At 31.5% G+C, this 41,647-nt stretch carries 34 protein-coding genes and 1 pseudogene; all 35 read right to left on the bottom strand.

The features are described from left to right. Positions 1-19: 19 nt before the first annotated feature. On the bottom strand, positions 20-508 hold the full coding sequence (locus HNR32_RS09830; protein ID WP_196611193.1) for a transposase: 489 nt from the start codon (positions 506-508) through the stop codon (positions 20-22). 83 nt (positions 509-591) lie between these two features. Next, the gene (locus HNR32_RS09825) at positions 592-1,413 is read right to left on the bottom strand and encodes a sulfotransferase domain-containing protein (RefSeq protein ID WP_183862162.1); all 822 of its coding nucleotides are present in this window, start codon (positions 1,411-1,413) and stop codon (positions 592-594) included. Between the two features lie 3 nt (positions 1,414-1,416). After that, positions 1,417-2,535: an FkbM family methyltransferase gene (locus HNR32_RS09820; RefSeq protein WP_183862159.1), complete on the bottom strand. Its 1,119-nt coding sequence runs from the start codon at positions 2,533-2,535 to the stop codon at positions 1,417-1,419. 11 nt (positions 2,536-2,546) lie between these two features. Then, the gene (locus HNR32_RS09815) at positions 2,547-3,257 is read right to left on the bottom strand and encodes a WbqC family protein (protein ID WP_183862157.1); all 711 of its coding nucleotides are present in this window, start codon (positions 3,255-3,257) and stop codon (positions 2,547-2,549) included. Positions 3,258-3,277: 20 nt separating this feature from the next. After that, positions 3,278-4,702 carry a chromate transporter gene (locus HNR32_RS09810; RefSeq protein WP_183862155.1) on the bottom strand — a complete coding sequence of 475 codons (1,425 nt, stop codon included), beginning with the start codon at positions 4,700-4,702 and terminating at the stop codon, positions 3,278-3,280. A gap of 28 nt (positions 4,703-4,730) precedes the next feature. Then, the gene (cysC, locus tag HNR32_RS09805) at positions 4,731-6,581 is read right to left on the bottom strand and encodes an adenylyl-sulfate kinase (RefSeq protein ID WP_183862154.1); all 1,851 of its coding nucleotides are present in this window, start codon (positions 6,579-6,581) and stop codon (positions 4,731-4,733) included. Beyond that, complete coding sequence (gene cysD, locus HNR32_RS09800) at positions 6,581-7,480, bottom strand: sulfate adenylyltransferase subunit CysD (protein WP_183862151.1); 900 nt, start codon at positions 7,478-7,480, stop codon at positions 6,581-6,583. Before cysD ends, cysC begins: the two co-directional genes overlap by 1 nt. 29 nt (positions 7,481-7,509) lie before the next feature. Continuing rightward, the gene (locus tag HNR32_RS09795) at positions 7,510-8,619 is read right to left on the bottom strand and encodes a DegT/DnrJ/EryC1/StrS family aminotransferase (RefSeq protein WP_183862149.1); all 1,110 of its coding nucleotides are present in this window, start codon (positions 8,617-8,619) and stop codon (positions 7,510-7,512) included. Then, positions 8,619-10,922, bottom strand: coding sequence for a glycosyltransferase (locus HNR32_RS14385; protein ID WP_183862147.1), 2,304 nt, complete (start codon positions 10,920-10,922; stop codon positions 8,619-8,621). Before HNR32_RS14385 ends, HNR32_RS09795 begins: the two co-directional genes overlap by 1 nt. A 62-nt stretch (positions 10,923-10,984) precedes the next feature. Then, positions 10,985-13,066 (bottom strand): glycosyltransferase, encoded by a 2,082-nt coding sequence (locus tag HNR32_RS09785; RefSeq protein ID WP_183862145.1) that lies wholly within the window; start codon positions 13,064-13,066, stop codon positions 10,985-10,987. Between the two features lie 63 nt (positions 13,067-13,129). Beyond that, positions 13,130-14,119: a tetratricopeptide repeat protein gene (locus HNR32_RS09780; protein WP_183862143.1), complete on the bottom strand. Its 990-nt coding sequence runs from the start codon at positions 14,117-14,119 to the stop codon at positions 13,130-13,132. A 112-nt stretch (positions 14,120-14,231) separates the two neighbouring features. Next, the gene (locus tag HNR32_RS09775; protein WP_183862141.1) at positions 14,232-17,342 is read right to left on the bottom strand and encodes an O-linked N-acetylglucosamine transferase, SPINDLY family protein; all 3,111 of its coding nucleotides are present in this window, start codon (positions 17,340-17,342) and stop codon (positions 14,232-14,234) included. Then, a complete protein-coding gene (locus HNR32_RS09770) occupies positions 17,332-18,843 on the bottom strand; it encodes a tetratricopeptide repeat-containing glycosyltransferase (protein WP_183862139.1) in 1,512 nt (503 codons plus the stop codon). Before HNR32_RS09770 ends, HNR32_RS09775 begins: the two co-directional genes overlap by 11 nt. 2 nt (positions 18,844-18,845) lie before the next feature. Next, positions 18,846-21,170 (bottom strand): glycosyltransferase family 2 protein, encoded by a 2,325-nt coding sequence (locus tag HNR32_RS09765; protein ID WP_183862137.1) that lies wholly within the window; start codon positions 21,168-21,170, stop codon positions 18,846-18,848. Further along, on the bottom strand, positions 21,164-23,971 hold the full coding sequence (locus HNR32_RS09760) for a glycosyltransferase family 2 protein (protein WP_183862135.1): 2,808 nt from the start codon (positions 23,969-23,971) through the stop codon (positions 21,164-21,166). Before HNR32_RS09760 ends, HNR32_RS09765 begins: the two co-directional genes overlap by 7 nt. A gap of 135 nt (positions 23,972-24,106) precedes the next feature. After that, a complete protein-coding gene (locus HNR32_RS09755; RefSeq protein ID WP_183862133.1) occupies positions 24,107-25,450 on the bottom strand; it encodes a flagellin N-terminal helical domain-containing protein in 1,344 nt (447 codons plus the stop codon). A 163-nt stretch (positions 25,451-25,613) separates the two neighbouring features. After that, a complete protein-coding gene (locus HNR32_RS09750) occupies positions 25,614-25,952 on the bottom strand; it encodes a hypothetical protein (RefSeq protein WP_183862130.1) in 339 nt (112 codons plus the stop codon). 72 nt (positions 25,953-26,024) lie between these two features. Beyond that, the gene (fliS, locus tag HNR32_RS09745; protein ID WP_183862128.1) at positions 26,025-26,417 is read right to left on the bottom strand and encodes a flagellar export chaperone FliS; all 393 of its coding nucleotides are present in this window, start codon (positions 26,415-26,417) and stop codon (positions 26,025-26,027) included. Positions 26,418-26,474: 57 nt separating this feature from the next. Then, positions 26,475-28,295: a flagellar filament capping protein FliD gene (gene fliD / locus HNR32_RS09740; RefSeq protein WP_183862126.1), complete on the bottom strand. Its 1,821-nt coding sequence runs from the start codon at positions 28,293-28,295 to the stop codon at positions 26,475-26,477. A gap of 18 nt (positions 28,296-28,313) precedes the next feature. Continuing rightward, complete coding sequence (locus HNR32_RS09735; RefSeq protein ID WP_183862124.1) at positions 28,314-28,736, bottom strand: flagellar protein FlaG; 423 nt, start codon at positions 28,734-28,736, stop codon at positions 28,314-28,316. A gap of 160 nt (positions 28,737-28,896) precedes the next feature. Beyond that, the gene (csrA, locus tag HNR32_RS09730) at positions 28,897-29,121 is read right to left on the bottom strand and encodes a carbon storage regulator CsrA (protein WP_183862123.1); all 225 of its coding nucleotides are present in this window, start codon (positions 29,119-29,121) and stop codon (positions 28,897-28,899) included. Next, a complete protein-coding gene (gene fliW, locus HNR32_RS09725) occupies positions 29,121-29,567 on the bottom strand; it encodes a flagellar assembly protein FliW (protein WP_183862121.1) in 447 nt (148 codons plus the stop codon). The genes csrA and fliW (HNR32_RS09725) overlap by 1 nt, the downstream gene beginning before the upstream one ends. Positions 29,568-29,771: 204 nt before the next feature. Next, a complete protein-coding gene (gene fliW, locus HNR32_RS09720) occupies positions 29,772-30,206 on the bottom strand; it encodes a flagellar assembly protein FliW (RefSeq protein ID WP_183862119.1) in 435 nt (144 codons plus the stop codon). Between the two features lie 222 nt (positions 30,207-30,428). After that, positions 30,429-30,986: a DUF6470 family protein gene (locus HNR32_RS09715; RefSeq protein WP_183862117.1), complete on the bottom strand. Its 558-nt coding sequence runs from the start codon at positions 30,984-30,986 to the stop codon at positions 30,429-30,431. Positions 30,987-31,080: 94 nt separating this feature from the next. Continuing rightward, the gene (locus HNR32_RS09710; RefSeq protein WP_183862115.1) at positions 31,081-32,541 is read right to left on the bottom strand and encodes a flagellin; all 1,461 of its coding nucleotides are present in this window, start codon (positions 32,539-32,541) and stop codon (positions 31,081-31,083) included. 6 nt (positions 32,542-32,547) lie between these two features. After that, positions 32,548-34,272, bottom strand: coding sequence for a flagellar hook-associated protein FlgK (gene flgK, locus HNR32_RS09705; RefSeq protein ID WP_183862113.1), 1,725 nt, complete (start codon positions 34,270-34,272; stop codon positions 32,548-32,550). Positions 34,273-34,286: 14 nt separating this feature from the next. Beyond that, positions 34,287-34,733 carry a flagellar protein FlgN gene (locus HNR32_RS09700; RefSeq protein ID WP_183862111.1) on the bottom strand — a complete coding sequence of 149 codons (447 nt, stop codon included), beginning with the start codon at positions 34,731-34,733 and terminating at the stop codon, positions 34,287-34,289. Between the two features lie 9 nt (positions 34,734-34,742). Then, positions 34,743-35,228 carry a flagellar protein FlgN gene (locus HNR32_RS09695; protein ID WP_183862109.1) on the bottom strand — a complete coding sequence of 162 codons (486 nt, stop codon included), beginning with the start codon at positions 35,226-35,228 and terminating at the stop codon, positions 34,743-34,745. A gap of 19 nt (positions 35,229-35,247) precedes the next feature. Next, complete coding sequence (locus HNR32_RS09690; protein ID WP_183862107.1) at positions 35,248-35,538, bottom strand: flagellar biosynthesis anti-sigma factor FlgM; 291 nt, start codon at positions 35,536-35,538, stop codon at positions 35,248-35,250. 155 nt (positions 35,539-35,693) lie between these two features. Continuing rightward, the gene (locus HNR32_RS09685) at positions 35,694-36,107 is read right to left on the bottom strand and encodes a flagellar protein (RefSeq protein ID WP_183862105.1); all 414 of its coding nucleotides are present in this window, start codon (positions 36,105-36,107) and stop codon (positions 35,694-35,696) included. A gap of 25 nt (positions 36,108-36,132) precedes the next feature. Beyond that, a complete protein-coding gene (locus HNR32_RS09680) occupies positions 36,133-36,549 on the bottom strand; it encodes a flagellar protein (protein ID WP_183862103.1) in 417 nt (138 codons plus the stop codon). Between the two features lie 74 nt (positions 36,550-36,623). Further along, complete coding sequence (locus HNR32_RS09675; RefSeq protein WP_183862101.1) at positions 36,624-37,277, bottom strand: ComF family protein; 654 nt, start codon at positions 37,275-37,277, stop codon at positions 36,624-36,626. Positions 37,278-37,294: 17 nt separating this feature from the next. Next, the gene (gene recD2, locus HNR32_RS09670) at positions 37,295-39,454 is read right to left on the bottom strand and encodes an SF1B family DNA helicase RecD2 (RefSeq protein ID WP_183862099.1); all 2,160 of its coding nucleotides are present in this window, start codon (positions 39,452-39,454) and stop codon (positions 37,295-37,297) included. Between the two features lie 46 nt (positions 39,455-39,500). Next, positions 39,501-40,703 (bottom strand): annotated as a pseudogene (locus HNR32_RS14380) (ABC transporter ATP-binding protein); the annotation flags it as partial. A gap of 119 nt (positions 40,704-40,822) precedes the next feature. After that, on the bottom strand, positions 40,823-41,647 hold an 825-nt coding region (locus tag HNR32_RS09660), incomplete at its 5' end, for an RNA-guided endonuclease TnpB family protein (RefSeq protein WP_183862095.1).

Genomic DNA, 41,647 nt, shown 5'->3' with positions numbered 1-41,647 from the left:
GGTGCCAAATTTTAAGCCGTTATGCGGCAAAACATGGGAGCAGGTTTTGGCAAATGTCTTGGGCAAGGCAAGGACAAAAACGGCGAGCAACAACACCCTTGTAATAAATGCTAGTACGATTTACTTTAAGTAATTCAGCGCCCTTTTGAGCTGGAAGTTCTTTAGTCGTCAAAAGGTTTCGGACTAAATTTACTTTCGTAGTCAGATTCAAGGAGTTCTGTAGATTTTTTTTCAACCAGTCTACCTGCATGGTGAGCTGACCAACCTTTTTAGCATATGCTTCTTTCTCTTTGCGTTCCTTGTCAAGCTTTTCTCTGATATTCTCCTCACGGGAATCATCGAAGACAACAGAGGCTTTATCGAGAAATTCCTTTTTCCAATTTCGCAAAAGATTTGGCTGTATGCTATTTTCGGTAGCTATCGAGTTGAGATTTTTCTCGCTCTTGAGCAGTTCAAGAACAAGATCCGATTTTAATTTTGCTGTAAAATTTCTTCTTTTTCGAGACATAAATGAACCTTCTTTCGAGTGTTACCTACAGTATATCAGGTTCATTATAAACGTGTTCAAAAATGTCTTAATTTACGAGACCATTATACTATTTTATTTAACTGCTGATACTCAAAAAATTTTTCTAAGTCTTTTTCTATTTTCAATTTTATATCTGCTGGTAAATAAATTCGTCTCTTTCTTATTTCACCTTTTTTTCTATAAACACCATAAGGATCATCTACTGATTTTGACTGAGATAGTCTTAAAAATTCTTCCGTTTGCCCTGTATATGGAAATTCTAAAAAAGAAAACATATTTTTTGTTACATCTTCAGCCTGTTTTTCTAATTTTTCGTAATTTATAATTTTTACCTTATTGGGATATAACTGTTTCATTTTACTAAAAAGCATTATACTTTCTTTCCATTTATAATACCCATAATAATTTTCTGGTAAAAACTCATTTTTACTTTGCGCAAACTCCCATTCATCTTGAATATTCCATTGTGCATTATATTCCAAAGGTGCATTAATCCATGATTCCAGCGTATCATACGGATTACGTACAATAAATATCATTTTTATATTATCAATTAATTTCAAGATAATAGGTATTGTATACAAATATCTAGCTTCTTTATATACTAAAACATCAGGTTTTTCATTTTTATTTTCAAAACGTGGGTATGTTCCTTTTTCCCTTTTGTCTTTTTGATCTAAAAAATCATCTTTTTTATTATATAATTCATGAAAAAATTTATTAATATCAGACTCTTTCGATTCAGGTTTTATGTAATTTTTAAAAGCATAGGAAAATAATGGTTGAAATTTATATATAACCTTTGGACAGCTGTCCAATATTTCTCCCACCCATGAAGTTCCAGAACGTGGTACACCATATAATGCTACAATTTTTTTATACATAAATCAATTTACCTTTTCTTCTTTTTTTACAGCATATAAAACTAATCTTGCCGGCATTGCACTATTATACCTTAAATATACTTTATAATTTGGTTGTATTTCTTTTATTTTTAATGGTATTTTTAATAGACTCCATTCATCAAATCCAACTACAATTGCCAATTTAGGTGTTTGAGTTTTTAGTATTTCGGCTGCCCCTTCAATTGTTTCTAATACGCCTGATAAAAAATTAATCTTTATCAAAGTTACCTTTTTACTCTTACAAATATTATCTAACATTTTGACAACAATTACCTGCTTAGATTCTTTTTTTACGATAGAAGATCCTGAAGTTTCATCTATATTAAAGTATAATTTTTTATTTTTATTCCATGTTCCAATATTTAAAGTATCTATGTTTTTTATCTTTTCTTTTGATATATATTTTTCTAATTCTTTATAATTATTTTTCTCTGGCTCTAATGCTAAAATATATTCATATTTATTGTTAACAGCATTTAGAAACATTTTTATAGTGTCTCCATTATAAGCCCCAATATCTATAAAACTCTCACACTCTGATAATTTAAATACATCATTATTAAAATATGTTTTTTCACTAATATCACAATCAAGAATATATTTAAAATCGTCATTTATTCGAGCATTAAAATATGCACACATGTTTTCTTTTGATTTTTTATCATCGAATAGCTCAAAATTTTTTTGAAACTCATCTTTGTGCTTTATAATAAAATCATATGGTATTATTTTTTCCTGATCATAACATATACTTGTTATTGCATAAACTTTTTCTATATTCTTTTCTTGTATAATTTCTTTTTCTTTATCATAATGTGAGTGCCCTATAATCACACTATAGTATTCATTTTTTTCTCGCAATTTTCTCCTCGATAAAACAGGAATATTATCGAAAATTTCATTTTCTTCAACTGAAAAATCTACTACACATGCTGTTAAATTTATTTTATTTTTTCTTAAATATTTTAGAACAACTTTTGCTAAATCTCCACACCCCCAAAGAATTAGTTTATTTTTATCCATTTTTATTTGTTCGATTATAGAATTTTTTTTGTGATAATTGTCTACAATATTTATTAAAAAATCTTGCTCATTAAACATTATATACTCCCTTAAATAAAAGAATAACTATCCAACATTTTATTTATTTCTTCTACTGAATTAAACATCATAACATCTAAAATTGATAATGCATGTTCAAAAACAGCATTGCCCTGATTGTAATTTGTAAGATTTATTTTAGGAAATTTTATTTCTATTCCTGCATCCTTATATTTTTTTTCATCAAAAAATTCTTTTCCTCCCGGCGCATTCCAGTAAGCTTCAATGTTACCCAAGGCTTTACATATATTTAAAGCCCATTCATCTGCTTTTACAGGCGTTTCAATATTCAAGTCCATTTTTGAAAAAACATTTATTGGTGTATCTATTTTTAAATAATCACAAACAGCTTTATCCATTGCAATATTCAATTGACTAATCGTTGTGAATTCTTCATCAAAAACATACTCTAATAAATTTTTAACCTTATAATAATAATTTGCCTTTTTCTTGTAATGTATGATTTGATTTAAAATACGATCTTTCCAATTATTATCATTATTAATAATAATATCTTTTATTAGCGTTTCCCTATTATGTTTTTTTATAGGCACTTTTATATATTGCCATCCATCATTTGGTTTTAATATTCGATTACGATCAATCCATCCATGATAAATATATTGTACTTCATCTAAATAAATATAGTAATCAACCTGCTTTAAAAGACTATAATAACCTAAATACGGTAAAAAATATGGCTGCATAATAGCCACTTTCATATAGATTCCCACCTTATATATTATTTCATATTAAAAATAAAACTAGAGACTAGTATTAAAAAAACAACACTAATAAAACGATTTATATTAATCTTATAAAGAAAAAAAATTCCACCTAGATATATCACTGCGATAATTCCCCATATTTCCAAAGATGTGAAGTAGCTCTGCTGCCCTATCTTAATATTATGAATTATTAAAGAAACTGCTACCATAAGCAGCATTCCAGCAATAATTGGCTGTATCCATCGTCTCATAACCTGAAGAAACGGTAAGGCCTCCAGCCTTTCATACAATACTAATATAAAATAAAAAACACTGCATGAACCAATTACACCAGTAATAAGTCCAATAACAGAAAAAGTTATCTCCGCTAAATACGTGCCAATAAAAGTATGCCCTATATAATATCCTATTCCTGTAAGTGTTTTACATAAAATTGATCCCGGCAATACATTTATAATAGGTATAATCTGCCCATAAAAAATATCTCCTGGTAGAAAACCAGCCTGCACAAACATGGCATCTGCTACTGCTAAATAGGCATCACCTCCGCCAAAGGACATCAACGAGGATAAAATACCATGAAATACAAACTCTATTCCGGCAAATGATATATAGCTGGCAGCGATAATACTTAATACTAATATTATCAAAAAAAACGTACACTCTCCCTGCCATAGTTTTGTTGGAAGTTTTCGCTTTATAATATTGGCTGTTATGCTGTGCATAAATCCCCATATACCTAAAAATACCATGATTGATTCAACCATATATTTTATATAAACATTTTGTATAAGTCCTATTTTACTAATACATAATAAATATAAGCTACACACACTAATAATTATAATCCAATTTTTTTTGTTAAATACTCCTTGTGTAAATGCTGCTATAAAAAATGCCATGGCAAAAATATTTAGTGTTGATATATTAAATGTTGGTGTATAATTGATACCTAAGAGTATTGACAAGTTTTTTTCACTTGTAAAAAAGAAAACCAACAACATAATAAATATTTGTTTGAGAAATCGTTTTGATGTTATCGCCTGTCTTATAATCCGCCACACATACTCTGTTAGTATAATTATTATAAATATATTTACACCAAATGACATAAATGATATTTGCTGTAGTATTGATTTATCTGCAAAAGATATTAGTAATAAAAACAGATAGGTAAATATAGCGCCAGGAAAAGCCATCGCTATTGCTGATAAAATCATGCCCCTGATTCCGGCAACTTTCCAACCAATCCCACCAGCTAATTCCACTGGCAATGCGCCCGGCGTAATACTGGCCACCACAATATATTTATTATACTCATTACTGGTAATAAGTTTTTTTTCTTTTACAACTTCTTTTTCAATAACTGGTATTAAGGCGCTGCCTCCGCCAAAGCCAATTATCCCTATTCTAAACATTAGTAACAGAAGTTCTTTCATAAGTTCAAATCCTTTGCCTACTGTATAATTACACTTTTAGCACACCAGTTTGTTTCAGTTTTTCAATGATTGCTGCAATAATTTCTTCTATTTTATGTTCAACAGTATTCACTTTTATATCTGCGTTTAATGGTTTTTCATATGGACTTGTTATCCCGGTAAAGTTAGGAATTTCGCCATTTCTGGCTTTTTTATAAAGTCCTTTTACATCACGTTTTTCGCATTCTTCGAGTGGTGTATCAACAAATATTTCTATAAATGATTCCTGTCCTATAATATTACGGGCATTTTCTCTGTCTTCGCGATAAGGGGAAATAAATGATGTTAGTACAATTAATCCGGCATCATTCATTAATTTGCCTGTTTCAGCTATTCGCCTGATATTTTCTACTCTGTCTTCATGGGTAAATCCAAGGTTTTTATTTAATCCCAAACGAATATTATCTCCATCAAGCAGCATGGTATGTCTGCCCATCGCTACAAGTTGTTTCTCCAAGGCATTAGCCAATGTGGATTTCCCTGATCCTGAAAGACCAGTAAACCAAATGGTAACAGGTTTTTGTCCTAGTTGTTTTGCCCTGATATCTCTGTTTATATCCAGTTTTTGCCAACTTAAATTAGTGCCTCGTCTTAATGTATTTGTTATTGTCCCACAAGCTGATGTCATATTTGTTATACGGTCAATTAGAATAAATGCCCCCAGCTCTTTATTTTCTAAAAATGATGTAATTCCAATTTTAGAAGCAAGTATAATTTCGCAAACTACAAATTCATTTTTGTAAATATGCTCTGCACTTACATGTTTACCTGTATTAATATCAATTTTGTATTTTAAGCGCATAATTGTTGCCGGCACTAAATTAGTACCTATTTTAAGAAAGTAATTCCGCCCCGTTATAAGTTCCTGATCATCCATCCATAGTAAGGTTCCCACAAAGGCATTACTAACTTCAATATTAAAGTTATTTGCTAATACACAGCCTCTGGATATATCTATTTCCTGATCAAGCTGAATTGTTGCTGCCTGCCCTGCCTGAACCTGTTCTACTTTTTTATCTGTTAAAAATAACGATGATATTTTTGCTGTTTCTCGGCTGGGATAAACAGTAATTTCATCACCTGTACATATATTCCCAACTTCTATCTGTCCCTGAAATCCTCTAAATGTATGGTCAGGACGTACTACTCTTTGTACAGGCATAAGAAATCCTTGGTTTTCTCTTGCCTGATTTATTTCTATATTTTCCAGATAATCTAATAGAGGACTGCCTGTATACCATTTCATATTCTCCGCTAATGTGTTTATATTATCCCCTTTAGTAGCCGAAACAGGAATAATATACTGCGATAAAAATTCAAATTCAGCTGTCAATTTTCTTATATCCAATTTTATATCTGCAAAAGTACTTTTATTATATGATACTAAATCCATTTTATTAATAACAAAAACAACATGTTTTATTCCCATAAAAGCACAAATTCTTGTATGGCGTTTTGTCTGCGGAAGTACACCTTTTGTCACATCTATCAGAATAATTGCCAAATCAGCAAATGATGCCCCTACTGCCATATTACGCGTATATTCTTCATGCCCCGGTGTATCAGCAACAATAAAGCTGCGTTTTTCTGTTGTGAAATAACGATAAGCTACATCTATTGTTATTCCCTGTTCTCGTTCTGCCATTAGACCATCAAGCAGTAAGGAATAATCTATTTCACCGTTATTACTGCCAATTCTGCTGTCTAATTCCAATGCTCTTTTTTGGTCTGCAAATAATAATTTGGCATCATACAGCATATGACCAATTAAAGTAGATTTTCCGTCATCAACACTGCCGCATGTAATAAATTTTAATAAACTATTACTTCTATTTGTCATTAAAAGTATCCCTCTCTTTTACGACGTTCCATACTTCCTGCTGCTTCATGATCTATTACTCTGCTGGTTCGTTCCGAAGATACAGCGCCTAAAGTTTCATCTACTATAGCATCGAGTGTATCGGCATCAGATTCTACGCCCCCAGTCAATGGATAGCAGCCTAATGTTCTAAATCGAACTTTTTTCATTTGGACTTTTTCTCCCGGCAAGAAACGCATACGCTCATCATCGACCATAATAATATTATCATCTCTTATAACAACAGGCCGTTCTTTAGCAAAATATAATGATACAATTTCTATATTTTCTCTTTGTATGTATTGCCAAATGTCTTTTTCTGTCCAATTAGAAAGAGGAAATACCCGCATACTTTCGCCCTTATTAATTTTAGTATTATATAATTTCCACATTTCCGGTCTTTGATTTTTGGGATCCCAGCTTTGTGATTCATTACGGAATGAAAAAATACGCTCTTTCGCCCGAGATTTTTCTTCATCACGCCGACCACCACCGAAAGCCGCCGTAAATTTATATTTGTTTAAAGCTTCTTTTAAAGCCTGCGTTTTCATGATATCTGTATAAGCAGCTCCATGGTCAAAAGGATTTATTCCTTTTTTTACACCATCTTCATTTGTATAAACTAATAAATTAAGACCTAATTTTTGCATAGTTGTATCACGAAATTTTATCATTTCCTTAAATTTCCATGTTGTATCTATATGTAAAAAAGGAAATGGTGGTTTTTCTGGATAAAACGCCTTTAATGCCAGATGAAGCATTACAGAACTGTCCTTTCCTATGGAATACAGCATCACAGGATTTTCACATTCTGCTGCTACTTCTCGCATTATATAAATTGCTTCTGCTTCTAATTTATCTAAATGCGATAATTGTTTCATAAAAAAGTCTCCCTAAATAAATATTATTTTTAATTTTGCTCTATTATTTCACAAATATTTAAAACTATATCTTCAGATAAATCACCATAAATTGGTAATGTTAATATTCTATCGCTTACATATCTAGCTACAGGTAATAACACATTCTTATATTGTTCTAAAAAACACTGACTATCACATGTTAATGGATAAAAATATTTTCTGGCAAATATATTATATTGTTTGAGCTGTTCAAATAAATTATTTCTTGTCTTACCATATTTAGTCTCATCAACTAATATCGGGAAATAGGCATAATTATGCCCTTCAAACTTAATATCAATCACTTTTATTCCGGAAATTTTCTTTAATTTATCTACATAAATATCTGTTATTTTTTTACGTTTTTCTATTTCTTTATCTACATAATTTAAGTTAACTAATCCCATTGCTGCCTGAAATTCATTCATTTTGGCATTTTCACCTACTGCTTCAACTGTTTCCTGCCCTGTAATTCCAAAATTTTTATATAGCTCAAATTCTCGTTTATATATATCATTTTTATATAATAGAGCACCGCCTTCAATTGTATTGAAAACTTTGGTGGCATGAAATGACATCATTGATACATCACCAAAATTGCCAATAGGAACTCCATTTACATTAACGCCAAAAGCATGAGCTGCATCATATATAACTTTTAAATTATATTTATCAGCTATTTTTGCTATTTGATCTACATTACATGGATATCCATATACATGTACTGCAATGATTGCTGATGTTTTAGGTGTAATCAGTTTTTCTATTTGCTCTTCATCAATTGTATAATCCGACATTTTTATATCACAAAAAACAGGTTTTAAATTATTTGTGACAATTGCATGCGTAGTCGAAACAAATGTATATGGTGTCGTTATAACTTCACCTTTAAGTTTTAATGCTTTTATTGCCACATCTAACGCTGAATGTCCATTTACAAATAATGTAACATTTTTTACACCTAAATAATTTGTTAATGCTTTTTCTAGATTTTTATGCAATTCTCCGTTATTTGTTAACCAATGTTTTTCCCAAATTGTATGTAGGTATTTTTCATATTCTTCTATTGGTGGCAAAAACGCTCTTGTAACATATGTAGGTTGCTTTAATTTTTCCATTATTTGCCTTTCCCTACTATATAAATAGTTGATGTATCAGATAGATCATTTTCTTGCATTACTTTTCTACCAAAATCTTTCTTTGTATACTCCTGTACTTCCAATCCTGCCATCTTCAATCTTTCCATATAGCCCTGTTTTGAATACCTTCTTATATGATCCTCTTGCCCAAATCTTCGCCAACGTTCTCCAACATCTGTACAGTCTGGATCCTCTTCAATATGTTTTTGGTTTAAATTTATCGGTGCTACCAAAATACCTTTTCCATCTTTTTTCAGTATTCGTTTAAATTCTCTCATAGCCTTTAAATCATCACTCACATGTTCCAATACATGCGAACAAATAAAGAAATCAATACTTTCATCCTCTATCTGATACATATTCATAATATCTAATTTATAATCAACATCATCTCTTAAAAAATCTCCTGTTCGATATTCTGCCAATGGATAATTTTTTAATATAAATTTCTGTAAAGATCTTACTGGTGCTATGTCTAATATTCTAATTTTTTTATTTGATGGAATTTCTCTTATCATCCAAGCCGCATATGCGCGTTCCCTATCAGTAGCACCGCATTTCGGACAAGTATATGCATATTTATTCAGCATTTCTGGTCTCACTTTGGCCGTTACATTATATTTCTTATATTGTTCTAAATAATAATCAGGTAGTGGCAAATATTCTTCTACCCTTTGTCCACAACATGCACATTTTTTTTGTTCTTCATTATTAATATCTATGCTAAAATCTAAAATATATCCATTAAAAAAAGCATTCCCTATGCTTTGTAATATATTCTCCAACATTTCCCTTTCAGTTCTATACTCATTTATATTTTCTAAAATTTTCAATCCATTAATGACAAACATCGTGCCGGTAAATAATGTTGTTCGAATATCTTTTTCTTCCAACAAAAATATTCTATTATTTATTGCATACTGAGCTTGTATTAACCAACATATTATGCAATATATTTGTACCATTGGCTGGAATTGTCTCTGCCCTGCATGACAACGAAAATAACTTAGTGCCTCTGGAATATATATCATATCACCTTTACTAAGTAAATTAAGCCACGTTGGAAAATCAGGCACATTATATTTTCCCGCATCTTTTTCCCATCCCAAATTATTATTTTTTAAAAATTTCTTTTTTATTAACACAGTTGTTGGTTCTCCAATGATATTATCAAAATTACATAAAATCATCCTGCCTACACTTATCCCATTATATCTTTTTAGAACATTACTCAATTGCTTAGTAGTTTCGATATCTCTAATCTCATTTCCATCTTTATCTATTCGTTTACGATATGATGTTACTAAACTTATCCCATTATTATTTAAATAATATCCCATCATTATTTCTATTTTTTTAGGGTGAAAAACATCATCATCCATAAGCCAATTCACATATTCGGCTTTAGGATTATTATATTTTCTCGCACAGTTCCAGTTATCTATTGCAGCATAATTCTTATGATGAATATATTTTATTCTCTTATCCCTAGCTAAATATTCATTCATTAAATCTTCTGTTAAATTATTTGTACTGTTATCAGTAATAAAAATATCTAAATTCTTATATGTTTGATTTATTACACTATCAAGTGCAATTTTAAAGTATTTAGGCCTATTGTATGTAGGGATTATTACAGTTACAAGTGGAAATATATCTTTTGAATATTCATCTAAAAATTCTTTCCTACTTTTTTCTTCAATATTAGTTTTTATTTCATCAGTCTGAATCCAACAATTATTTTGTTGTGGTATAACTATTTTATATCCGCTACGTTTATACTCTATGCATTGCGCAATATCCCAAAATCCATTTCCCTTAAATAGATCTTCTCTCCATAAAATATTACCACGTGTAACCATTAATACTCCACTTACAGCGATTACTTCTTTATATTTTTCAAGAAATTCATCATATATTTTTTCATTTTCATTTATTTTAACTTTTCCACTTTTTTCTAAAAAACCACCTGTTAATGAAATCGCTGTTGTCCCAATACATCCCATAATCCCAATCTTAGAATCATTATCGAAAATTCCAACTACTTTACTAATTAAATTTTTCTCTAATATTTTTATATTTTCATCCACATAAATTCTATAATCAGCATCCTTAGAAACATTTATTCCTTCATTATATATTGATGCAATAGATCCCTCCCCTGTTAATGTAACAACATTAACAAAAACATTATCAGGAATATTTAAAAACGATAAAGAAATAATTAATTTTTTATACTTTATATCATTTTTCTTATAAATAATAAAAGAAATTTTTTTCACTTAATATCCACCCTTTATGTAAATTAATTACATGCTATATTTTTTACTAACTATTTTTATCGTTATAATTCATATTCTTTTACTAATATCTCCCGATCAATATCGTATCCATTCATCGGATTTATACCACATTCATGAATATTCCATGGTTCCATTATATTAGGTACTATTACAGTATATCCTTTTTTTGCGAATTCCATTGATTGCGACGTATCATAAAAGTGCCATCCCTTAAATAAATCTTCACGCCAATAAATATCATATTGTGTTATCATAAGATTCCCATCAATAGCTTGTACTTCCTCATATTCTCCAGTCATTTGCTGTTCTTCAAACCGATCTTCAAATAATACTCCTCCAGGGTTATGAATTAAACATCCATAACGTTCCTTTGCTTCCCACCAAACACCATTGTCAGGTATTTTTTTTGCACCAACAACACCTATCAATCCAATCTTTGATGATTTGTTAAACAACCGCAATATATCATATATAAAGTTTTTATTTATAATTCGCACATCCTGATGCAAGTAAACTTTATATTTAGCATCACTTTTAAGCATTCCTTTATTATATCCTTGCGCCATAGATGAAGCATTTAGTACTGGCGTTATCTCAACATTATAATCTGACGGTATTTTTAAATTTCGAATGCATTTTACGCAAAGTTCATATTCCTTTATATTATTAACACATGTAATAAACTCTATTTTTTTATTATTTAACTTTCTCTTACCCACATTTGATAAATTTTTCTTTTTTAAATGCATAATATATTTATATGCTTTTAATTCCCATTCAGATTTTCCTGATACTAACTGACTTTTTAATATATTTTCTACTAAATTATTATTAATATTTTTATCCATAGATTCTTTCACTGGTGCTACACAAAAAGATATTTGCAAATTACTTTTTTTAACTATTGTACGTAACATATTTAAATTAAAAACCCGTATATTATTTTCAGCAAATGCTCCTTCCCAAAGATTATCCTCATAATCAAGTTTTCCTGATAAAATTTTTTCTATATTACTATAATGCATAAAGTTATAACAACTTAATACTATTAGTCCATCATCTTTTATATACCTTGCTAATTTTTTTAATAACTTTATTGGATTTTTTATACGTGGTAATACATTTTGCAAAATAATATAATCAAAAAACTTTTCATTATATGGTAATTCCATTGTTTCAATATCTCCACAAGTTATAGGAAATATTTTTCTTGCTATGTCAACTGAATTTTTATTTATATCAATCCCATATACATTAGTTGTTGGACTAACTCTTTTAACTTCCGCTAACCATGCTCCACATGAACATTCCACTTCTAATAATCTTGTCTGTGGGTTGATATTTAAATTGTCCAATATGTCATCATCTCGACTAGAATATACTGCATTAATTTTCCATTTTTCAACAAACCTCTTATGATTATCTAATAAATTTTTCCTAAAAATCTCATCATTGTCCTTGAATGATATATTTCCAAAATGATGAATAAATGTATCACTACATTGCAAAAGTTTATAGTCAGCTTGCAAAATGCGTAAAGAATAATCATCATCTTCAAAATTACCTGGGAAAAATTGTTCATCCAGTAAACCTATTTTATCAATTACTTCTTTTTTTATTAACATACAATAACCAACTAATTTAACTTTCAAATACCACCTTGTGTTATCACTTATACAATTATATGCTTTGCCAAATTCCACTATTTCCGATAAATTATTACTATTGTACTCTACTTCAATTGTTTGCCAATTAGTGCAATTATTACTTACTGGTCCTACAGCACCTATTTTATTTGAACTATATAATGCTTTTTTTAAATTACTAAGCCAATTTGGAACTACAATTGTATCATTATTTAAAAGCAATATTTCCGTCCCTGTTGCAATTTTTATTCCTTGATTACAACCACCTGAAAAACCCTTATTAGCTTTATTACAAATACTAATTATATCGTTTTGTTGTTTTAACCATTCTGCGGTATTATCTGTAGAACCATTATCAATCACAATTATCTCATAATCATTACCTGCAGTATAATACCTTATACTATTAATACAAAGCTTTGTATATTCTAATTTGTTATATGTTAATATAATAATGCTGGTTTTTGTTTTTCGCATTTATATCTCCTATAGTTAAAGCCACTAAGGTGAATATCTATCTTAGCAGCTTTTTCTTAATTATCAAATGCATTTTTCTAATAATTCACAGATCATAAAATCCTTATTAGTAATTGCCATGAAAACAATTTTAGCATTTTCTAGCTCGCCTTTTTTATAAAAAACAAAACCAAGATTTTTTAATATAAACTCATTTTCATCATCAATAGAAAGTGCTGTTTTTAATAAAACAATTGCCTCATCAAATTTAGCTATCTTATAATATACTGAAGCCATAAAATTGTACACTAACAGCTTTTTATGAAGACTGATTTTTAAATTTTCTATCTCAGTTATAATGTCAGCTGGCTTACAAGTTTGTAGTTGACATATTTCATCTTCATTTATAGCTGTACCTTCGGCAGATTTAACAACAACTGTTTTTAAATCAAACACAACCTTATTACTACATATATCGCTTGTGGAAAAAACACTATCATTTTCATCTATCAATTCTGGCTGGATGATACTTTCTTCATTTAAGTCCTCTATAATTTCATCTGCCTGAACTATATTTCGGGGAGATATTCCTATATCATCATCCATATTAATCCATTTAGCAATATTGGGGAATTTATTTTTTATTTCATCTTCCTCATATGATAATTCAATATAAAATAATAAATCATCAATTATTTTTGATTGTTCACTTGTAAATTCATCTTTAGAATTTATTAATATTAAATTTAATATTTCTGCCATTTTTTCTATCTTATCATCGGCGGAATATATTTTCGCCAAAAAAATATGAGCGTCCAAATTACCATCTTTAGTAAAAGCATTTATTGCCCACTTTTCTGCTCGTTCATAATCCTGTATATTATAATAAATTTGCGATAAATCAAGCATTAAATCACTATCTGTATGCCCAGCATTAAATAGACTTATTATTTTCTCCATCACAGCATTATACTTATATTCTCTTTTTAATTTGTCAATTTCTTCACGACATTCTTGTACTGCTTTTTCTGTATTTAGTTCCATGTTATTAAAATTTTCATTTGTTAAACTCATACTATTACCGTCCTTGTATTTTTTTATTTTCCTTCAATTTGACATATAATACTTGTATATATTCTAGATAGAATATATAATTACCTTTTTATAGCTCCTACTACAACTAAATCTACTTTTCTACTTTTCTACTTTTTAAGATCTGGATATATTTTTCTTCTAATTCTTGTATATATTTTTTTTCATTCATTAACGGGGATCTTTGCATTATTATCCGTAAATTTTTGTGTAAAAGGTTTACTAACTCAACATCATTAACTAAATTTATCGCTTTCTGAACATATTCTGTAATATTTTCTGCTATTAATTCACCTAAATTAAGATTATTCAAAATACTATTTCCCATGCGTGATACATAATTATTGCCTACTAGTGAAATGACCGGTACTCCCATATAAAGTGCATCACAAGTAGTTCCGCCCCCGTTATAGGGAAATGTGTCCAGTGCTATATCCATTTCAAGATACCGCTGCATATAAAAAGAATCAGCACATTCCAAATATATCCTCTGCTGGTCAATCATTAAATTTTCTAACCGTTTCTGAAATTCAATCCTAGTATCAAGACTTATAAATGAATGATCTTTTAATACAAGAATGGAATTTGGAACTGCCTGCAATATTTTATTCCATGTCTGTAATACCTCATCAGTAATTTTATTTATATTATTAAATGAACCGAAAGTTATATAATTATTCTTTTCACACGGTGCACCAATACTTTCTGGCAAATCCGGTTTTGCTGTATAACAAAATACACTTTGTTTCATTTTTATTTGTTTTTCTGGTAAATATTTTTCATTTTCATTCGGACAAATGTACCTATCCGATAAATAATAATCAATTGCATCAAGCCCAATCGGTCCCATGTAACCTAATCCTGATATTTGTATTCCTACCGGTTTATATGCTAAAATCGACAAAATGTTTTTTGCTGTATGACTAGATAAATCAAATAATATATCATTATTATCATTATTAATTATTTTTGCTGCTCTCAAAATATCAACTTTAAATAAGTTTTTCCAACTATCTACTTTATTTTTTATTTGTTCAGTAAAAACATCTTCTTTATTAAGACAATAACATGTAACTTCAAATTTTCCTTTATCATATTTGTTAAACATTGCCTGATAAAAAGAAAACATTACATTTTGTCGAAAATCGCTGGAAATATAAGCAATACGAATTTTATCATTATTACTTTTTTTTACTGGCATTTTTTTTACATCAGTAAAAAATTGCTGATAGGCTTTGTGTGTGGCAACTATTTTTAATATATCATTTTTATAAAATAATAATTTAAAAAGATACGCACTATAATTTTTCCTTTTTTCATCTATATCATTCACACTATTACTTGCTAATAAATAATATTTAGCTGCTTTTTTAGTATCACCTAGTCCAGTATACCCTTCTGCCATATTCGAATAAAATTTTTTATCATTATTAAGTTGTTTTAATATATTAATTTCTTGTTTATGTTGCATACTTTGACGATATATTTCAGCAGAACGAATTTTATCCTCTCTATTTATTTTAAATTCAATGCCTGTATATTTTTCCCAGATTTCAATATATTTTTTTTCCAGATTTTGCATATATAGATAGCCATTCATTATTGGTGATAGCTGCATTTTTTCCCGCAATGTTAAATGCAAATAATTTATGCGCTGATAATTATTTGCCAATCGCACAGCTTTATTAACATAATCTTCTAATGAATAAGCGATACAGTCATCAATGCTGCCAATATTTTTAAGAAGACTATAGCCAAATCTAGCTCCATGCCGCTGACCTTTTAATGTAATTACCGGCACGCCCATGTAAAGCGCATCGCAAGTAGTTGCTCCACCGGGATAAGGAAATGTATCAAGTGCTATGTCTATTTTATAATATGACTTAAAATAATCAGGTGTAGCAATTTCAAAATCAACCCGATTTAAATCAAGTCCAGCTTTTTGCCAGCGTTTTTTTATTTTCGCCAAAACAACTGGTGTCATTACCGTACGATCTTTTAATAACAAACGTGACTTTGGTACCTTATCTAAAATACTCTGCCACACTTTTATTACCTGCGAATTTACTTTTGTAAAAAAATTCATACTGCCAAATGTAATATAATTATTTTTCAAGCAGGCGGCATCTTTAGGTTTCCATGACATATCAACTGCTGTATAGCCAAAATGAGAATGTGGCATGTATAAAAGCTGCTCTGTAAAATATTTATCATTCTTACCTGGCTCATCGCAAAATACATCCGTCAAAAAGTAATCCATTGCTTTTAACCCTGTAGTATTAAAATAACCAATGCCACATATTTGAATAGGCGCTGGTTTTCTTGCCATAACTGCAAGTGAATTTCCCTTAGTATGACCTGCTAAATCGAATAATATATCGATTTTATCATTATAAATGCAGTCAGCTGTGTTTTTATCTGACATTCCTAATATATTTGTCCATTTATCCACATATGATTTTATTTGTCGGCTGATATCATCTTCATCGCATTTGGCATAACAATAAACCTCAAAATACTTTTCATCATATTTATTAAGCATATGATAAACAAATAATACTACAGCATGTTTATGAAAGTCTGGTGAGATATAGCCAATTCTTATTTTTTTCTTTTTTCCAGTACGCTCCATTTTATGTTCATACTGTGGTATGTCACTAAAAAGATTATTGAACTTCTTATGTTCTTTATATAAATGTTCTGCTTTTATATTATGTAAATAGTGCAGATTAAACAAATAATTTGTATATTCATCATGTTTCTTATCTATATCAGTACTATATTCAATACATCTTTTATTATATTTTAAAGCCAATCCCGTATCACCTGTTAGTATATAGTGTCGTTTAAATAAATCATATGTCTGTTCTTTTTGATACTTAGTCAATTTAGGAATTTGCAGCAATTTTTTTACTGGTTCTACATCCCCCATGGTCTCAGTCATTTGATATTGGGCCCGAGCCAGATAATACATAATATCCCAATCTTTATCGCCATAGAGAGCTATCAATCGTTTAAATATTTTTAGCGCTGTTTTTTCTTTAGCTGATGTAATATAAACCTTAGCAATACTTAATAATGCCTGATAATCATTTGGTAGTATTTCTAATATTTTTAAGGAAATTGTTAATATTTCTTTAAAATCTGCTTTTTGTGATGCTTCATTCAAATTTTTTCTATATATTTTAATATTATTATTTTCCATTATTTTTATCCCTGTCACTCATTTTTACTATAACACTAATATCACTATACTTCTTCTTATTATCTGTATCTATTTTGATATCCTTCAACAAATCATAGTCTTTTACTATATTATTATAGACAGCTGGTATTTTATTTTGTAATTGAGTTTTTCCCCGTTTATTCATAATAGCATCTGCTGCTAAAAATTTATAAGTGTCTTCCAATCCAAATCCCAACATATTTATAGTCCCTTTTATATTACCTGTAATAAAAAAGTCATTTGCTATACTACAGGGAAATTTAACATTATATTTTTCCTGCAGCATCTTTTTATAATATAAGCTTATTTTTTCTGACAAAGTATTATACAGCATATTCAATAAAAATCCTATTTTATTTTGACCGTCATAAATGCTATTTAATAGTTCTATTTTATAGATATCATCCAGTTTATTTATCTGTCTATATAAATAAACTAATATGTCATTATTAAAACAATTTATTTGCAACGATTTAACATAATTTTTTATAGCTCTATTATTTTGACCTTTTAATTCATACAATCGTCCCAAATCAGCATAGATGTCGGCATATCTTCCCGCTAGCATACTTGCATTTAAATTTTCATTATCCGTCTTTAATACTAATATTTCTTTGAAACATTGTTCGGCCTCTGTATATTTTTTCTGTAAATACAATAATTTAGCCTTAAAATAAAGTACTTCACCATTATTAGGGAATTCCTTTATTGCATTTTTTAATACTTTTTGAGCTGCAACATAATTACTTTTTATATCAATTACCATCTCCAACCACTTACTATATATATATATTCGCAAATTATTATCATTATTACTACTTATAATGAACTTTTCACAACATTTTATTGCTTTATCGTAATGCTTTATATCTATATAACATTCTACTAAATGAATAAGAGTTGCTGTTTCACCGTTATTTTGTCTTAATAGCTTTAAACTATATCGTATTTTTTCCGCCATTACTCTTGATGAACACTTAGTATAATATATAACTAGATCATCTAATACTGTTATATTTATTTTTTTCTGTAACCCATTTACTAATTGTGTATAACTACAACCTTTATAACATAAATTTCTATTATTGCGAAATACACATAGTTTATAAAAATTATCTATTGCTTCACATTTTACATATTTTTTCTTTCTGCATACAAATCCATCAATCTTATCATCAGCTACCAACATGTCTCTTTTCAATATATCTAATGACTCATCCGTAAAATATTCATTGTCATCAAGAAATATCACCCAATCACCAGTCGCTTTATCCAATGCACAATTTTTAGCTGCAGCAAGATCATCCTTATTTTTTAAACTATAAACTTTAGCATTAACCTCCATTGCGATTTCTCTTATATTATCTATAGAACCTATATTTATAATGACTATTTCATTGGCAATCTGCCTCATACATTTAAACCATCTAGTTAATGTTCTTCCTTTGTTTTCTACTACTACACACGCTGTTATATTCATTATTAAGTCACCTGCTTAAACAATTTATATGCGTTATTCAATACTACTCTATACTGAATAGGCAATATAACATATGCTGTTTTTATTAAATCGGAGTTACCAGCTTCGATACTTTTTAAAATTATTTTTTTATATATATTAACCAAATCATTTTTCAAATTTTCAACTACACATTCAAAATTTTTCTGTGCAACTGCTTCATCTAATTTTGATACTTTATTAATTTTTTTGTAATAAAAATAATATACTTCTCCATGATAATATTCATCCAATGTATTTATTATAAATTTACTATCTTTAATATCTGATAAATATAATTTATTAAACATATTTATTACAACTTTAACTGGTCTTTTTAAAAAAAAGTTATACAATCGTACCAAAACTTCTTTATTATATTTATCCTGTTCCAATCCTTTAATATAAAAATTTATAGCCAGTGCATCCAGCCCTTTAGTTTCAGCTAGTATACCCGCTACCAAATAAATTTGCTCTCTTACGTTTTCCATGATTGATATTGCAAATTCTCTACGATCAGCTACGTGCCAATATTTAAAACAAATATTCAAATATTTTTCAGCTTCTATATAGTTTTTTTCTCGCAGCAAAAAAAAACTTTTCATAAAATAAAAATCGGGTATTTCTGAAAATTTTTTTATTGCCAACTCTACCGCTTCTAAAATTTTTTCTACAGGATAATTAGCTAACGATAATGAATCTATTAATCTTGTATAAACATTGGTTTCTACTCCAATCATTTGCAACCCACTATCAATAAATTTTCTACTATAATAAATACTTTTTTCATAATCACTTAAACTAAAATAACAATCTGCCAAATAATAATAATGATGCGATTGCTCACCTTTTTCAATTATTTCTTTCTGCAATAATTCCAAATTTCTTTTAGCTTTTTTTTGCATTATTGCGGAAGAATATCCAGTATGAATAACCTCTATATCTTCCGGTAAAATTTTAATATTTATTTTTTCATTATTTTTTTTATATAATCTCTCATGAATTTGTCCTTTGTAGCGAATATTTTTGTCATTACGAAATACTCGCACCTGATAAAAAGTATTTAAAATTTTATTATCTTTATCACTATCAATATTTAAAAATTTACAGGCTAATGCTTCTATTTTCGTTATATCATATTTTTTTATATAATTTACTAATTGTTCTACACATTCAGACTTAAAATACTCATCCGCATCGAGAAATATTATCCACTTTCCTTTAGCCTTCTCCAAGGCAAAATTTTTCGCCGCTGCAAAATCATTAATCCACTTAAAAGAATGTACAAAAACACCATTATTTTTTGCCAGCTTAATTGTATTATCTGTAGATCCAGTATCTATAACAATTATCTCATCTGCAATGGATTTAATCCTTTTTAAGTAATTTTCGATATTTTTTTCTTCATTTTTTACTATTACGCATGCTGAAATAAAAACATCTTTTTTTCTCATTAATAATGCTTGCCTTTCCTGCTGTAATACTTCATCTTGTGGAAATTTTTCTATACTTTCTAATAAGCATTTTTCTAATTCTTGATAAGAACATCGCGCTTTTTGCATAGCTGCCAGCAATGTATAATATACCTGCTTTTCGCTGCCTAATGCCACCAAACCTGTATCAATAAACTTATGCGCCCAAATAATTGCATTCTCATATTCGCCTAGGCCATAATAACAATCTGCCATTGAAGCAAAATAGCGAGGATTTTCGCCATTTAACTTCATATCCTCCTGCATTATTTTCAAATTTCGTTTTAATTTATCTTCTACAATTGTTTCCGAATAACCTGTATGATAAAGCATTACATTAGGAATAACCGCTATATCTGTTATTTCTTCATCATTATAAAACAATTGTTCGTGAACTTTTCCCTTATAACGAATTCGTGAATCATTTTTTATACCTCTGACAATATATGCATCCCCTTGAATTTTATTAGATTGTTTATCAACATTTATGCGATTAAACATTATTATTTTCAATTTATTATTACTGTTTAAAACTTCGATATTTTCTCTTATTCTGCCCAGATCTTTCTTATTAAAATATTCATCAGCATCAAGAAATAATATCCAATCTCCTGTAGCCTTAGAAAGAGCAAAATTTTTGGCTGCAGCAAAATCATCACACCATGTAAAATCATATAATTTTACTTTTGAAAAACTCTTGGCAATCTTTTTAGTATTATCAGTTGATCCTGTATCAACTATTATCAATTCATCAGCAATATCATTCATGCATCTTAACCAATCAGGCAGATTTTCTTCTTCATTCTTTACTATCACGCAAGCTGATATTTTTACCATTTACCAGCTCTCCGTTCTTCAATCCATGTAAGATAAGAATCAGCTTCAGCTTCATATTCTTTTATCTTTGCTATTTCTTTAAAATATTTTTCAGCTGTCTGCCAATTTTTCATATAATAATTACATTTAGCAAAATTCAATACTAATTCATTGTCCTTTATATTACCTTTAACAAGTTCTTCTGTTAATAATAATGATGCCTGTTGCCATTTTTTCAAGTTACATAATCCGATTATTGCCTGTTTTTTATCTTGTACTGAAAAATCTTTTATTAATAAAATATATGTTCCTAAAATATTATCATTAGTTTTTAATATTATTGTTGGTAACAACATCATATACGTAGAGAAATCTTCATATTGCAAATTTTGTTTGCCATAATATGTCTGTAAACAATGCCAAACACTTTCAGGTAAAATCGTATGATATTCTTCCGGTAACTTATTCAACATCAATAGAGCAACAACCATCATTTTTATTTTTTCACTAGCCTGTGCCAGTAGTTTATCAAATTCATTATTTTTTTGCATCATTATATTCCCCAATCGCCATTTTTCTGAAATAATACCATATTCCTCATAGAGTTTATTATTATAATAAGTAAAAATCTCTTGCGTTTCTGACCAAAAACTTCCATCAATTAGACTTAAATAGTCCTGTAAATTATTAGCGTAATATTTATTTATATACATCAATGCATCCTGCCATGATATTTGTTTCAGCACTTGGCACATACATTTTATATTTTCAATATTGTATTTGTCTGATAATAATAACTTATCTATATAAAACATGCTTTTATTATAATCAACCCAATATAAATATATCTTAGCTAAATAACGATAAATTTTCGGTATAAGTGCTGTAAAATTATCTGAAGACTGCACAACATTCTTATGGTTAAACAGCGCTTTTTCAAAATATGTCTTTGACTTTTCATAATCTGTCAAATAAAAATATACCTTACCATATTGCATCAAAAACTGTGGATAATCTATAAATTTTTTACTAGCAACATCAAGTATTAATAATATATCCTGTAAACTATAATTTTCCTGCAGCATTGCCTCAATTAAATTATAATATACATCATTTTCATTACCTATAGACTGTAACCCCGATGCAATATGTTTGTTATAAAAGTATATTGCCTTACTATAATTTCCTAAGGCATAATAGCAATCGGCCATATAACGATAATGTCGTTTATTTTTGCCATTATTATCTACATCATCCTGCAACAACCTCAGATTACGTTTCATCTTTGTCAAATATCGCTTCTGCGAATATCCAGTATGATAGATAATAATATCTTCACATACAACTTGCTGCAAATCCTGCCCATTTTTATATAACTGTTCATGTATTCTTCCCTGATAATAGATATTTCTATGGTTACGAAATACTCTTGTCTGTAAAAATCTGTTTATTTCCGCATTATTATTATCAGCATCTATATTTATCATCCGAGAAAAAACGGCATCAATTTTTTCATCAATAATTTTCCCTAATATATTTTTAATATCAATCGCTGATTCTATATATTCGTCGGAATCCATAAAAACTATCCAGCTGCCTTCGGCCTTGTCTATCGCAAAATTCTTAGCAGCTGCAAAATCATCCTGCCATTGATATTGATATATTAATGCATCTGTTTCTTTAATGATATCAATCGTTTTATCTGTACAACCAGTATCAATTACAATTATTTCATCACTAAATTTCTCAACAGACTCCAACCATTTTTTTATATCTTCTTCATTATTTTTAACTATTACACAGGCAGATACTGTTAATTTATTTTTCATTAATTCTTTTATTTGTAATAATTTATTATTTACTACATTCACATCTGCTGAGAAACTACTTCCTGCCATATCTAATTCTATATTATTATAAATATCAATTGCCATATTAAAATATTTTTTTGCTAATAAATATTTTCCTTCATCAAAATAAATAATACCAGCAAAAGCATAAAAATCAGGTATTTCCGGTAATTTTTCTATAGCTGAAAACACTTTATTAAGTATTTTATCCTTTGGTAATTCTAATTTTAACATTGCATTAATATAATTGCGCCAATTGCTGCATTCATTATTTATAACGGTATACTCTTTTAAATTAAAATATTTATCAAGGCTTTCTATTACTTTCTTGTATTCACCTAATCCATAATAGCAATCGGCGATATAATGCCATGGTATTATATCATTATTCTCGTATTTTTTTTCTAGCAATAATTTCAGATTTCTCTGTGCTTTTTGTTTAGCAATACTAGTTGAATACCCTGTATGAAAAATCACGATATCTTTTTCTTTTTTAATTTGCAAATTCCCATTTGCATTAAATAATTGTTCATGAATTATCCCCGTATAACGCAGATTACTCGCATTGCTAAAAATTCTTATATCATAAAAACGGCTTATTTCTTTGCCTGTATCAATATCAATATTTATTTTAGGACACGATATAATATTGATATTATCTTCAATATTATTTTTCTCAATAACTTTTCGTATTTTAGCTAAACTTTCCTCAGAAAAATATTCATCAGCATCTAAAAATGTAATCCAGTCTCCAGTTGCTTTATCTATTGCAAAATTCTTCGCCGCCGCAAAATCATCTTTCCACTGATAATGATATAACTGTATTGGTAATTTTTCTAAAATATCTAAAGTTTTATCCGTAGACCCTGTATCCACTACAATAATCTCATCCGCATATTGTTTGGCATTATCGTACCATCTTTGTATATTCTTTTCTTCATTTTTAACTATTGTACAAGCTGAAATTTTCATAATTATCCTTAGTCCTTCAATTGTTACTTAATTTTATATCTAGCCACACAAAGTCTTTATGTGGTTAGATATAAAATTAAGGCGGATGCCATAAACATCCGCCTTAAAAAACTTACCGAAATAAGCCTATAACTATTATTGTAATAACTGTAATACGTTCTGGCTACTGGAGTTAGCCTGAGCAAGCATAGCCTGAGAAGCCTGCATAAGAACATTGTTCTTAGTGTATTCAGTCATTTCTTTAGCCATATTAGCATCACGAATTGTGGATTCGGAAGCCTGTACGTTTTCACTCTGTGTTGTCAAATTGCTCTGAGTGTAATCTAAGCGGTTTTCAACAGCACCGATTTTAGTCTGTTCTTTAAGTGCTTTTTGTACAGCATTATCAAGAACATTGACAGCTGCATTAGCATTAGCACGAGTACTAACATCAAGATTCTGAACAGTACCATCAGTCGATACACCCTGAAGACCAAGTGCCTTAGCACGCATATCAGATAGACCTACGCGGATAGTCTGGCTGGATTTAGTACCAATCTGCATATTAATAGCATTATCATTGGATTTATCCTGCGCACTAATTTGTTCACTCCAAGCATCAAGTACTGAGTTAACAGATTTTTTTACATTACCATCAGTACCAGTGATACTAATAGTAAATCCTGAAATATTACCTGCAGTACCAGCTTGATTAGAAGAAATTGAAAGTGCACTACTGCCATCTGCTGTATACATAGTCAAACCTTCAGCAGTTGTACCTATAACACTATTAGCAGAAGTAGTACCAAATGAAGCACTATTGCCAAATTTATTATAAGCAGTACCAGATGTTGCATTATTAAATACATCTGTCAAATTGCTAGTTCCTACAGAAAAACTGGTAGTTGTTGTCTTACCATTATTTGTATAAGAAATACTAACGGTATCACCTTTTAAAATATTTAATGAATTACCATTACGATCTAACAATGATGATAAAGCTGAACCAAAAGTAGTAGCTGTAGACAAGCTTGAATTAGTATAAGTAACAGTTGAAGCTGTAGAAATTGCTTTATTTTTCGAACCATCAATAAGAAGCTGACCATTATAAGTGGTATTAGCATTATCATTAATTTGGTCTACTGCCTGATTCAGGTAATCCTGAATAGTTTTACGGTCAAAGGTAGTATTGGTATCATTTGCAGCATCAAGAACTTTTTCTTTTAAAGTTTTTAAAATGTCAACTGTTGAAGAAACAGAACCTTCAGCTGTTTTTAACATATTCTGACCATTTTGTGCATTCTGGTTATCCTGGTCCAAAGAACGAATCTGAACACGCATACGTTCGGAAATTGCATAGCCAGCTGGGTTATCAGCTGCACTATTGATTTTCATACCTGAAGATACTTTTTGTAAGCTCTTAGATAAAGCATTATTATTACTGTTCATGATGTTCAGCGTATTGATAGCTGACATATTATTTTTTACTACTAAAGCCATGAGAAATTCCTCCCTGATTTTGGTTAATTTTATTGTCATCTTCCTGGACGACATATTTATCTTAAAAGCAAGGCTCCTGCCGATCGCTCAGTTTGCCCTACTTTCAATTCTATTAATAATATCGGCAACAAATAATAAAACTTAAGTGTTTTATAAAATATTTTTAAAGTTTTTTATTAAATATATTTCCCATTGCCGGCCCTGCCATATAATCATACGAGCGCACCTTATTGTTGCGGTTGCGCATCCGTATAAGCCATGATTGTGACAAGGCCTTTATTTTGACATTCATCATATTAATTTTGGTTAAAAGTTCTCTACCGTCATCCGTTTGATGGTATGTCTTATTAGGAATATCTTCCAACATTTTCTGTAAATCCATACGCTGTTGCAACAAGGAAAAAAACATATCCACATCATTTTTTTTTATAAAACGATGCATTTCCTTGGTAAGCGTATAAAATTTCTTCCATAATATAGCATCTTTAGTTTCTATTGTCATATTCTCAACCTTTACAAGGATAAACATATGCAAAACTGTCGAGGATTAACCCCGCTATCACAAATATTCATATTATGAGGACTGCTTTGCTTTACCTGCTTTTTTCATAGCCTCATGCCAAGTATCGCGCAACTCTACCACCAATTCTTTAGCTTCATCTAGCTTTTCTATATTATTAGCAAGATTACCAACTATTAAAGCACGATAAATATAATCATATAGCGGATAAAGTTCCTTGGCAATCTCATACTCCATATCAAGACTTGACATTAATTCTATCATTACATCCTGTGCCCGCAAAAGAGATGCATTTGATTTTTCTTTCTCTTCTTCGCCAATAAATTTTATTCCTTCATTTATAAACCTTATGGCACCATTATATAGCATTAATGTCAGCATTTCCGGACTTGCTGTCAGTATCTGCTGTCTTCTATACGCTTGCGCTGTATAAGACGCATTTTGCATTAACAAATGCTCCCTTCTGTCTTACCATATACATAATTATATCATTAACTATTTTTCTTATGACCCGCCTAAAAAGCTGGATATATAACTGTATTGTGAATTCTGATTAGATATTGCTGTTTCCATCGCATCAAACTGTTTATATAATTGGTCTTGATACTTATCCATTTCATCTTGAAAAGCAGCCATTTTTTTCTTCCAATTAGCTATTTCATTTCCCCAATTGCTTTGGTCTGATATATTACTCGAATCAGTAACACCCGCTTGTCCTCTTATCCCTGATGCTGTGGCAATATCACCTTTACCAATAGCATCAGTTAATGCACTATTAAGTCGTTTTACCACCCCAAAAGTATTGCTGTCATCATCAGCTGCTGGATTATTAAAAACCTTGTATACTGCATCGGGGTCATCAGCTAAAGCTTTGCGCAATTTCTCTTCATCAACACTCAGTAGTCCACTTTTATCATTATTCCAATCAGCGGAAACACCTATACCTAAATTCGCTAAACTATTATACTTACCACCAATACCTGAAATCGGCTGATTTACTGCTGAGCGCATATCATCAATTAAGCTGCTAAGAGGACTATCTTTATACAAAAGCCCTTTCTTTGCCTTTTCTGTCCAGGATTTTACCTGGTCATCACTCATTTCTTTCTTTTCATCATCAGTAAGAGCCGTATAATTTTTATCGGGTGCTGTATTAACATCACTTTTTAAGCTTTTAAGCAATTCATTATATTTATCGACAAATTCGTTAACATTTTTTACAATTGTATCAGTATCTGTCGTTACTGATACTGTTGTACTACCAGTTCCTTTAGAGACAAGATTGTAGGTTACACCATCAACCATTATTTGATTACTATCAGTCTTATATTCACGTCCATCAATTTTCACACTGCCTGATGTACCTGATAATGCACTAGCTGACATTGACCCGGTTGCATCTCCTGGATTAGCTGGTGTTGCTGAAAAATCAGTACCAGCCATTGCTGTCCCCAAAGTATCAGTAGCAACATTATACGAGCCTAATTTTAATGCATTTAGCAATGTTTGCGTATTAGCCGTACTATCATTAAGTCCTGCCGGCAAATCTCCCGGCAACGCAATTGTATCAACTGTTAAATCAATAAAATTACCCTCGCCGCCTTTTTTATTGTAAATACTAAACGAATCATTAACTGTATCATAATTTCCACTTATATCAGTACCACTATTACTTATTTTATTAGCTAAATCATTTAATGTTCCCTCAGCCAAGTCACGATAACTAAAAGAAATAGTTTGATTTGTCCTAACCTCAGTATCAGTATTCGTATCCAACGATATAGTGCCATCACGAAGTGTAAAACTAATTGCTGTTTCATCCATTTGACTACCAGTCAATTCATAGTCTACACCATCTTTAGTAAATGTCAATTTATCACTAGCTGATGTTTCGCCCGTTACAGCCTTTAAATCAATATTGCTAAGTCCTAATATATCTGATAATTTTATACTACCAGATTCACCAGAAATTCTGTCTATCCCAGTTGTTGATTTTAAATAAGCATTTGATGACATAGAATTAATAGTAACATTATGTGATATATTGGCTGCGCCACCACCAGCTGTAGCTGTAACTACGCTACTATTAGAAGAGGATGCCATCTTAGGTGCCATGCCACTTGATAATGAATACTTATAAATCGTATTGTTCTGAAAATCTGATAACTTGTCATACCACTGATTATAGGCATCCTTTGTCCATTCTGCTGCCTGTTCTTTTTTGTACATTGAATCATATTGTTTTTGCTTAGCCTGCATGGATTGTTTTACCAATGAGTCTACATCCATCCCAGAGGATAAGCCATAAATTCCATTTACTCCCATCTTAAGTCCTCCCTGTACTTATACATTCTTATCTAAAAGCTTACCCAACCATTTTTTTGTTTTCACTAAAGTCTTCATGACCTCTTCAGGTGGAAATGATTTAATCGTTTTTTGCGTTGATGAATCAATCATTTTAACACCTAATTGGTCAAGATCTTCATACCAAGTAAACTTAAGCTCCAAATTCATCTCTGACATTTCTTTATTAAGTTTGTCTGTTAATTTTTTTACATCTTCATCAGATAGTTTTTGTTTATTATTTTTTTTATCATCTATGAATTTATCTATCTGGTCTGTTGCAGTATTTGTTTCTGATACCTGAGCTGTTTCACTAATGTTATTGTCTATATTATTATTTGTTTTTATCTGATTAAAAGAAATATTAGTATTAGTAGTTGTCAGATTTTTTGATGCATTATTGGCAATTTTATCAATCATCATTATTCCCTCCATAGATATTGAAAATTATTCCCTTATTGCTGCAATGTCTTTTATAGTTTTGCAAAACATTGGCATAATTCCTTAATAATATTAATTCATACTATGAATGCAAATCTGTTTAATATGCTAAAATCCTTTACAAATAATTATCGGCATTTTTTTATTTTTTCTTTAATAATTCACCTAAATCAATATCAGAAAATTGTGATGCAGATTTTTTATTTTCTTCTAAAATCGCCTCATAAATTTCCCCTCTATATATCTTTACGTTACGTGGTGCATCAATGGCCATTCGCACATTTCCGCCTTGTACATCAGATATATGTATAACGATATCATCACCAATTGTAATATATTGACCCGGACGACGTGTTAAAACTAACATTATTCACCATCCTCCGTATTTTCTCCTAAGGAATGTTTTGTTGTATAATCAGTGTTTTCTAATATCAATTGTTTTGCTCCAAATGTTCTTTGATTTATTACTATTGGTGCCAAAAGATTGGCTGTTGTTTTTTTAACGTCCCCAGATGGTATTGTTAAAAAAGCAAATATAAGTAAATCAGCCTGTTCTTTAATATCCATTTCTTCTAATATTTCATCATCTATTGTAAATTCATAATCACTAAAAAACACAAACGGATTAACCATAGCAAATGCTAAATCAGATGTGTTTATTGATTGTAAAAACAAGAATGGACTCTCATCTCCATAGGGAATCAAAACAAACTCATGTTCATCTTCAAATGCTGGAATGCCATCTTTAAAATGGATAATCTTTTCTTCGTCTATTTCTATATCACCAAAACGCGTTGTATTTATTTCTTTCATCGAGTGCCTCCAAAAGTATATATTATTCCTCGCACATTAAAAAGTAAATCAATTTTTATTAACTTACTTTTTAATGTGCGAGGGACCCATATTATGTGTAATTACGACTGTGATATTTGTTATTTATTATTGATATATATTTCATTAAACTCACACATACAACATCATGTTTAAGCATGGGTTTCCCTGCCCCTCGTTATAGCTTTAGCTAGCCTGTGCTTGTACTAATTCATGATGTGTTGTATACTGCGTATTTTTCAATATAAGTTGTTTTGCTTCATGAGTTTTTTTATTTATTATTATCGGAGCTAAAAGGTTTGCTGTTGTTTTTTCAACATCATTATCCCTTATTGTCAACAAAGAAAATGTTGCCAAATCTTCCTTCTCATAAATTTGTAATTGATTAAGATCAGCATCATCAATAGGGATTTCGTAATCTTTAAAAAAATCAAATGGATTTATCATCATAAATGCTAAATCACTTGAAGTAACAGACTGCAGAAATACAAAAGGGGCATCATACGGAATCATAACAAATTCATGATCTTCTTCAAAGCCCGGTATTCCCATTGGAAAATTAATTATTTTCTGTTCATCAATGTCAATCATACCAAAGCGTGTAGTATCGATCTGTCTCATCTAAATTCCTCCCAGTTTCATATATATCACCTTTTTATTTGAAAAGAATATAGTATAACTTCCTTTTTATCCTATATAAGTTTTAGCTATTTTCGATTCCATTCTTTTACTTAAAAACGCAATAGATACTTCCCCTTTTTTCACCTGCTTCCTGTCTGGTATTGTAATGCCCCTCCTCCTTTCTAGTTTTTCATCTACTTACAATGCTTTTTATTTTAGCATTTATGCATAAGTATCATAATTATCTTCTGATGTCCACATCCTTACAGATGAGTACTGGTCTACTGAGATATCCACACTTGGCGGTGTATATTCCATTTTATATTTTCCAGCTGTTATCTGCATTTTAGATATACCAGGGTCGATATCGCCATTTACCCTTGATGGTGTAACTGTAAAGTCAGGCGATGGCAGAGTTGTAACCCGAATTTCTTTCGTTGGTGGTATCATTTTATTCTTGCTTATTTGAGCAAAAACGCCCGTTGAAGTACTGGTACGAGCTTGCCGCCCCTCTCTCATTCTACGAGCAATACCCGCAAGAAATTTTTGCTTGCCATCACTGGCCATCTTTTTATTGAATGCGGCATCAGTATATATTCCTAAAGCTTCTCTTGTTTTTCTGCCATCTATCTCGACTTTTATTGGCTCAGCATATACATTCGCACTAGGTGCTTTGTATTCACCTTTACTAGTTGGCTGTGGCATATTAGGATCAGCTTTAGCCATTTTACTTTTAGTCTGTAATACTAAATTACTCGTTCTTATATTTAGACATTGCATATTACCAATCCTTTATTTTATCTATAATCCATTATAAATATTTCTAAATATATTTACTAATTAAACTTCACATTTTTATAAATATGATTAATTATTAACTTAAATAATCAGCAATTGACTGTGGTATTACATTTTTCCCCATAGATATCGATATATTATATATCGTTTGTGCTGTAATTAATTTTGTAGCAAGCTCTGCTGTATTTACACCATTTACATTATTAATATTGCCCTGAATTACAGTATTTTGACCTTCCATTGTACTTACGGCATTAGAATATGCCATATTTCGCGAAGCTAATGATGTTTGAGCTTTTTGTAGTACAGTCTTGGCATTATTAGCTACGGTTATTCCATCACTTGACAACCATTTTTGATTCCCACCATCCATTTGTGCTACAACTGTAAGTAAATTATTCAGTGTTGCTGTGCCATGTGATGAACCAAAAATATCGGTATCACCAAATACATCACTGCCTGTAACATTTACACTATCACGCGTTTCATCAGTCGAACCGCTTAATTTCACCATTGAAATTTTATTATCATCACCTTGATAATTAACTACGTATTGCTCTATAGTATTAAAAGAAAATTCAGTAGTAACACTTGGATCAGTAACTGTCAATCCACTGCCACTATTTGCTAAATTTTTACCAGCTGTAGTAATTGCTCCATTTACATCTTTATCAAAATATAAATTTGTAAAATTAGTACGAACATCTGTAGCCACTTTGTCATATGTGGCTTTATCAGCATAAACAGTCGGATATGTGCCTGAACCACCGGATAATTCAGATAAAGTACTAGTCCCGCTTGGTATTGCCATGCGCCCTACAGCATCCGCTGCCGTTACCGTAGTTTGTCCTGCAGTAATTTTATCTTTATAACCATTTTCTACAAAATCCTGTGAAAAGACATAGCCTGTACTGGTATCTAAATAATAAGTATTACCATCGCTGCCTTTCATATTAAGCATCTGATTCAACCCACCTACCTGCGTACCGCCAGGCTCTTTTGTATCCACTCCAGCTATTCTTACAGTTTTACTAAAAAATTCTGATTGTCCTTCGTTTAATGTTTTTGCCAGGCCCCGTTCTATTTTTTCATCTGATATTTTAAATGGCTCAACTTTATCTTTTTGTCCGGAAAATAAATAACGATCGCCTAATTCACTATTTCCCTGACTGATTGTTTCTTGCAATAATGCCAATAACTGTGATGCAGTCGCTTGATTGTCTACTGTTTGATTTGTCCCATTAGCAGCTTGATTTGTCTGCTCAACAACAGTGGTAAAATGTTCACTAATATTAACCAGTGCATTATCCGTTGCGTTCATCCATGAAATACCATTATTGGCATTAGTAAGAAATTGTTGATTGGATACATCGTTATTGGTATATGATAAATATCTGGAATAGTCCACCGGATCATCTGATGGCCTATTTAATTTTTGCTGTGTAGAATTTTGTTCCATAAGTTTTGCCTGTGTATCATAATTACCATTGAGCGAATTCATGTAATTATTTATCATCATTGTACTACTTACGCGCATTTTTTATTACCTCCCTACGGTTCCTGTACTATTTATTAATTTATCAAGCATTTCATCCATTGTAGTCAATACCCGGGCACAAGCTGAATAGCCCTGTTGATATTTAATCATATTTGTGAGTTCCTCATTCCAGTTTACACCTGATACCGCCTGACGAGCATTATCCAGCTGTGTAACAACTGCGCCCATCTTAGTAACATTATTATCAGCAACACTGGAGGCTGTTCCCAATTCTGTCATGGCATCATTATAGTATGAATACAATGACTTATCATTTGTTGAACTCAATGTATCTCCTGGCGTTAGCACATTGCCATCGCTGCCTGCTATTAATCTGACATGATCATTTATTGCAGCTTCTGATAATGAAGTATCAAACAAGGTGCTAAGTGTAACCGCATTAGATCCATCGGCTCCCCCAGCCGTACCATTTTTAGCCATAATTCTATGATCATAATCTACTATATTGCCACTAGCATCTATATAGTCGCCTTTTTTTGCACCGGTAACCGGGTCTGGCTCATTATTAGTATAAACATTGGCACCTCTGGCTGCTATATAATCGGTGCCACCAGGATCAGTAATTTTTGTATTCACTGTCAGCTCATTAATTATATTTATGCCACGTAATTTTTCTGAACCACTTGCAGTCGTTTTTTCCATATAAGGTTTTTCATATGTGCTGGCTGAATTATTTATCCAGCTATAAGAATTGGCATTTTCACCAAAAAAATTAGTGTCGGTCGTGTTTGCACCATCAATACCATAGCCTTCTTTATGCTGGGCATTAAACGTAGTCAGAAAAAAGGCTGAATAATTAGCAAGTTTGTCAATATAACTTTTATCCTCTGCTACATTATCCTGTACTGCTGATATTTCACCATTTGCAGGATTATAAATCGTTCCAGTTTCTTTAAAAACTAAATTGTAATCAGTAATGCCATATTCATCATTATTTTGTGCCTGTAAATCAAGTGTCAGTTTGCTGTCTCCATCAACAAGCACGCTGCCATTACTGCTTATTGAATATGAACCATCACTTTGTACCGTTACATCGACTTTTACATATTGTGACAGTTTATCGACTAAGCTATCACGTTTATCACGCAAATCATTAGCCATTCCGCCACTGGCTTCAGCCTGTCTAATATTTTTATTCAAATCTGCCAGTTGTGATGTAATATTATTTACTTCTGTGACATCAGATTGCAGCTGTCCATATTGTGATGTAATCTGTTGCTGCATTTGTTGCGCCATTGTTTTTATCTGATCAGCCATAGTAGCGCCAGTATCGCGAACACTGATTCGTGAATCATCATTACTAGCATCCGTTGATAAATCCTGCCAAGACTTCCAAAATTTATTTATAGTACTTTTTAATCCAACATTTTCACTATTTATTTGAGAATCATTAAAAACATTTTCAATTGTTGAATAATTATTTTGTTTTTCTTCATAATACGATTTAGTCGCATTGTCCCGCCAATAATGTTTATCTGCGAATATATCACGTGCTCTCGTTATCGAAGCAGTATCTACACCATTGCCCACATAGCTTTTCCCATACATCGTTATTTGGTCACTAGGCGCCACAGTTGTTAAATTTACACTCTGACGTGAATATCCTTCAGTGCTGTCATTACTTAAATTATGTCCTACAGTATCCAAGGCAAGTTGATGATTTTGTAATCCACTTACCATAGTATTCAATCCTGCAAAGGTCGATCTCATTATACATCCCCCTCTTATATGCTTTGATCAAACATCTTAATCTTTTTATAATTTCCAGCAGGTAAATCCCCGCCTGATTGATAAGACGAATTTCCTGTTGTTTGTGTTAATACATTAATATTAAACGTTATAAATTCCATTTTATTTTTCAATAACAGCCTGTTGCATTCATTGATACGTTTAACCTTATTGGCTAACAATAATACTTCATCATATAAACTAGCAATTTCTGAATTAGCTGATACTAAATCCTCTATTTTACAGGCATTATCATTTAACCAATTTTGTTTATTACGTTCCAATATACGAATATCATTCATTAATATTTCAATTTTATGTGTATGATGTGCAAATTCAGCAGTTGTCTCTACTATTAATAAGTTTTTTTGTTTTTCAACACTTTCATACAGTTGTTTATACTTTACACTTTGATTTTTTAATATATTTATTAAGTATTTCATAATACTGCCTCAAGCTTTAAAATCAAATTTTTTATTCTGTGAAGAAAATTTTTGCTGTCCATCATGTCCGTAATCCGGCTCAGATCTCACCTGCATTAGTGAATTCAAATTAACATTTACTGCTGTCAATGCTCCCTGCATCAACATTCTATTGGCATCGTTCAAATCAGCTGTTTTTTTCACAGTATCTGATAACTCTTTATTAACTGTTTCAAATTTATCTTTTTTTTCTATGGGACAAAATTTTACCAATTGTTTAAATGTTACTGTTTCTTCGCTAAAAAGATTCTTTTGCATCATTTTCTGTAAAACCTGCTGCCTTTTTTGTTCATTTTCGGCAACTTCATTTATAAACTTTTGTTCTTCATCTATTAATTGATCAAGCCTCTTCATGTCTATCGCTAATATGGCTTTTCGTTTATTTTCATTAAGCTCCAACATGTTTAAGTATGTCTTTATAAGGGCTTCAATGATATTTATTAATTCTTCCCACATTTTTATCACTTTCCTTAAATCATTTTAAGGTACACAAATCCAATATGTCATTAGCAGTTCCTTGTGAATCAACTTCATATTTACCACTATTTATGGCTGTCTTATAATTTTCTGCTTTTTCTGCCGACATATCTGCCATAGCACTAAGTTTGTGTAAATATGGAGCAAAATCCTGGCTGGCATTTGATAATAGGATTTCATCTTTAGAATTTGCATTTGCTGCATTTGTTTCTACTCGTGTCGATATTTTTTCAACACTTTTTATATACGTTCCTGCTATAGCATTAATAGAATTAGTATTTAATATCATTTTTTTCCCTCCTCATAAAAAACACCGATATTATTTCATCAATAATATCGGCACTCTTTGCAAATTTATTAACTTTTATATTCAGCTTTTTACAGCATTTAATAAAGGGTTTTATACAATTATCTTTTAATTGCTCCTTGTATCTACATAATCCTTTATTTATTAGAGTACATACCACGACTCTTTTTACCTGTGTTATCTACTTTAGGCTTAACTGGCTGAATTTTTTTACTCATCGAATCAGAAACTTTTTTTATCTCATTGTGCAGCGCTGCTGTACATTCATCACAATAACGTCCGTCACTTATTGGTGCCCCACAACGTTCGCAGGGATATGATACTTCCCCCGAGCCAAATCGGCCTGAGCGAATCATGCGCATAATTGTTTTTTCTTTTATCCCAGTAGCTTCATGTATTTGTTTTATTGTACTGCCTGGATTATCACGCAAATAACTATCTATTATAATTTCATTTTCTTCATCTTTGCGAATGCATTGATTACAAATACCCGCACCTGAATCTACAAATACCTTACCGCACTCTGGACAATTTCTCATTTTATTTGCCATTATCATCCACCCCAATTTCAGCTATTTATACTTTTCTTATAGTCGAATATGTTTCACTACCATTTTTCCCGGCAGTATTCTGCATTTTCTTATTTAATGATTCTGTTACTTTTTTTATTTCATTTTGCAAAGCTGCACCACATTTTTCGCAATATTTACCTTCATTTATCAGTGTTCCACAGCGTTCACAGGGATATTTTATTTCACCGGCATCCAAGAACCTTCCCATACGAATCATGCGCATAAGCGTTCTTTCTTTTATTCCCGTGGCTTCATATATCTGCCTTATAGTACTGCCGGGATTATCCCGCAAATAACTACAAACTATGATTTCGTATTCTTCTTCTTTACGCAGGCACGCATTACATAGACCCGCCCCTGCATCGACAAATACTCTGCCACATTCCGGGCAATTTTTCATTTTATTAGCTATGATACTCACTCCGATTTCTGCTACATTGTAATCTTATTATAAGTATAATCCATATTCACGTAATTCACAAATAAAACTTGTATTTAAGCATCGCTGGCCAAAACCATGCCATAAATTTTTCCTGCACCATTTCTCTGTAAAACTTTAGCACATTCCATCATTGTTGCCCCCGTTGTAAATATATCATCGAGCAGCAAACAATTTTTATTTTTAATAGTAATGCCTGCTTGTAATTGAAAAGCATTTTTTACATTTTTTAAACGTTCTTCACGGCTAAGTTCAAATTGAGGCATAGTAACGGCACATCTTTCCATACAGTCACTATAATTCAAATTTGCCTTTTGTAAAAGCTTTGCAAAAATAAGCTCAGTTTGGTTAAAGCCTCTTTGCTCATAGCGCTTTTTATGCAATGGCACGGCAATTACTACTTCAATATCTGCTGGTAATTTTATCTGCCCTGCCATTTTATTAATAAAATTATGAATACATTTTAAAGCATTCATATCATTTTTGTATTTCAGCCTTGTGATTAAATTCTGCAAAGCACCATGATAATGTCCCAATGCATATATTTGACAAAGTACCCCATAATTTCCTGCTGCAATTGGCAATATATGAAAATTAAAAGTCTTTTCTAAACAAGAATCACACCAATCACCTGTATTTTCAACATATTTTTCACAAGCTGGGCAATGCGGCGGATATAAAAAATCAAGCACTGTCTGTAATATATTCATAAGAATGCTCCATATCTTTAGTTCACTTTATGCGTCAATCTTTCTGCTAAAAGGGTATATCGTTTTTGCGTACGGTTATTTTGCACTGCCGTATATAATGCCTTTTTAGAACCTAATAATATAACCTTTTCTTTCGCTCTGGTAACCGCTGTGTACAAAAGGTTGCGCTGAAGCATTATAAAATGTCCCTGCGTTAATGGTAAAATAACAATCTTGTATTCGCTCCCCTGGCTTTTATGCACACTCATGGCATAAGCCAGCACCAGCTGATTAACTTCCGCCAATTGGTAGTCGACCTCGCTATCGCTATACTCAATCACTATTTTCTCGGAATTTATTACCCTTATAAAACCAATGTCACCATTAAACACATTTTTTTCATAATTATTTTTTATCTGCATAACCTTGTCGCCAACACGAAATATATTCATTGGCGTTTTATATTCCTGCTTATAGCGGGCTGGTGGGTTAAGTGCTGCCTGCAGTAATTTATTTAAATTACTGACACCACATGGCAGTCTGTGCATAGGTGATAATATCTGTACATCTATAAGTGGATTATAGCCTGATAATGGTAATTTTTCCTTACAAAGTTTTACTATTGCTGCTGCCGCTTCTTCTTCATTGGTAATTTCATGGAACAGAAAATCATCACTGCTTGAACAATCAGGCATGCGGCCGGCATTTATGGCATGGGCATTATAAATTATCATGCTTTCTTGTGTTTGGCGGAATATCTCGTCAAGTTTGACTGAATTAATAGCTTCCGAACGCAAAATATCCTTTAGTACTGCTCCTGGGCCAACTGCTGGCAACTGATCCACATCACCAACTAATACCACACGACAACCATCAGGGACTGCATTTAAAAAATGCTGCATAAGCACAATATCCACCATCGACACTTCATCGATAATTATTACATCAGCTTCAAGCGGCTCATCGCTGTCCCTGCCAAATGCATCATCATCCATTTTACTTACACCATTAGCTTCAAGTAAACGATGAATGGTTGATGTTTTTTTACCAGTAGCTTCTGCCAGCCTTTTAGCGGCTCTTCCGGTTGGTGCTCCCAGTAAAATTTTCTGGCCTAAATTTTCCAGTATAGCGATTATCCCTTGAATAACCGTTGTTTTTCCTGTCCCCGGTCCGCCAGTTAAAATAAATACACCATTTTTTAATACTGCCAGCACAGCTTCTTTCTGCTTTTGCGCCAGCTTCATTTGTCCATTATATTCCCAATCAGCAATTATCATATTAGCATTTTTTTCTGATAAAGGAACAATTTCCTCGTTTAACTGTTCTAATCGCTGTGCTACCTGTTTTTCAGCAAAATATAAATATGACGGATAGATAAGCTGCACCCCGCCTACATATTCTGTGTATAAATTGCCCGTCTGCAGCTGCATCTGTAAATTTTGCTGCACGCTGTTATGATCAAGCAGTAACAACTTAGCCGCTTTTTTCACGACAACATCTTCCGGTACACAGCAATGACCGCCAGCTGCTATCTGCTGTAAGGAAAAATCAATACCGGCTATTATACGGCTGTCACTATTTTTTTCTATGCCCAGCCGATTAGCAATCTGGTCAGCGGTCAAAAACCCAATACCATCAATATCACGCGCTAATTGATAAGGATCTGTTTCTATTATTTCAATGGCAAAAGAGCCATATTCCGCAAAAATACGTCCTGCATATGTACCAGAAACGCCATGTGTTTCCAGCCACAGCATTATTTCCCGCAGCTCACCCTGTTCATTATATGAGGCAAATATCTTTTGGGCTGTCTTTTCACCAATCCCTGCCACTTCACATAATTTTTTTGGTTCTTTTTCAATTATCTGCAAAGCATCCTTGCCAAATTTATTTACAATTCTTTTAGCCATAGCCGGACCAATCCCATCTATCGCTCCTGATGCCAAAAATCGCTCGATGCCATCAGCTGTTTCCGGTGTTGATATATCCATTTTTTCCGCTTTAAACTGCTGTCCAAAGCGCGGATGTTTTATCCAATTTCCTTCAATGCAAACATTTTGTCCCATTAACGGTGCTATCATATTTGCTGTAACTGTAATCAATGTATTTTGTTGATCCGGTTTTAACCGAAATACACAAAAACTATTATCAGGGCTTTTAAATATTATTGCTTCAATGCTGCCTTCAATTTTCTCCATAATCTTATCCCAATTTACAATATTATTTTCCGCTGCATTATTATAATCAATTCATTAATTCATCCCAGCGTTTATATTTAGCATCTATTTCCAGCTGTTTAGCCTGGTATTCTTTAGCTATCTGCTGGCTTGTCTCCAGCTGCTGCTGAATCTGCGGGTCGTTCATCTGCATTTCCAATGCTTTCAGCTCAACTTCCAGCATTGCTATTTGTGCCTCACAGCGTTGTAATTCTTCCTGTCGTTTATCTTCATTAAGAATTATAGCTTTCTTTTCTTTAGCTGTTGTTTTAGGTTTTTTCTCAACAGGCTTTTCTATTTTCTTAGCAGTTTTTTCTAATACAGGCTGCTTGATTTGTTCAGCCTCCCACTCAGCTTTTTTTTGCCGATAATAACTATAGTTACCATTATACTGTGTCAATTGTCCTTTTTCTAATTCATAGGTGCAATTAGTAACTTTGTCGAGAAAATATCTATCATGTGACACAACCATAAATGTCCCTGGAAACGACATCAACGCATTTTCTACCGCTTCACGTGCCGGAATATCCAGATGATTTGTTGGTTCATCAAGAATTATAAAATTCGCCCCGCCCATCATTAATTTTAATAATGCCAAACGCGATTTTTCTCCACCTGATAATTCATTAACTATTTTATAGACGTCGTCTCCACGGAATAAAAATGCGCCAAGATAATTACGGGCCTGCTCATCATCAACACCATATTCATCGACGATTTCTGCCAATACAGAATTTGTGCCGCAAAGTTCATCATGATGCTGCGAAAAATAACCTATTTTTACACGATTACCAATTTTTATACGCCCACCAGCTGCTTCCAGCTCACCCATTACCAATTTCAGTAAAGTGGTTTTACCTGCACCATTAGGTCCCACTAATGCCACACCGTCACCTTTGCGTATTTGCATCGATAAATCCTTAAACAGATACTGTTCCGCAAAGCCAAAAGCAATCTCTTCAATTTCTAATACCCGCTGTGCACACTTTTCTGGTGGATTAAACAGAAAATAATTAAAGCCCCCCACATCCGGCGGCAGTATTATTCTTTCTAGACGATTCAATTGTTTTTCCCGTCCGCGGGCCTGCTTGGATTTAATTCCGGCTTTATACTTACGAATATACTCTTCCGTTTTTTTTATGTGTTCCTGTTGTTTGATAAAAGCAGATTCCAGAGCCGCCCGTCTATCATTGCGTACCAGCATAGCCTTGCTGTAGTTGCCATTATATATCTGAACCTCCCACGACTAAAGTCGCAGGGTTCCTGCTTCATAGATAGTTGCGCAAAAAACACGTCTTACATTATCTCCACAGGCTATCCCCGTAGTTCCTACGGTTCTTATATATGTTATTACACTGCTGTGTTTAAAATTCTTAATCCTTCATTGCGAATGTTTATGGCGGCATTTATATCTCTGTCATGATGTGATTTACATTCAGGACATTCCCACTGTCTTATAGTAAAGTCTTTTATTTCTTTGTTTTGATAACCACAATTATGACAAAGCTGACTTGATGGATAGAATTTATCTATTTGCATTATTTCTTTGCCATACCACTGAGCTTTATATTTTAGCTGACGAGTAAATTCTGACCAGCTGGCATCTATAATGCTACGGGCAAGTTTGTGGTTTTTCAGCATGTTATTTACTTGTAAATCTTCTAAGCAGATAACATCGTAGTTTTCTATAAGTTTGCGAGAGAGTTTATGCAGCATATCTTTTCGCTGATTTGCAATACGTGCCTGTAATCTGGCCACTTTGATTCTTGCTTTATTTCTGTTTGCGCTGCCCTTTGTTTTTCGGGACAAGCTTCTTTGCAGTTTGGCAAGTTTTTCCAGTGACTGTTTGAGGTATTTATGATGGGGATGTTTGCCGCCATCGGAGGTAATTGCAAATTCTTTTAAGCCAAGATCGATACCAACATAGTTGTCAGTTCGCTTAAAAACAGGTTTTTCTACTTCGGTGCAGCATAGAGATACAAAGTACTTACCATCAGGCGTTTGTGAGATTACAGCATTTAATATTCTGCCTTGTGGTATTTGTTTGTCTCTTATTTTTACTTTACCCAGCTTGGGAAGCTTTATCTTTGTTCCCAAAAATTCAATGTTGCCATTGGTAAAGTTTGTCTTGTAGGATTTATGCCTGTTCTTTTTTGACTTGAATTTAGGAAAACC

Origin of the sequence: Pectinatus brassicae (assembly GCF_014201835.1) — a bacterium.
Lineage (GTDB): Bacteria > Bacillota > Negativicutes > Selenomonadales > Selenomonadaceae > Pectinatus > Pectinatus brassicae.
The sequence above is the reverse complement of the archived record's forward strand: the minus strand, read 5'-3'. Positions and strand labels throughout refer to the sequence as shown.

What these genes read in the sequence shown, in the direction of transcription:
- fliW (WP_183862121.1), bottom strand. Translation starts at nt 29,567, where the DNA reads ATGAAAGAAATAAATACAACGCGTTTTGGTGATATAGAAATAGACGAA.
- HNR32_RS09825 (WP_183862162.1), bottom strand. Translation starts at nt 1,413, where the DNA reads ATGTATAAAAAAATTGTAGCATTATATGGTGTACCACGTTCTGGAACT.
- HNR32_RS09815 (WP_183862157.1), bottom strand. Translation starts at nt 3,257, where the DNA reads ATGAAAGTGGCTATTATGCAGCCATATTTTTTACCGTATTTAGGTTAT.
- HNR32_RS09820 (WP_183862159.1), bottom strand. Translation starts at nt 2,535, where the DNA reads ATGTTTAATGAGCAAGATTTTTTAATAAATATTGTAGACAATTATCAC.
- flgK (WP_183862113.1), bottom strand. Translation starts at nt 34,272, where the DNA reads ATGAGATCGACCTTTGCAGGATTGAATACTATGGTAAGTGGATTACAA.
- fliW (WP_183862119.1), bottom strand. Translation starts at nt 30,206, where the DNA reads ATGAGACAGATCGATACTACACGCTTTGGTATGATTGACATTGATGAA.
- HNR32_RS09695 (WP_183862109.1), bottom strand. Translation starts at nt 35,228, where the DNA reads ATGTGGGAAGAATTAATAAATATCATTGAAGCCCTTATAAAGACATAC.
- fliS (WP_183862128.1), bottom strand. Translation starts at nt 26,417, where the DNA reads ATGCAAAATGCGTCTTATACAGCGCAAGCGTATAGAAGACAGCAGATA.
- fliD (WP_183862126.1), bottom strand. Translation starts at nt 28,295, where the DNA reads ATGGGAGTAAATGGAATTTATGGCTTATCCTCTGGGATGGATGTAGAC.
- HNR32_RS09775 (WP_183862141.1), bottom strand. Translation starts at nt 17,342, where the DNA reads ATGGAAAATAATAATATTAAAATATATAGAAAAAATTTGAATGAAGCA.
- HNR32_RS09795 (WP_183862149.1), bottom strand. Translation starts at nt 8,619, where the DNA reads ATGGAAAAATTAAAGCAACCTACATATGTTACAAGAGCGTTTTTGCCA.
- HNR32_RS09685 (WP_183862105.1), bottom strand. Translation starts at nt 36,107, where the DNA reads ATGGCAAATAAAATGAGAAATTGTCCAGAGTGCGGTAAGGTATTTGTA.
- recD2 (WP_183862099.1), bottom strand. Translation starts at nt 39,454, where the DNA reads ATGGAGAAAATTGAAGGCAGCATTGAAGCAATAATATTTAAAAGCCCT.
- HNR32_RS09750 (WP_183862130.1), bottom strand. Translation starts at nt 25,952, where the DNA reads ATGACAATAGAAACTAAAGATGCTATATTATGGAAGAAATTTTATACG.
- cysC (WP_183862154.1), bottom strand. Translation starts at nt 6,581, where the DNA reads ATGACAAATAGAAGTAATAGTTTATTAAAATTTATTACATGCGGCAGT.
- HNR32_RS09830 (WP_196611193.1), bottom strand. Translation starts at nt 508, where the DNA reads ATGTCTCGAAAAAGAAGAAATTTTACAGCAAAATTAAAATCGGATCTT.
- HNR32_RS09785 (WP_183862145.1), bottom strand. Translation starts at nt 13,066, where the DNA reads ATGCGAAAAACAAAAACCAGCATTATTATATTAACATATAACAAATTA.
- HNR32_RS09715 (WP_183862117.1), bottom strand. Translation starts at nt 30,986, where the DNA reads ATGCAATGTCTAAATATAAGAACGAGTAATTTAGTATTACAGACTAAA.
- csrA (WP_183862123.1), bottom strand. Translation starts at nt 29,121, where the DNA reads ATGTTAGTTTTAACACGTCGTCCGGGTCAATATATTACAATTGGTGAT.
- HNR32_RS09735 (WP_183862124.1), bottom strand. Translation starts at nt 28,736, where the DNA reads ATGATGATTGATAAAATTGCCAATAATGCATCAAAAAATCTGACAACT.
- HNR32_RS09770 (WP_183862139.1), bottom strand. Translation starts at nt 18,843, where the DNA reads ATGAATATAACAGCGTGTGTAGTAGTAGAAAACAAAGGAAGAACATTA.
- HNR32_RS09755 (WP_183862133.1), bottom strand. Translation starts at nt 25,450, where the DNA reads ATGGCTTTAGTAGTAAAAAATAATATGTCAGCTATCAATACGCTGAAC.
- HNR32_RS09710 (WP_183862115.1), bottom strand. Translation starts at nt 32,541, where the DNA reads ATGCGCGTAAGTAGTACAATGATGATAAATAATTACATGAATTCGCTC.
- HNR32_RS09675 (WP_183862101.1), bottom strand. Translation starts at nt 37,277, where the DNA reads ATGAATATATTACAGACAGTGCTTGATTTTTTATATCCGCCGCATTGC.
- cysD (WP_183862151.1), bottom strand. Translation starts at nt 7,480, where the DNA reads ATGAAACAATTATCGCATTTAGATAAATTAGAAGCAGAAGCAATTTAT.
- HNR32_RS09760 (WP_183862135.1), bottom strand. Translation starts at nt 23,971, where the DNA reads ATGAAAATTTCAGCTTGTACAATAGTTAAAAATGAAGAAAAGAATATA.
- HNR32_RS09780 (WP_183862143.1), bottom strand. Translation starts at nt 14,119, where the DNA reads ATGAGTTTAACAAATGAAAATTTTAATAACATGGAACTAAATACAGAA.
- HNR32_RS09765 (WP_183862137.1), bottom strand. Translation starts at nt 21,170, where the DNA reads ATGGTAAAAATATCAGCTTGCGTGATAGTAAAGAATGAAGAAGAAAAT.
- HNR32_RS09690 (WP_183862107.1), bottom strand. Translation starts at nt 35,538, where the DNA reads ATGATATTAAATACTAATTCTATTAATGCTATAGCAGGAACGTATATA.
- HNR32_RS09810 (WP_183862155.1), bottom strand. Translation starts at nt 4,702, where the DNA reads ATGAAAGAACTTCTGTTACTAATGTTTAGAATAGGGATAATTGGCTTT.
- HNR32_RS09700 (WP_183862111.1), bottom strand. Translation starts at nt 34,733, where the DNA reads ATGAAATACTTAATAAATATATTAAAAAATCAAAGTGTAAAGTATAAA.